Raw genomic sequence first — 55,045 nt, 5'->3', positions numbered from 1 at the left:
GCAAGACATCGGCAGCCCGCTCAAGGAACTGTGGGTGGATGGCGGCGCCACGCGCAACCGCTGGCTGATGCAGTTCCTCGCCAACCTGTTGCAACGCCCGGTGGTGCGCAGCCTGTCGCCGGAAGTCTCGGCGCTGGGCGCAGCGCACCTTGCGGGTCGGGCGTTGGGGGTGTGGGCGAGTGATACGGCGCTGGGGCAGTTGGAGCGCCAGCGCGAGCGCTTTGAGCCGCAGGAGGATCCGGCGATGGCCGGGCGCTACGCAGAGTGGAAAAAGGCTCTGGCCCGCACACTCTTCTAACGTCATATGCAAACCAACTGTGGGAGGGGCGGTGCAAGCCTTCAAGGCCGCCAGGTCTGTACATCCTTGGCATCCACCGCCTTCGGCAACAACCCCGCCTTGAAGAATGCATCGGCAGGGTGATCAGCGTGGAGGATTTCTGGTGACCGATGCGCACGGTTTCCTGGCCCCGCGCGCCGAATAGGTTCGGTGGTGTGGCTCAGTCCACGCAGATCGCTCGGCCGAGCTTGCCTTTCTCCACCGTCGCCGAGCAGCCGAAGTGGCCGTTATCCACCTGGCACGCGCCGGTCACAGGGCCGTTGCCGGACTGGGTGGTGACACTGGTCTGGCACTCGCCTTCACACTGGCTCGAATCGGTATATGCCTTGCCCGCATCCTTGTACGGCGTGATGCATTTCCAGCTCTGCAGCTTGCCGACTTGCTTCATGGTACCGCCGCCTGCCAGGCAGGTGGACGCCGCAGCGTCCTGGGCGGGTGGGGTCGTGGTACAGGCCGATACCAGCAGTAAAGCGGCCAGGCCAATCATCAATTTCATGCAAAAGTCCTCGTGGAGTAAGCGCAGCGGTGCAGTGTACGGGCATATGGACTACTTTGATTGACGAGCGATCCCTAACCGGTAATGACTCATGCGCACGTTATGGAAGCGGTATGTGGCCCTGCTGGAAAACGACCTGAGCACGCAGATCTTCGACAACGTCAAAAACCTGCTGGTGTGCGCGCTGTTGTTTGCGGCGGGCACCAATACCCTCGTGGGGCAGCAGGACCTGTTTATCGGGGTGTTTGCTTCCAGCGTGGCGGGGTGGGGACTGATCATTCTGTCGACAGTGCTGATGCTGTTGAACGTCAGCGATGGCATTCGCCGGTTGGCCAAGCTGCGTTATCACCTGGCCTTGCAGCTGTTGCTGATCCTGGTTTATCTGGTGGTGGCCGAGCGGGTGGTGGAGATTGTGTGGGGTTTCAGGGCGCATTGAATCGAGGTGTTCGCCGCGTTCGCGCTAGAATTGCCCGCCCGCGGACCAGGATGCGCACCATGCACACGCTTTATTGTTACGTCGATGGATCTGACAACCAAGCAATCGAACCGGTATTGGTCGACGCCTTTCGCGCATTGGTCAGCGATTGGGCGCAATATTGCGCCGTGTTTGTGAATCATCAGCACGAGCGTAAACCCGACCTGGCGCCTGATGATCTGAATGACTGGTTTATCGGGCTCAACCTTCCTTTACCTTGCGTCAGCCAATCTCAAATTGACCAATTGGTCCTGTTTGCCAAAGCCCTGGCTGGCGCAACAGGGCGTGATTTTGTGGTGGGTATTTCGTTGCCGTCCGGGCTTTGCGAGGATCTGGTGTTTCTCGATGCCAATGCTGACGAGACTGAGGGGTTACGCTTGTACACACGGTTGGAGGCTGTGCTCCATGGGGCTTGATATTCATCTTGAGGCTGATAAGCGAATGTCCCTGGTCCATCTGGCTGACGCCGTGAACGCGGTGGGCGTTGCTGAACTGGAACAGAATGAACAGTCGGTGGTGGCGCACTTTCATTCAGGTCTTTTTCTGAGCGGCTGCTATGAAGTGGATGATCCTGATATTCGGGCGCAAGGCCCGAGCGATCTGGCATTTCCGGTGGCCGTTCGTGGTTATCTGCGCATCAAGGGGCCTGCGCCGCAGGACGCTGATCCATTGGCTGACGTCAGGCAACTGGTTGAGCAACTGACTGCGAGGTGTGAGGCCTGTTTCTTGATGTCGTTTCAGTACGAGTCCCTTATGTATTACCGGGACGAGGAGGGTCTTCACGTTCTGTAGTACGCCACCTGGCCTGCGTGTTTCAGGTATCCTCCGCACCCCGCTTTCCACCGATTCAAAGACAGATGACAGGACAAGACATGCAGGCGCTGCTGGAGTCGATCCTCGACGAAGTGCGCCCCCTGATCGGCCTCGGCAAAGTCGCCGACTACATTCCCGCGCTGGCCGATGTACCGGCCAACCAGCTGGGCATCGCGGTGTACGGCAATGACGGCTCGGCCTACCGCGCCGGTGACGCCGATACGCTGTTCTCGGTGCAGAGCATTTCCAAGGTGTTCAGCCTGGTGCAGGCCATCGACCACGGCGGTGAAACCATCTGGGAACGCCTGGGGCACGAGCCTTCGGGGCAACCGTTCAACTCGTTGGTGCAACTGGAATTCGAACGCGGCCGCCCGCGTAACCCCTTCATCAATGCCGGCGCGCTGGTGATCTGCGACATCAACCAATCACGCTTTGCCGTGCCGATCCTGTCGATGCGCGACTTCGTGCGGCGCCTGTCGGGCAACCCGCAGATCCTGGTCAACAGCGTCGTCGCCGACTCCGAAGCCCAGCACGGCGCACGCAATGCGGCCATGGCCTACCTGATGAAATCCTTCGGTAACTTCCACAACGACGTGGACGCGGTGCTGCACAGCTACTTCAACTACTGCGCCCTGCAGATGAGCTGCCTGGACCTGGCCAAGGCGTTCAGCTTCCTGGCCAACGAGGGCACCAGTGCCCACAGCGGCGAACAGATCCTTACCGCGCGGCAGACCAAGCAAGTCAACTCGATCATGGCCACCAGCGGGCTGTATGACGAGGCGGGCAATTTTGCCTATCGCGTGGGCTTGCCGGGCAAGAGCGGTGTGGGCGGCGGCATTGTCGCGGTGGTGCCGGGGCAGTTTACGGTGTGCGTGTGGTCGCCGGAGTTGAACGCGGCGGGCAACTCGCTGGCGGGGATCAAGGCGTTGGAGTTGTTGAGTGAGCGGATTGGGTGGTCGGTGTTTTGAGCTCGTTCCCACGCGCGTGGGAACGATCATCTGAGTGTCATGCCGCTGGATGGGCGTCATCCAATGCTTTGTCCACCAACAGTTGCACACCTTCCAGCATTCGGCAGATGCCCAACGCTACATTGCGTTGCGTACCGTCGACTTCAAAGGCCAGGTGAGTGGCGATGTCGGTGATGGAGGATAGATCCTGGGACGCGTTGACCAGCAGGGTTTCCGTGCCCAGGTTGGGGCGCACGGTGAAGAGTTTTTCTGGGGGATTGGGGCTGTCTTTAATCATGGTGAAGCTCCGTCGACAAGTGGAGCCGCCAGCGTTCGCGGTCAAACGAAGAGGGTGGCAGCTGTACGCGGGTTGACCGACCGGTTGTCAACGAACCCGGCATACCCGAAGGTATCCCGCGCACAACTGCCGCGACACGATACCTCAGGCACAAAAAAAACGCCTGGGATAGGTGCAGGGCGTAGCAGTTCGTTAACAAGGCCGGACGGTCAAATCCGGTCGCTGAATTGGCAGCGACGGCGGAGAGGTTAGTCAGGGAAGTTCCGAGCGACAACCTGAAAGCCTTGTCGGAAAAATCCGAGAAGAGCAAACGCAGAAAACGAATGCTACGCTGCCATCGCAACCCAGGTTTTTCCCATTTCTCAGATGGATATACACGGGAGCGTGGGAACGATCTTTGATTCGGCATTCCCCGGAATAGCGCGCAGAGGCCCGCGGCGGTTCTTACAAAAAAGAAGTACGTTGTCGTAGGCCATTATTTAATGATGACCTCGAACCTTCACATTCTTCAGCAATTGCCAGACAATGCGCCCGCTGTTCCGGAGTAGTTCAGCGGTAGAACACTCGGCTCAGGACCGGGTGGGCGCTGGTTCGAATCCAGCCTCCGGACCCATCACATCACAAGGCAATCTGGACACAGGCCCAGAACACACGGGGTGACTGGTATGGGCGCGGGTTATGCGGTTTTCCAACTGTCCAAAGCGCTGATTGCGCACGATAAAAATTGCGGTCCCCTCGCTCGCTTTAAAGCCAGCAGACGTATTTCACAGTGGCAGCAGGTAATTACGCACATGCTGCAAGGCAGTGCTGAGTACGGCTCGCGCGCCCCGATTGCCGGGCTTCCCGCCTGGGTTACGCTGGAAGTCATTACGGGGGGCTTTGCTACCGGCAACCTTCTGGCTGGTGGCGAATTGACCGGCAATGAGCGTGAACTGGCCGCCTCTATTCCGGGTGTTCGCCCGGGGTTCGAGCGGTTGGACATCAATGCCTGGCACCTGACGGATGATGGCCTTGACGCTTTGCACCAGCGTCTGACCGCTTGTGACTATCGCGTTGAGGTACCGGAAGAGGCCGCGTTACTGACAGTGGCCTGGCTGTCAGGCCAGCAGCGCAACGATGAAGCCAGGGCACTTATAGACCTGATTGTTCCGTTCTTCGATCGATTGCGTTTCTTTCCGTCAATCTCCGCGCAGCTCCCGATTTCAGCCACGCAGGTTCACATAGTTGATGCCGGTGAGGTCAAGGAATTGCTTTCAACCTTGCCGCCTCGCGCTCAGATCGTTGCTCAGAAACAGAGTATTGAAGCGCGTCTGCCCCTATATGATTCAGCCGTTGCGCATTTCCTCCTGACTTATCAGGCTGGCTGGCCGTGCCGCAGTTACCCGGTTCAGTGGCACGAACAGGCAGCCGAATTAGATGCGCGTTATAACAGCCTTGGACTCAACAAACGCACCCCCGATCGTGTGGATGAATTGTTTCTTCTGCTCGAGCAATGCGCCCGCGATGCTGAATCGCTCACAGGGCGTCACGTAGGTCGCATAAAGCGAATTGTCGATGACTTCGTGCGCAAGCATGGCGCGCCGAATTCGGCCTCTCACCTTGCGTTCCGTGCAAATCAGCTTCGCCAGGTTGCGGGGCCAGAGCATCACCTGATTGCGCGTGCCGTGGCAAAGCGTCTCTCCAAGTATCCGGCGAAAAGTGGTATTTCGGATTTTGTCGATTTGGTCGTTCCGCTCACTGCTGAGGAGGCATTGGAGTGCGCGCAGGGCGGATGTGTCGCGATACCCGAGGCGATCCTGCGGCGAGTTCAACGCTGTCGCAGTGGGACAATCAGCGAATTGATCGAGCATGGGCTCATCACTTCGGGTGACACAGTCGCACGGCTGCTGCCCGCGATGACCGCTCAGCTCAGTAGCTCGGGGCTACGCGACGAAGCACTGAGGATGGTCTACGCCTCGACCTACCAGGCTTTCCGTCGACGGCGTTCGTTGTTGCTATTAAACCTTCAGCGTCAGGTCGGCTTCAGTGAGTTGCCATGGGTTACTGTAATTGAAGGTGACCGGCAGTCAGGCGTTGGTGCAGCGAGTGCCGCCAGGCAATCTCTTGTTGAATCATCGGCATTGACGATTCATGCCTTTCCTTATGCCATCCTTCCTAACAAGCTTCTCCAGGAGTTTGGAACACTGGCGGACGCTGCGGGGCTGGATCTTCCCTTCGTGGAGGAGGTCGCTGCAGATATCTTCATGGGGAAGTTTTCACCTAAGTTCGCTGACAATGCTCGGCGAGCGGGAGGGGTGATGGCAGATACCCTATACGCACGTTACTACGCGATTGATACCGATGAACTGGCCCGTCTGGTCATCACAGAGCGACGACATGCGCGAGTTTCAAGCGATGCCTTTGCCGCCTTATGCGCGAAGCGCGCGGAGGCTAGGTTGGGCACGTGGCACCCTGCAACCAATGGCACCATCCTTGAGCAGCAGCAGATTTTAACCACTCAAAACCTCGCACTGCTTTTCGATGAGCTTGGATTGAAAGTTTTTCTAAAGCCTCGACTAGGGAGCATGGTCCAGGCGTGTTTTGAGTGGATCTGCAAACGGCACCAGATGCAGACTGAGCACTATCATGCTCGGTTGATAATGCTGAAGAACACGGCCTATGCCTGGCGTCAGATGGTGTTTTACCTTGCGATGCTTGACGAATTTGAATGCAAAGATGCGTTGAGGTCTGTCGAGGCTTATTTCGCCACGCAGCCTGTGGCTTTTCGAGAAAAATTTCTACCGTTGATGAGTGGCTTGCGCAAAGCCGTTGCAGGCGAAGTATTGCCTCAACAGTGTCCAACAGCCGATGGCGCGAGGGTATTTCTGGGATGGACCACTACACGTCACTGGCTACTGCCTCCACAGCACGTTGAATCAAGCCGGACCGTTGGGCAGTAGGCCATACGCTGAATATCGCTGCCGTGTTTGAGCTGCGTACGGGCGTGTGTTTACTCCGCGCGTAACCTGCACTGGCTATCCCCTGTAGGAGCGAGCTTGCTCGCGAAAAACTAGAGCGCGCCACGATAAACCTGAAGCGCTGCGTTATCGTTGACGATTTTCGCGAGCAAGCTCGCTCCTACAGGAGGGAGTTGCCGCCCATAAAAATGCGCCCCGCGGGGCGCATTTTTTTGTTCGGTCAGCTATCGCCTATCAGGCAATTGCATCCCAGGCTCGATCACCGTGCTCGTCCTTGATCCGAGTCGGCAAGCCCATCACGTCCAGCGCCTTGAGGAACGGCTCAGCCGGCAGTTCCTCGACGTTGGCCATGTGTTTCACATCCCACTCGCCACGGGCTACCAGCAGCGCGGCGGCTACCGGTGGAACACCTGCGGTGTAGGAGATGCCCTGGCTGTCGGTTTCTACGTAGGCTTCTTCGTGATCCGCTACGTTGTAGATGAACATCTCGCGCGGCTGGCCGTCCTTGGTGCCTTTGACCAGGTCGCCGATACAGGTCTTCCCGGTGTAGCCCGGGGCGAGCGAAGACGGGTCGGGCAGCACGGCCTTGACCACTTTCAACGGCACCACTTCCAGGCCTTCGGCGGTGGTGACCGGCTTCTCGGAGAGCAGGCCGAGGTTTTTCAGCACGGTGAACACGTTGATGTAGTGTTCGCCGAAGCTCATCCAGAAACGCACGTTGGGCACGTCGAGGTTTTTCGACAGCGAGTGCACTTCATCGTGGCCGGTGAGGTAGAGGTTCTGCGAACCCACGACCGGCAGGTCGTCGGTGCGTTTGACTTCGAACATGGTGTTGCTGGTCCACTGGCTGTTCTGCCAGCTCCACACCTGCCCGGTGAATTCGCGGAAGTTGATTTCCGGATCGAAATTGGTGGCGAAGTATTTGCCATGGGAGCCGGCATTGACGTCGAGGATGTCGATCGAATCAATGCGGTCGAAATGCTGTTGCTGCGCCAGCGCGGCATACGCGTTGACGACACCCGGGTCGAAGCCCACGCCAAGGATGGCGGTGATGTTCTTCTGTTTGCACTCTTCCAGGTGGTTCCATTCGTAGTTGCCGTACCACGGCGGGGTCTCGCAGACCTTGCCCGGCTCTTCGTGGATGGCGGTGTCGAGGTACGCAACGCCCGTGTCGATGCAGGCACGCAGTACCGACATGTTGAGGAACGCGGAACCCACGTTGATGACGATCTGCGATTCAGTCTCGCGGATCAGGGCCTTGGTCGCTTCCACGTCCAGGGCGTTCAGCGCGAAGGCTTGGATGTCGGCGGGAACCTTGAGGCTACCCTTGGCCTTGACGCTGTCGATGATGGCCTGGCATTTGGAGATGTTGCGCGACGCGATAGCAATACGACCGAGTTCGTCGTTGTGCTGCGCGCACTTGTGGGCCACCACCTTGGCGACACCTCCTGCACCAATGATAAGAACGTTCTTTTTCAATTGCTTTATTTCTCCTATATCCGCCAGCTTACGAAAGGCTGGACAGGTAGTCGTCGTAACCAAATTCACGAACCACTTCGACTGTACCGTCGAGTTGTTTCACTACGATGGACGGCATTTTCAGGCCGTTGAACCAATTTTTCTTGACCATGGTGTAGCCCGCGGTGTCGATGAACGACAGCCGATCGCCGATGGCCAGCGGACGATCAAATTGATACTCGCCGAAGATGTCCCCGGCCAGGCAGGATTTGCCGCACACCATGTAGGTGTGTTCACCCTCGCTCGGCGCCAGCTTGGCGTTGAGGCGGTAGATCAGCAGATCCAGCAGGTGAGCTTCGATGGAGCTGTCCACGACGGCGAGGTGTTTGCCGTTGTAGAGGGTGTCGAGCACGGTGACTTCCAGGGAAGCGCTGTTGGTGATCGCCGCTTCGCCGGGTTCCAGGTAGACCTGCACGTCGTACTTCTGCGAGAACGCCTTGAGGCGCTGGCAGAAGGCGTCGATGGCATAGCCTTCACCGGTGAAGTGGATGCCGCCGCCCAGGCTGACCCAGTTGACCTTGTGCAGCAGCGCGCCGAAGCGTTCTTCGATGGTGTTCAGCATCTGGTCGAACAGGTTGAAGTCGCCGTTCTCGCAGTTGTTGTGGAACATGAAGCCGGAGATCTGTTCGATCACGCCTTCGATCTTCACCGGGTCCCATTCGCCCAGGCGGCTGAACGGACGCGCCGGATCGGCCAGCAGGTAGTCGGAGCTGCTCACCTGCGGGTTGACGCGCAGGCCACGGGTCTTGCCTTCGCTGCGTTCGGCAAAACGCTGCAGCTGGCTGATGGAGTTGAAGATGATCTTGTCGCAGTTATCGAGCATCTCTTCGATTTCATCGTCGGCCCAGGCCACGCTGTAGGCGTGCGCCTCGCCTTCGAACTTCTGGCGACCGAGCTTCAACTCATACAGCGACGACGAGGTAGTGCCGTCCATGTATTCCTGCATCAGGTCGAACACCGACCAGGTGGCAAAGCACTTGAGCGCCAGCAGGGCCTTGGCGCCGGACTGCTCGCGCACGTAAGCAATCTTCTGCATGTTGACCAGAAGCTTCTGTTTATCGATGAGGTAGTACGGCGTTTTGATCATTTTTGAGAGCCTGCGGTGGTGCCTGCCAAAAAAGGACACGCATTGTGCCCGCACTTGGATCGAATCGAAAGGTTAGCTGGCGGATTTTGCACGCCGGTTTTTCAAGCATAGCCCCGGAGTATGACTATCTAAGGATATGCACTGTCCCGGTGTGGGAGGGGGCTTGCTCCCGATAGCGGGGTGTCGGGCACCCTATTGGCGGGCTGATCCACCGCTATCGAGAGCAAGCCCCCTCCCACATCTTGGCCTATGTGACTTTGCTTCACTGCCATCAAACCGTCATCTCCCCACCACCTTCCTGCCACATTCCGCCGTTACTGTCCTCGCCAATGAGATCGATCTCAAGCGAGTGACCATGACTGATTTGAAAGACGTCGCGCGACTGGCCGGCGTATCCCGCGCGACCGCCGCCCGCACTTTTGCCTCCCCCGACCAGGTGCGCCCGGCGACCCGTGAGCAGGTGTTCGCCGCCGCCCGGGAGTTGGGGTTTAGGCCCAACCTGCTCGGCCGCCAACTGCGCCTGCAAACCACCCAATTGATCGGCGTGGTGGTGCCCAACCTGCTCAACCCGGTGTTCGCCGAGCAGTTCCAGGCCATGGAGCGTGCCGCGCGGTTGCGTGGCTACAGCCTGGTGCTGGCGACCACCGACTACAGCAGCGAGCGCGAGTGCATTGTGGTGGAAGAACTGCTGCGCCAGCGCGTCGATGGCCTGGTGCTGACGGTCACCGATGCCGAAAGCAACAGCGTGCTCAGCAGCCTGAATACCGAAAAAACCCCGTTCGTGCTGGCCTATCACCAACCAAGCAACCCCAACTACAGCGCCGTGTCGGTGGACAACCGCGCGGGCATGGCCTTGGCCACGCGTTACCTGCTGGAGGCCGGTCATCGACGCATCAGCATGGTCGCCGGCCCCGCCTTGCAGTCCGACCGCGCACGCCTGCGCTACGCAGGTTATTGCGATGCGATGAAGGCACACGGCCTCAACAGCCGCGCGGTGATCGAAATGCCCGCGCATACCCAGGCCGACTTCGCCGCCATCCAGCCGTACCTCAACGGCCCCGACGCCCCCAGCGCGCTGGTGTGCTCCAACGATTTCCTGGCTATCAGCCTGATCGCCGAGCTGCGCCGCAATGCCTGGAATGTACCCGGGCAACTGTCGGTGATGGGCTTTGACGGCATCGCCCTCGGCACCCAGATGCACCCGACCTTGTGCAGCGTGGTGCAACCCATCGCGCTGCTGGCCAGCACGGTGATTGACCAACTGCTGGCACAGATCGCCGGGAATGACCCGGTTTCCCATTGCCTGCCTTGCCATATCCGGCCGGGCGAAAGTACCCAACCGTTTGAGGAGTCCCTTGATGCGCGCATTCAGTAAAACCCTGGCAGCCGTGCTGCTGTGCGGTGTGGCCAGCCTGGCCCAGGCCGCCGACACGGCTATTTGCTACAACTGCCCGCCGGACTGGGCCGACTGGGGCACCCAGCTCAAGGCCATCGCCGCCGACACGGGTGTGCAGGTGCCGCTGGACAACAAGAACTCCGGCCAGTCCCTGGCGCAACTGGTGGCCGAAAAGGCCGCGCCGGTCGCGGACGTGGTGTATTACGGCGTGACCTTCGGCTTGCAGGCGCAAAAGGCCGGCGTGGTCGATGGCTACAAACCCAAGGGCTGGGAGCAGATCCCCGCCGGGTTGAAAGACCCCGCCGGCCAGTGGTTTGCGATCCACTCCGGCACCTTGGGCATCATGGTCAACGTCGATGCATTGGGTGGCCTGCCGGTGCCGCAAAGCTGGGCCGACCTGCTCAAGCCTGAATACAAAGGCATGGTCGGCTACCTGGACCCGTCCAGCGCCTTCGTCGGTTACGTCTCTGCCGTGGCGATCAACCGCGCAATGGGCGGCGACCTGGACAACTTTGCACCGGCCATCGACTACTTCCAGAAACTGGCGAAAAACGCGCCTATCGTGCCCAAGCAGACCGCTTATGCGCGGGTGCTGTCCGGCGAGTTGCCGATCCTGGTGGACTACGATTTCAACGCCTACCGCGCCCGCTACAAAGACAACGCCAACGTCGCCTTCGTGATTCCCAAGGAAGGCAGCATCAGCGTGCCTTATGTGATGAGCCTGGTGGCCAGCGCGCCGCACCGCGCCAATGGCGAGAAGGTGCTGGACTTCGTGCTGTCGGACCAAGGCCAGGCACTCTGGGCCAAGGCTTACTTGCGCCCGGTACGCCCGGTGACCATGCCGGCCGACGTTGCCGCGCAGTTCCTGCCCGACAGCGATTACGCCCGCGCCGGTGTGGTGGACTATCAGAAAATGGCCGCTGTGCAGGAAGCCTTCGCCGCCCGTTACCTGAACGAGGTCAAGTAAGTGGCTGCATCGGCAAAACAGGCGGCCTGGGCGCTGGCCCCGGCCTTTGCGGTGCTGTTCGCATTCTGGCTGTTGCCGCTGGCGCACTTGATGGTGCTCGGCGCCGAAAGCCGCGACAGCCACGGCAGCGGCTATTGGCAGGTGCTCAGTAGCGCGCAGTATCTGGGCAGCCTGGCGCAGACCTGCGTGCTGGCCATCGTCGTGACGTTCACCGCGTTGTTGATCGGCGGCATCAGCGGCGTGTTCCTTGCGCGCCAGCAGTTTTTCGGGCGTTCGGCGTTGGTGGCCTTGCTCACGTTTCCCCTGGCGTTCCCCGGGGTGGTGGTGGGCTTCCTGGTGATCCTGTTGGCCGGGCGCCAGGGGCTGCTGGCGTCACTGGGCCTGCAGTTGGCCGGTGAGCGCTGGATCTTTGCCTACTCGCTGGCCGGGCTGTTTGTCGGCTACCTGTACTTCTCGATTCCCCGGGTGATCCTCACGGTGATGGCCGCGTGCGAAAGCCTCGACCGCAGCCTGGAAGAGGCCGCGCATTCGCTGGGAGCAGGGCACTGGCGGGTGGTCTGCGACGTGATCGTGCCGGGCCTGGCGCCGGCGTTGGCGTCCTGCGGCGCGATCTGCTTCGCCACGTCCATGGGCGCCTTCGGCACCGCGTTCACCTTGGGCACGCGCCTGAATGTAACGCCGGTGGCGATCTACAATGTATTCACCAACTACGCCAACTTTGCCGTCGCCGCCGCGTTGTCGGTGGTGCTCGGCGCGCTGACCTGGGCGGTGCTGTTGCTCACGCGACGCCTGGTGAAAAATGCGGGGACTGTCTTGTGAAGCGCTCATCGCTGTTTGTGGTTCAACTGCTGTTCACCTTGCTGGTGTGCGCGTTCATGTTGGTGCCGGTGCTGATGTCGTTGCTGGCCGGGTTGACGCGCAATTTCTTCGTCGGCCTGTCCAGCGGCCTGACCTTCGACTGGCTGATCCAGGTATGGCAGGCCTATTCGCCCACCGTATGGCTGTCGTTGCAGCTGGCGCTGGCGTGCGCGGTGTGTGTCTGCGTGATCGGCGTGCCGGCGGCGTATGCGCTGGTGCGCATGAACAACCGCTTCAGCCGTGCCTTCGAAGAACTGATGGTGTTGCCGGTGGCGATGCCGGGACTGGCCAGTGCGCTGGCGTTGCTGCTCACCTACGGCCAGTTCGGCACGTTTCGCAGCAGCTGGTTGTTCATCCTGGTGGGCCATGTGTTGTTCACCTTGCCGTTCCTGGTACGTCCGGTGATGGCGGTGATGCAACGCCAGCAACTGCCGGTGCTGGAAGAGGCGGCGGCCAGTCTGGGCGCCGGGCCGATCAAGCGCTTTTTCAGCGTGGTGGTGCCCAACTGCCGGGCGGGGATTCTGGCCGGCGTGCTGATGGTGGTGACCTTGTCGTTGGGCGAATTCAACCTGACCTGGATGCTCCACACACCCATGACCAAGACATTGCCCGTGGGCCTGGCCGACAGCTACGCCTCGGCGCGCCTGGAAATCGCCAGCGCCTACACCCTTATCTTTTTGCTGATGATCGTGCCGCTGCTGATTGCGTTGCAGGCCATCAGCGCTCGTTTGTCCCGTGGAGAGCGTCGATGACCGCTATCACTATCCGCCTGCAAGGCTGTCGCAAGTCGTTCGCCGATGGCACCGTGGCTGTGCATGACCTGAACCTGACCGTCGAAGGCGGTGAAACCCTGGCGATCCTCGGCCCGTCCGGCTGCGGCAAGACCACCACCTTGCGCCTGATTGCCGGCCTGGAACGCCCGGATGTGGGCCAGGTTTTTTTCGGCACCGACGACGTCACCCGCCTGCCCATCGAGCGCCGCGACGTGGGCATGGTGTTCCAGAACTACGCGCTGTTTCCCAACCTCGATGTGGCCGGCAATATCGTCTACGGCTTGAAGATTCGCGGCATGGCGCCGCTGGCGCGGAACAAGCGTTGCGAGGAACTGCTGGAGCTGGTGGGCCTGCAAAATCACGGCAAGCGCAGCATCCACGAATTGTCCGGTGGCCAGCGTCAACGCGTGGCCTTGGCCCGTGCCTTGGCGCCGCGCCCCAAAGTGCTGTTGCTGGATGAACCGCTGGCGGCCCTCGATGCGCAATTGCGCGAACGCTTGCGCAGCGAATTGAATGAACTGCTGCGCGGCCTCGGTATCACCTCGGTATTTGTCACCCACGATCAGGGCGAAGCCATGGCCCTGGGCGATCGTATCCTGGTGATGGAGCACGGCCGCGTCGCGCAACTGGCCAGCCCACGGGAGATCTACCAGAAACCGGCCAATGCGTTCGTCGCCGGTTTTGTCGGCAACCTCAATGCCTTTGCCGTCAGCTCGCGAACCGCCCATGGCCTGAAAGTCTGCGGCGGCGAGTTGCCGTGGCAGGCCGCCGACGTGCCCAACACCGTGTACTGCCGCCCCGAACACCTACGGGTGATGGAGAGCGAAGGGCACTTGCACGGCCATCTATTGGCGCAGTTTTTCCAGGGCGCCCAAAGCCGCCTGCTGGTGGACGTAGGCGGCCCGCAACCGCTGCTGGTGGACAGCAGCGACAACCACCTGTACGCCGTCGGCGCGCCGATTGCCCTGGCGATTGCGCCGCACATGTTGTTCACCCTGAATGCGTGAGAGTTTGCTTGTGAATCGTCCGTTTCTTGTTGCGCAAATCAGCGACCTGCACCTTAAAGCCGGCCAGCGCCTGACGTATGGGGTGGTCGATACCTTGGGCGCGCTGCGCCGTGCCGTCGACCATTTGAACGCCAGCCAACCCCGGCCCGATATCGTGGTGGTCAGCGGTGACCTGGTGGACTTCGGTCGCGCCGATGAATACGCCGTGCTGCACCCCGAACTCGCGCGCCTGCACATGCCGTGCTACCTGGTGCCGGGCAACCACGACACACGCGGTCCGTTGCTCGAGGCATTCCGTGATCACGCCTATTTGCCGTTGTCGGCAGAGGGGCCGTTGGACTGGGTGGTGGACGAGCATCCGCTGCGTTTGATCGGCCTGGACTCGACTATCCCGGGTGGGCACGGCGGCCAGCTACTGGACAGCCAATTGCACTGGTTGGACGCGCAACTGGCACGACGGCCGGACGCGCCCACGTTGCTGATCCTGCACCATCCGCCGTTTATCAGCGGCATCGGCCATATGGACCGCGAAGCCTTTATCAACGCCGCCGCACTGGAGCGCGTCGTGGCGCGCCACCCGCAAGTGGAACGCCTGCTGTGCGGGCACCTGCACCGGCCGATGCAGCGACGCTTTGGCGGCAGCTTGAGTTGTGTGTGCCCCGGCACCTCCCATCAGATTGTGCTGGACCTGCAAGACGCCGCGCCCGCGCATTTCAACCTGGAACCGGCGGGGTATTTGTTGCATCGCTGGGATGCGCAACACGGCTTGATCAGCCACAACGGTGTGTTCGGGGATTACCCGGGGCCGTATCCGTTTTATGACGCTCATGGATTGATTGACTGAGGTTTACGGAGGTTTCACTTCACTCAACTAGCTAACAACTAAGCAACTGAACAACCGTTAACGCCCCGGCCAACGTCACGTTTGGCCGACGGCATCCTGCTGCCCATTTTTTGCGCCCGGAACTTGGATTCCGCGCCGGAGTTCGTCCTGATGAAAGCCACGTTGAATGTATTAACTGTATTGACCGGCGGCCTGGGCATTGCCCTGAGCCCCTTGGCGTCTGCTGACTTTTTGAGCGACAGCAAAGCCAACTTGAGCATGCGTAACTTCTACTTCAATAACGACAACCGCGACGGCACGGCGGCACCGTCGAAGACCGAAGAGTGGGGCCAGGCCTTTATCCTCAACTACCAGTCGGGCTTTACCGATGGCACCGTCGGCTTTGGCCTGGACGCCATCGGCATGCTCGGCGTGACCCTCGATAGCAGCGCCGCGCGCCATGTCGGCAGCTCGATGATCCCCACCGAAGACGGCAAGGCCACGGACAACTGGGCCCGTGGCGGTGCCACCGCCAAGGCGCGCTTTGCCAAGACCGAAGCGCGCTACGGCTACCTGCGCCCGAACCTGCCGATCCTGGTGAGCAACGACGGCCGCCTGTTGCCGCAGTCGTTCGAAGGCGGGCAAGTCACCAGCAAGGACATCGACAACCTGACCCTGGTCGGCGGCCAGCTTGAGCACACCACCGGTCGCGGCTCCAGCGACCGCAGTGGCCTGGCAGCGGCGGGCGGTACCCAGGAAAGCAATAAATTCACCTACGCCGGTGCGGACTACCAGCTGACCAAGGACCTGATGGTCCAGTACTACTACGCCAACCTCGAAGACTATTACCAACAACACTTCGCCGGGCTGATACATGTATTGCCGCTGGGCGAATACGGCTCATTGAAAACCGACCTGCGCTACTTCAAGACCAGCTCCGACGGCAAAAACAGCAGTGCTGCCGGCCGTGCCGAAGGCTACAAGCTGGGCGGCTATACCAAGAACGGCAACGGTGAAATCGACAACAACACCTGGAGCGCTGCGTTCATCTACTCCCTCGGCCCGCACGCGATCACCGCCGGCTACCAGCAAGTCTCGGACGACAGCAACTTCGCCCAACTCAACCAGGGCGGCCTGGTGAACAAAGGCGAGGGCGGTGCCAGCCTGTACCTCTACACCGACCGTACCGTGCAGACCTTCATCCAGGCCGGCGAACGCACCGCCTTTGCCCAGTACGCCTACGACTTCGCGTCGCTGGGTGTACCGGGCCTTAAGGCCTCGGTGATGTACCTCAAGGGCGAGCACATCCTCACCACCAGCGGCAACGATGCCAGCGAGTGGGAGCGGGACATCTCGTTGGATTACGTGGTGCAGAGCGGCACATTCAAGAACGTCGGGTTCGGCTGGCGTAACGGCGTGTCACGCAGTGAAGTGGCGCGGGACCAGGACCAGAATCGGGTGTTTGTGAGCTATTCGATTCCGTTGATGTAGTACCGCTGAGCCCCTCACCTCTGTAGGCGCGAGCTTGCTCGCGAAAAACGTCAAGGCTCCGCGTGCCTCCAGAATTCGCACGTTATCGTTGACGACCTTCGCGAGCAAGCTCGCTCCTACAGGGGGCCGAGTGGGCGCTCAGTGATAGTGCATGCGTCGCGGTGTCATCGCTGATCTGATGAAAACCGCAGCGCAGATAAAATGCTGCGGCTTCGGGTGTATCGGTAGATAAACGCACATCTTGGAATTTCACTGCGGCGCAATCCAGCAATGCTTGCACCAGAGCCTTACCCACGTTTCGCCCTCGCATTTCGGGAGTAACGTATACCCGGCGCAGTCGGCCCACTGTTGAGCCGGCGTAGGGATCACGGGAAACGCCGCCGACTGCAATCAGTTGCTTCTGGCAAAACACGCCCAAAAGGTACTCGCCCGGTTGTTCGAACCGATTGGCGCCTGCTACCCACTCTGTGATCAGGCGCGTCAGGAACCTGAACCCTTCGGCAATGGCCTGCGCTTCCAACGTGTGGATCTCGTCTGGGAGTTCTTCCAGTCTACGTATCGAAAGGTCTTCGCTGGAGGGCTTCATAGGGACTCTTTGTGTAGGCCTTGAGCGTTGTTGCGATCTCATAGCTGATTGCGTTGCAGAGGCAACTGTCTTGGGTAATGACATCCCTGTAGGGACCTATCCGAAATAGCGTGGCTGGCACTGTAGCTGTGGCGAGGCTGGTTTTGATCAAGGGTACTCATTTGAAGATTTGTTTAAGCGCATGGTAAGCGCAGTAGATGGGTGCGAACAGCAATGGGTTGATCTATTCATTGCTCGCAACATGAGTGGAACTTGTGATCGTCAGGAATAAAATGAGTTTGTCTCACTATGGGTGTGTGTCGACAATGGCTGCCATATCTATCGACACTGGAGTTGTAAGTCATGGCAGTCGCTCATTCCCTCGGATTTCCGCGCATTGGACGCGATCGTGAACTGAAAAAAGCGCAGGAAGCGTTCTGGAAGGGCGAGCTTGACGAAGCCGGTCTGCGTGCGGTCGGCCGTGAACTGCGCAAGGCCCACTGGGATCTGCAAAAGCAGGCGGGCATTGAGCTGCTGCCTGCCGGTGATTTCGCCTGGTACGACCAGGTGCTGACCCACTCGCTGATGTTCGGCGTGATTCCCGAACGTTTTCGTCCGACCGATGGCCATGCCACCCTCGACACCCTGTTCGGCATGGCCCGTGGCGTCAGCGACAGCTGCTGCGGCGGTGCCCATGCCCAGGAAATGACCAAGTGGTTCGATACCAACTACCACTACCTGGTGCCTGAATTCAGTGCCGACCAGCAATTCCACCTGGGTTGGGAGCAATTATTCGAAGAGGTGCAGGAAGCCCTCGACCTGGGTCACACCGTCAAGCCGGTGGTGATCGGCCCGCTGACCTACCTGTGGATGGGCAAGGCCAAGGGCGCTGACTTCGACAAGCTCGACCTGCTTGAGCGCCTGCTGCCGCTGTACGGCCAGATCTTCCAGCGCCTGGCCGACCTCGGCGTGGAATGGGTGCAGATCGACGAGCCGATCCTGGTCCTCGACCTGCCGCAGGACTGGAAAAACGCCTTTGAGCGTGCCTACAACCTGATCCAGCGCGACCCACTGAAAAAGCTGGTGGCGACCTACTTCGGTGGCCTGGAAGAGAACCTGGGCCTGGCCGCAAACCTGCCGGTGGATGGCCTGCACATCGACCTGGTGCGTGCGCCGGAGCAGTACCCGACCATCCTTGACCGCCTGCCGGCGTACAAGGTGCTGTCCCTGGGCGTGGTCAACGGCCGTAACGTGTGGCGTTGCGACCTCGAAAACGCCCTGGCCACTTTGCAGCACGCCCATGAGAAATTGGGCGATCGCCTGTGGGTGGCGCCGTCCTGCTCCTTGCTGCACAGCCCGGTGGATCTGGGCCGTGAAGACCAGTTGGATGCCGAGCTGAAAAGCTGGCTGGCGTTCGCCGTGCAAAAATGCGCTGAAGTGGCGGTGCTGGCGCAAGCGGTTAACCAGCCCGAAGCGCCCAACGTCCTCGCTGCCCTGGCTGAAAGCCGCGCCGTGCAGGCGGCCCGCGCTGCCTCTGCGCGTATCCACAAGCCTGCGGTACAAGCGCGTGTGGCGGCGATTACCCGCAAGGACAGCCAGCGCCAGTCGCCGTTTACCCAGCGCATCGAGAAACAACGTGCGGGCCTGAAGCTGCCGCTGTTCCCGACCACCACCATCGGTTCGTTCCCGCAGACCGCCTCAATCCGCTTGGCGCGCCAGTCCTACAAGCAAGGCAAGTTGAGCCAGGCCGAATACGTCGAAGCCATGCACAGCGAGATTCGTCACGCCGTCGAGGTGCAGGAAAACCTCGGCCTGGACGTGCTGGTGCACGGTGAAGCCGAGCGCAACGACATGGTCGAGTACTTCGCCGAGCAGTTGGACGGCTACGTGTTCACCCGCTTTGGCTGGGTGCAGAGCTACGGTTCGCGTTGCGTGAAGCCGGCGGTGATCTTCGGCGACCTGAGCCGCCCGAAGGCGATGACGGTGGAGTGGATCCGCTACGCCCAGGGCCTGACCCGCAAGGTGATGAAGGGCATGCTGACCGGCCCTGTGACCATGCTGATGTGGTCGTTCCCGCGTGAAGACGTGAGCCGCGAAGTGCAGGCCCGCCAACTGGCCCTGGCGATTCGCGACGAAGTGGTCGACCTGGAAGCCGCCGGCATTCAGATCGTACAAATTGACGAAGCCGCGTTCCGCGAAGGCCTGCCGTTGCGCCAGGCGCAGTGGCAAGGGTACCTGGACTGGGCCACCGAAGTGTTCCGCCTGTGCGCCTCGGGCGTGCGCGATGAAACCCAGATCCACACGCACATGTGCTACAGCGAGTTCAACGATGTGATCGAGTCCATCGCCGCCATGGATGCCGACGTGATCACCATCGAGACCTCGCGCTCGGACATGGAGTTGCTGGACGCGTTCGAAGCCTTCGCCTACCCCAACGACATCGGCCCGGGCGTCTACGACATCCACTCGCCACGGGTGCCGGATGCCTCGGAAATGGCCAACCTGCTGCGCAAGGCCGCCCGGCGGATCCCTGCCGAGCGCTTGTGGGTAAACCCGGATTGCGGGTTGAAGACGCGGGGGTGGCCGGAGACGGAAGCGGCGTTGATCCATATGGTCACCGCAGCTCGCCAGCTACGGGCTGAGTTGGCTTAACATCGTAAAAAATGTGGGAGGGGGCAAGTCGTATCGTCGCACCGGCCCTCCCATATTTAGTCCATGTCAGGTCAGAGGTATTTGAGCCAGGTAATATCGCGCCGCCGCGCTTTGAGCCCGGCGAACCAGCGCACCGGCGGGTAGAGCGCCAGGGGCAACACCAACGCCACCAGCCACACCGCACCGATACTCTCGAAGCCAAAGTAGTTGCCATGGTTCAGGCCAAACAGCGCAACACACGCGACATACAGCACTTTCAGCACATAAAGATGCAGCAGATAAAAGAACATCGGCGCCGCACCAAACACCGCCAATACGCCGATCCAGCGTCGATGCCCCACGCGTTCAAACGCCAGCAACAGCAACAGTCCAATCCCCAGGGTCAGCGCCAGGAACAGCAGCGAAGGCGGGTACTTGGTGACGTTGAAAAAGCTCATCAGCGTCTGCACGCCGCTGTCATACGCCTGCCAGGGCTTCTCGCCGTAGCCATTGAGCGCACGCAACAGCACAAACCCCACCAACGCACTCACACCGCCGACCAGCAAATAGCGCTGGCGCACGGCAGGCCGCGTGGCATTGGCAAACCACGGTCCCAGGCCGTAACCCAGGGCAATCACGCCGATCCACGGCAGTACCGGGTAGGTCGTGCGCAGGCGCAGGGTGTCGGACACGTCAATCCAACTGCGTTCATGCAGGATCGTCCACGGAATATGCAGCGCCGAGCCTGGATCGAAGTGCAACCCATCCAGCAGGTTGTGCCCGCCGATGATCACCAGCGCCAGCCCGATCAACAGCAGGCGCGGCAACCACACCAGGGCGGCGAGGGCGAGCATGCTGATGCCAATCGCCCAGATCACCTGGAGGTAGATCACGCTGGGCGGCAGTTGGAAGGTCCAGGCGAAGTTGACCAGGGTGAATTCCAGCACTACCAGGAACAATCCGCGCTTGAACAGGAACGCCGACACATCGCGCCGGCCCTGGTATTTCTGGCCGTATAAAAACGCGGACAAGCCCGTGAGCAACACAAACACCGGCGCGCACAGGTGGGCGAGGGTGCGGCTTATGAACAGTGCGGGCTCGGTGCTGTCGATGCTCATCGGGTCGCTGACTTGCCGATGCAGCAGGAAGGTTTCGCGCACGTGGTCGAGTAGCATGAACAGGATCACCAGGCCGCGAAGGGCGTCGATGGAGAGCAGGCGTTGGCGCAGGGGAACGGCATCGGTCATGGGCAGGATCACAGGGCAGGGCGGAAAGTTTGCGTTATCCTATAACATTAATTTGCGCGTTGCCGTGCTTCGTTGTCCAGACTAGAATGCGATCAATTCTTAATTACTCCTTGGCCTCGGCGCCGGTGACTTGCATGTCGTCCCCCCTCAATCTGCCTATCAAGGACCTGTACTGCGAACACCACGGATGGTTGTATCGCTGGCTTGACCGCAAGCTGGGCAATGCCAGCGACGCGGCCGACCTGGCCCACGACACCTTCATGCGCCTGCTGACTCGTCAGGGCAGCGTGGGTTTTGGCAGCGAGCCGCGCGCTTTGCTCACCCATATCGCCAAGGGACTGATGATCGACAGCTGGCGGCGCCAGGAAGTCGAACGGGCCTACCTCGAGACCATCGCCCACCTGCCCGAGCAGCAAGTACCGTCGCCGGAAACCCGCTGGTTGATCCTCGAAGCGCTGTACCGCATCGAAGCCATGTTGCGCGATCTGCCCGAGAAAACCCGCCAGGCCTTCCTGATGTCGCAGATCGACGGTCTCACCTACCAGCAGGTCGCTGACGAATTGAAGGTGTCGCTGGCCTCGGTCAAGCGCTACATGCGCGATGCGTTCCTCGCATGCCTGAGCGTGGCATGAACCCGTCGATCGACCCGCTGATCCTCGGTGAAGCCGCCGACTGGATGGTGCAACTGCAATCTGGCAGCGCCACCGACGAGGATCGCCGTGCCATCGCCCAATGGCAGTGCCGCAGTGCCCAGCACGCCCAGGCCTGGCAACGGGCGGAGGCGATCCTCGGCGATTTCAACAGTGTGCCCGGCGCGATTGCCGGGGACACCCTCAAGCGCATTGGCCGTAAGAGATCCTTCGGCCGGCGCCAGGCCCTCGGGCTGTTGCTGCTGGCGGGGCCGGCAAGCTGGCTGGCCTTGCAGCACAAGCCCTGGCAGGCATGGACCGCCGACCAGCACACCGCCATCGGCGAACAACGCAACCTTACGCTACCGGATGGCACGCGGCTGCTGATCAACACCGCCAGCTCGCTGAATATCGCCTACACCGACAACGTGCGGCGTATCGAGTTGTTGCAAGGCGAAGTCATGATCACCACGGCCCAGGACCCTGCGCCGACTCATCGTCCGTTTATCGTGCAGACCCGCCACGGCACCGCCCGCGCACTGGGCACGCATTTCAGTGTGCGGGTCGGTGAGCAGAGCAGCCGCGTGGCGGTGGTCGACGGGGCGGTGGAAATGCTGCCGCAGCATGCCAGCCGTGGGCTGATTCTCAAGGCCGGCGAGCAGAGCGCGTTCGGCAGCGACAGCGTGGCGGCGCTGGCGCCGCTGGATGTTGGCGCGCTGAGCTGGGAGAACGGCATGTTGCTGGCGCAGCAGATGCGCCTGGCGGATTTGCTTGAGGAGTTGGGCCGCTACCGGCATGGCGTGTTGCGCTGCGACGCCAGTGTGGCCGGGCTGAGCGTGTCCGGCGCGTTCCCGTTGCGTGACACCGATGCCAGCCTGCGTCTTTTGCAGGAAACCCTGCCGGTAACCATCAGCAGCTTGACCGGCTACTGGGTAACGATTGAGCCACGCTGAAATTTTTACCCGTTCGCTGATACCTTTTTCGTTGTCGCCCGGTGTAGGGGAGAACCCTCAACTTTGCACCGTGCCGACAGGAATGCCCATGACCTTCACACCACACCCCATCCGCCCTTTGAAGGCATTGACCCTGGCTGTCGCGCTGGCGGCCATTGCGCCGCTGCACAGCGCCATGGCTGACGAGGCGGCGACCAGCGCGGCGCGCAGCTACCAGATCGCGCCTGGGCCATTGGGTAATGTATTGGCGCAGTTTGCGGCGCTGTCGGGCGTGCCGTTGTCGTTTGACGCCACGTTGCTCAATGATCAGCGGAGCACAGGTTTGCAGGGCAGCTACACCGCACAATCGGGCTTTATGCAGTTGCTGCAAGGGAGCGGCTATACGCTGCAAAGCGCCGGCAGCAATGGCTACACCGTCGTGCCACAGGCCACTGGCGACGCGCTGGAGCTGGGCGCCACCACCATCAGCGGTGAAGGCGGGGCGCAGGCGGATACTTACGGCGGCGGGCAGGTGGCGCGTTCGGCACGGCTCGGCGTGTTGGGCAATCGCTCGATCGGTGATGTGCCGTTCAGCGTGGTCAGCTACACCGCCAAGACCATCGCCGACCAGCAGGCACGCACCGTCGGGGATGTGCTGCTCAACGACGCCTCGGTGCGCCAGTCATCCGGCTTCGGCAACTTCTCCCAGGTGTTCACCATCCGTGGCCTGCCCTTAAACACCGATGACATTGCCTTCAACGGCCTGTACGGCGTGCTGCCCCGGCAAATCATCACCACCGAGGCGCTGGAGCGCGTCGAGTTGTTCAAAGGCCCCAATGCCTTCGTCAATGGTGTATCGCCCGCTGGCAGCGGCATTGGCGGCAGCGTCAACCTGGTGCCCAAGCGTGCCGAAGACATCGCCACCCGCAGCGTCACCCTCGACACCACCACCGACGGGCAGTCCGGTGGTCACCTTGATCTGGGCCAACGCTTTGGCGAGGACAACCGCTTCGGCGCGCGGGTCAACCTGGCCAGGCATGGCGGCGACACAGCCATCGATGATGAATTCAAAAGCTCGCAACTGGTGGCCGTGGCCCTGGATTACCGTGGCGATCGCCTGCGCCTGTCCACTGACTTCGGCTATCAGAAAGAGCGCATCAACAACGGCCGTTCCGTGGTCTACCCCAACGGCACCCAGGTACCCAAGGCGCCGTCGGCCAAGAATAACTATGCGCAGGACTGGAGTTGGTCGGAGCTGGAGGACACCTACGGCATGTTCAATGCCGAGTACGACCTGAATGAAACCTGGACGGTCTATGTCGGTGGCGGTGCCAAGCACACACGCGAGAATGGTCAGTATTCGTCGTTGTATGTGGGCAACGATGGCAGCGGTCGCGTAGGCTTTTTGTACTCGCCCCATGATGAAGACAACAAGAGCGCCATGGCCGGCCTGAACGGGCATTTCAACACGGGGCCGGTGACCCATCAGGTCAACTTCGGTTTGTCCGGTATTTGGGGTGAGCAGCGTTCAGCATTTGAGGCGATCCAGCAGGGCACCCGTCGGCCGGGCAATCTGTACAACCCGACCCAGGTACCACGCCCGACCGTGACTTACTTTGGCAGCGATATCCACGACCCGCGCATCGTCGGTAAGAATCGCATCAAGAGTGCCGCCGTTTCGGACACGCTGGGTTTCATTGATGATCGCGTGTTGTTGACCGTTGGCGTACGTCGCCAGACCATCGAAGTGGATGGCTGGAACACCACGAGCGGTGCGCGCACCGCAAACTATGGCGAGTCCATTACCACGCCGGTGTATGGGCTTGTGGTCAAGCCTTGGGAGCACGTGTCGTTCTATGCCAATCGGATTGAGGGGCTGGCCCAGGGACCCACGGTGCCGACGGCTGTCGACATCACCAACAGCGGCGACGTATTTCCACCCAGTCGCAGTAAACAGACAGAAGCCGGGGTCAAGCTCGATTGGGAAAACTACGGTGCGACCCTCGGCGTATACCGCATCGAACAGCCCAACAGCGCGACCAACAATAACCCCGGTAGTGTGACGCCGCAGTTTCCCAACGGTACGCGGACGTTCAATGTCGACGGCGAGCAAATCAACAAAGGCGTCGAACTCAACGTGTTCGGCGAACCCCTCGACGGCCTGCGTCTGTTGGCCGGCGCCACGTGGATGCACACCGAATTGCAGAACACCTCCAACGGTCTTAGCGACGGCAACCGTGCCGCCGGCGTGCCGCGTTTCCAGTATAACCTGGGGGCCGACTGGGACATCCCGGGCCTCCAGGGCGCCGCCGTCAACGCGCGGATGCTGCGTACCGGGGGGGAATACGTCAACGCCACCAACACCCTGAACATCCCGGCCTGGACCCGCGTCGATCTCGGCGCCCGCTACGGCTTCAAGGCTGATGACAAGTACATCACTTTGCGCGCCAATGTCGAAAACGTGGCGAACAAAGCGTACTGGGCGTCGGCGTCGACGGCCAATAACTACCTGACCCAGGGCGAGCCGCGTACGGTGAAGCTGTCGGCGACGGTGGACTTCTAAGCGGTAAACACGGTCCACTGTAGGCGCGAGCGTGCTCGCGCCTACAGGAGAATAAAATGAACACGCCACAGACCGTTATCGACTTCTGGAAAAGTGCCGGCCCCAAACGCTGGTTCGCCAAGGACGATGCCTTCGACGCCACCTTCCGCGAGACCTTCCACGCCACCCACCTGCAAGCCGCCCGGCGCGAGCTGGAAAGCTGGCTGGATTCAGCCGAAGGCGCCTTGGCCTTGCTGGTCCTGCTCGACCAATACCCACGCAATGCCTTTCGCGGCACGGCGCACATGTTCGCCACCGACCCGCTGGCACGCCTGTATGCCCAGCGCATGGTGGACGCCGGGCTCGACCAGCAGGTTGAGCCGGCATTGCGCGCGTTCTGTTATTTGCCGTTCGAACACTCGGAAGACCCAAGGGACCAGCAACGCTCCCTGATCCTCAACCAGCAGCTGGACGCCAACACTTACCGCTGGGCCAAGGAACACGCGCAGATCATCGAGCGCTTCGGGCGTTTCCCCCATCGTAATGCGGTGCTGGCCAGGGTCACCACGGATGAAGAACGCGCCTTTCTGGACAAGGGCGGGTTTGCCGGTTAACCCGCTATTCCGTCCAGGAATGCCCCCATAAAAACAGCGCATTGTCTTTCCCGCCGCACATCTCGTAGCGTAGGGCTTCACCCAAGGAGCCCCGCCATGAACCAGCCCCCGTTACGCCTCTACGTTGATTCGCTCTACACCAGCCCGTACGCGATGTCGGTGTTCGTGACCCTGCGGGAAAAAGGCCTGGCCTTCGACCTGGTCACCCTGGACCTGGATGCCGCGCAAAACCAGACGGCCGATTTTGCCCGGTTGTCCGTGACCCAGCGGGTGCCGACCTTGGTGGAAGGCGATTTTGCCTTGTCGGAATCCTCCGCGATTACCGAATACCTGGACCAGGCCTACCCCGAGACAGCCGTGTACCCGGCCGATCCAAAACAGCGGGCGAGGGCGCGACAGGTACAGGCGTGGCTGCGCAGTGATTTGCTGCCGATTCGTCAGGAACGCTCGACGATGGTGGTGTTCTACGGGCAGAAGATGCCCCCACTGACCGCCGTGGCTGAAGCGGCGGCTGCCAAGTTGATCAGTGCGGCACAGGCGCTGTTGGCGGGCAACCCTTCGTACCTGTTCGGTGAGTGGTGCATTGCTGATGTGGACCTGGCGGTGATGCTCAATCGCCTGATCCTCAACGGTGACAGCGTACCCACCGAGCTGGTGGCCTATGCAGAACGCCAGTGGTGCCGGCCGTCTGTGCAGGAATGGGTCAACCTGCGACGTCCTGCGCTGTAGCGTTTGCAGTCATTTGCATGACGCGCCGGTCCAGGTCTTCCCAATCGGCCATGCCCAGCACTCGCGTGGTGTTCAAGCCGCGCAGGTAGCCGCGCAATTGTTGGGCACTGGCATAGGCCTGGTCTGGGTCGGCGCCCGGATTCTGCAGCACGTATTCATAGTCGGCCAGGTAATCGGCGACTCGCTCGCGAAACTCCGGCAAGACAGCTTCGCGAATACGGTCGAAGGTTTTCTGGTGGGGCTTCATGGCGGCTCCTTATAAATTTTATCGCGACACTATCGCTTCAGATAATAGTCACCATCACGCATTGCAAGTTCTGTTTTTGCAGGGAAAGCGCAAAATTGCTTCATCGAAACGCTGTTCAAGGAAATGCGTGATGAGGACGATTATTCAGCTTGGTTTAATGATTCTGATGCTCGGCACCGTGCTGGTGAATAATGCGGCCATCGCCGGTGAACTGCATACAGGCCATTTGCTACCTATCGTCGGTAGCGTAGACTCCCTGCAGCGTGCGCAATCGGTGGGCGTGTTGTTAAGCGATAACACCCGCGACAACCTCAGCTACCTTGAACGCTACCACGACATGGCCTTGAATGGCGCCAGGGATGCCCTTGACGGACGTATCCGCGAGGCGTTCGTCAACAGCTCCGACCCGGAACTGGCCATTGATTGGTTGATGAACTCGCTGCAGGGAACCTTTTTGTCGGTGACGGTCTACGACAACTTGGATGCCCTGGTGCAGGCTCGCCCCGACGTGGTGGTGATGCTCGATACCCATAACCAACTGCTGACCCCGCGCAACGATCAGGTCGAGGCGCGCTTTATCGCGCGGTTCTATGACGCGGACCTGCAATACATCGCCAAGGCCGAAGGCTCGGTGCACAGGCAGGTGCCCTCGGTGTGGGTGCACGACAAGGCCGCACCGGAGATTGCCGCGCGGATCGAGCAGCAGCGGGATGTGCAGCTCGATGCGTTGAAGCAGTTCGATGCCTCGCTCAAGGCGCTGGTTCGCGCGGGTTGATGTGAACCTTTATTTTTAGACTCAGGATTTTTTCATGCGCTCTTTTTTCGTACCGGTCGCTGCCTCGTTGCTGGCCGGTTGTGTTTCTGCTCCTAACAAGCCGACCCTGATCCTGCAAACCAGCAAGAGCCCCGAAGCCTATGTGCAATGCGTGCTCCCCAAGCTGGAAAAACACGGGATCACCTCGACCGTGACGCAGAACTCGCGCCACGCCAGGGTGGTGTTGACCAGCAAAATTGCTGCCGATGACGTGCTGGAAGTTTATAAGGCAGGGGACGGCGGCAAAGTGTTTTTGTATGAGCGCAAACCGCTGGCGTCGACCATCACGCCGTCGCGGCTTGAACAGGTTGCGCAGGACTGCAGATAACCAATGTGGGAGGGAGCAAGCCCCCTCCCACATTTGGATCTGCATAAGGCCTAAGGTCTGGCTTCGTTGCTGAAGTTGTTGACGGTTTTGACCAGCCCTTGAGCCGCCAGCGCCACCAACTCCCCACCTTTCTCCACCGTCGCCAGCGCCGGGTCCGAGCCCATGCGCCCGTCTGGGAAGCGTGCGCGGAAGTCCAGGGCTTCACGGATCGGCCCGGTGTTGGCGATTTGCGGGGAGTAGTCGGCCGACTTGATCGCGTCCGGGTACGCCCACTGCGTCACTGCGATCTCCGAAGGCGTCGCATGGCTGCCATGGCCCACCGGGAATTGGCGGTGCGCCAGGTCAGTGACGCCTTCCAGGTCCCACCAGTTCACCAGCTTCAACGCAAACCCGGCAGGGCGACGGCCGAAGCTCGCCTCGGCGTACAGCTCGGAAAACGCCGCTTCAATCGTGGCGATATTGCCACCGTGACCGTTCAGAAACAGGATCTTGTCGAAACCATGCCCGGCCAGCGAGCGCACCCAGTCGCCAATCGCAGCGATAAAGGTGGAAGGGCGCAGGGAAATGGTGCCGGGGAAGCCCAGGTGGTGCTGGGCCATGCCGATATTGAAGGTCGGGCCGATGAGGATGTCGGCGTGCTTTTGCGCCTCATGGGCGATGATTTCCGGGCACATCCAGTCGGTGCCCAGCAGGCCGGTGGGGCCGTGTTGTTCGTTGGAGCCGATGGGGATCACCACCGTGCGGCTGCGTTCCAGGAACTGCCCGATCTCGATCCAGGTCGATTGATGTAGAAGCATGCGAAGCTCTCTTTTATCTGTGGGGACAGGCTAACCGCCACGGATTGTACGACTACTCGCCACCTGTTGGGGTTTGCAATTGAGGTACGTCGAGGACTTCAACCAGCGTTGGTCGGGGTACCACGAAAACATGAACTGCCCGTCCTTGAGCTTGTCCACCACCTGGCGCGCCACCTGTGGACGCACGGCCGGGCAACCCTGGCTGCGGCCGATGCGGCCTTCGCGCTTGCTCCACAAGGGGCTGACGTAGTCGGCGGCGTGAATCACGATGGCGCGGTCGCGGGCCTGGTCGTTGAATCCCGGTTCCAGGCCGTCCATGCGCAGCGAATAGCCATGGGTGCCCAGGTAGCTTTCCTGGGTGCGGAACAGGCCCAGGCTGGATTGGTGGCTGCCTTCGAGGTTGGAGAACTGGGTGGCGAAGTTTTCCCCGGATTTGGCGCCATGGGCCACCAGGTCGCGCAGCACCAGGGTTTTCTTGCGCAGGTCGAAGATCCACAGCCGACGGGCGGTCGAAGGCTGGGAGTAGTCAATCACGGCCAGGCGCTCGGAGCGTTCTTCGCCATTATTGACCGCGCATTGCACGGCGTTCAGGGCGCTTTTCAATACAGCGGGATTGAGTTCTGGAGCCGACCGCGCCAGGCTGCTATACAAGGAAGGAGGGTTGCCATTGGCGGCGAGCGCAGAATTGCTCAGTAAAGCCAGGCCCACGGTGGCCAAACCGAGGCGGCACATAAAAGTCAGCATCTACAGTACATCTCCCCCGCTGTGGATTGGAGCAAAGCCATTGTTCAAAAAACACGCATGTTACTTGAGCATTTGCTTGCTCGTTGCACCATTGGTCGCGACAGCCGATGCGCTGCCGGTGCAGCCGTTGCCCGTTACGACCCCCGCGCCGCTGGACCTGGCTCCGGTGCAACAGGCCCTGGCGCAGTTGCCCAGTGTCTGTCCCGGCCTGGCATCGCAGATCGATGCGCCGGCCCTTGCGCGCCTGCAAGCGTTCTATCAGCAACAAGGCGATGCACCGTTGTGGGCGGATGAGACGCGCCGCCAAGCGCTCCAGACTCAGTTGCTGATGCTCGCCGACGACGGCCTGGACCCCACCCACTATAGTCTGCCTGCGGCGGATGCCACGGCCAACGTGTTGTGCAGCGACATCGGCAGCAGCCAGCACTACCTGCAAGCCCTGCACGATCTGCACTACGGACGCCTGCAGCAATCGCGCTTCGAACCGCTGTGGCATTCGCAGCCGCCCACCCGTGACCCCAACACCGAAGTGCTGGCCCTCGCTGCCGTCGGCCTGCAGGACATGGTGCAAGCCTTCGACCAGGCACGCCCCAGCGCCGATCTTTACCGCAGCCTGCGCAACGCCTATTCCATGGTGCGTCTGCAACCCTTGCCCCATTGGGACCCGGTCGGCAGCGGCCCGTTATTGCGTCCCGGCATGGAAGACCCGCGCGTCCCGGAACTGGCCCGTCGGCTCCACAGCGGTGGCTACCTGCCCGTCGAACCCAAGGGCGCGGGCACACAATACGGTCCGGAACTGGTCACGGCGGTGAAAGCCTTCCAGCTCAGCCACTCCTTGCAATCGGACGGTGTGATCGGCGCCGGCACGGTGGCCGAACTCAATATCAGCCCGGCCATGCGCCGTGAACAACTGCGCATCAACCTCGAGCGTTTCCGCTGGCTGGCCCAGGACCTGGAGCCCGAAGGCGTGCTGGTCAACGTCGCCGCCGCGCAACTGAGCGTGTACCAGAGCGGCATCCCGGTGTGGCAAACCCGCCTGCAAGTGGGTCGCGCCGAACGCCAGACGCCGCTGCTCAAGTCTCGCATCACCCGGCTGACCCTCAACCCCACCTGGACCATCCCGCCCACCATCATGCGTGAGGACAAACTCCCGGCCATCCGGCTCAACCCTGAATACCTGCGCCAGCAAAACCTGCAAGTGCTCGACGCCGAAGGCAACCCGCTGGCGCCGGAAAATATCGACTGGGCGCGCCCCGGCAATATCCTGCTGCGCCAGGAAGCCGGCCCGCGCAACCCGCTGGGCAAGATCGTGATGCGCTTCCCCAACCCGTACTCGGTGTACCTGCACGACACCCCGAGCCAACCGCTGTTCACCAAAGGCCCACGGGCGTTCAGCTCCGGTTGCGTCAGGGTTGAACAACCGTTGCTGCTGCGCGACCTGCTGGTCAGCCCGGCCGAACGCGCGCGCACCGATGAACTGCTGGCCACCGGCGTGACCCATGAATTCAGGCTGGCCACCCCGGTGCCGGTGCTGTTGGGTTACTGGACGGTGCAGGTCGACGCCCAGGGTGACCTTGTGTACGCGCCGGATATTTATGGGCGCGACCTGGTGTTGATGAAGGCGATGGGGAGTGTCCTCTAGGGCATTGCCGTGTGGGCGACGATTAACGCGACGGCCTCGGTGGCTGTCACGGAGGCCGTGTCCAGGGTCAACACGGGTGGGTCCCAGCGCTCGTACTCGTGCGCCGACACCGACTGCCAAGTCGGCGGCGTCAACCCGGGAATGTCGCCCGTACGGCTTTCCACCCGGCGCTGGTGTTCCTGCGAGTCTGTGCACACCACCTGAATATTGATCAGCGCCACCTCTGCCTTCGCGGCCATTGCTGTCCAGGCTGCCCGACTTTCCTGCACCGGGTTCACGCAATCGGCGACGACCCTATGGCCCAACTGCAAGTTACTCAGCGCCAGCGCATTCGCCACGCCGTAACCGCTGGCACCGACATCACCCGCCAATACGCCCGCGTCGCGAATCGCCTGCTCGATCACATCGATGCGCAGATAAACCGCACCGGTCTGGCGCGCCAACTCGCGGGCAATCGTGGTTTTGCCGGTGCCGGGCAGGCCGCTGAAGACGATAAGCATGTGTGGAGTTCCGTTCTGTTTTTAGATTGAGGCTGGGTTACTGCTATCTGGCGGGCTTGCGCCCGCAGTCTTCGAGGTGGAAAAGCTCACGAGGCTGTTGCTTCATTCATAGGTTTCCCGATCACGATGGAACAGAGGGATACGACCGTTAAGAGAGGCCAGATAACGCCACCGGAGGGAGCGAATCGACGAGGCGGGCTTTCGACGCAGCCAGGCCAGAATCGTTTCAGCCGCGATAGCCAATGCAAGTTGCTGGCCTGGGCATTTATGCCTTCCCGCACCGAAGCTGAACGTTCTTCGCTGAGTACGTTTGAGCAAGAAGCTATCGGGGTTTGGGTTAACAAACGGATCTCTATTGGCAGAAGCCAGCAATACTAAAACGGTATCGCCCGTCTCAAGGACGGTATCCCCAATCATGCATCGCTTTGCGACGAATCGGCGGGTGTTTTGCACGGGCGAGTCGTAGCGTGCCACCTCTGCCACCAAGTCTGCAACGAGCAGTGGTGTCGCGCGTATGTCTTCAACCAGTTCAGGCTGCCGATGAAGCGCTACGAGGGTGTTGCCGATCAGGCCGGCGGTGGCTTCGCACGTCTGTGACAACAGGCCGATCAGGTTAGCGATCAACGCCTTTTGATCGCTCCAGCCGATGGCTTCGCATCCGCTCAGGAGATGGCTGAGGAAGTGGGTTGCTTCATCAGCACTACCCAGTAACTCGCTGAATAATTGGCTTAGCTGAGTGGCCGCGTCATTAGCTATACCGAGTTGAATGTCGTTGCTTAATGGCGACAGGCACGCGACGAAATCCCGTGTCAGCTTCGCAACGTCTTGCTGCTGGCTGGATGGGATACCTATCAAAGTTGCAACGACGCAAACCGGCAGCGTGAACATCAGCTCATCCAGGTTTTCCCCGGGGTTGTCGAGGGCCTCGGCCACGTGCGACACGACATCTGCGATGTTTTCCGTACCTGTGGAATTCAAGGCGGGTTCGATAGCCTGCCTGGGGCACAGGTGCTGCGGACCCTCGTTCATGCGCATCAAGCGGCCGAAAATCACCCCGGCACTGCTTTGTGCAATGGCAGGCGGCACGGCTTCGTTCAGTGGCCTCACTCTGCAGTCGGGATGCCCCAGAATGGCCTCGACAGCGTTGGCGCTACTTGCAATCCATACACGAAGATCTTCGTCGAATAGCAAGCCGTTTTGCTGCCTGAGGCGTGAGTAATAATCGTAGGGGTCAGCATGGGTAGCGGCATCAAACGGTGTCATTGCGTGAGTCCTGTTCACAAAGAACGGCTACTATCGATCACCTTTCATGGCGACGCTTCGTCCAGGAACGAAATATGGAAGTTCAACGCAATGACACCGCCATTTCCAGAGTGGCCAGCGCTATTGCCGAACCTGCAAGGACAAAAATGTTGTGTTCGCTGATGGACGGCCACGCCCGCACCAGTACCGAAATGGCTGTCATCGCCGATGTGAGTGCATCCACGGCGAGCGCGCATCTGGCAAGACTGAAGGACGACGGTTTGGTCAGGCTGCACACGCAGGGCAGGCATCGCTACTACAGCCTCGCGGACACACACGTCGCCCAGGCCATCGAGGCGCTTATGGTGATCAGCCAACAGGTAGCTGCACGGTATGTTTCAACGACCCCAATCCGATTGCAGTTCGCGCGCACCTGTTATGACCACATGGCAGGTGCATTGGCTGTACGCCTGCACGATCATTTCATGGCGTCAGGCTGGTTGATCGTGCCAGCCGCCGAGGATGGCCTGTACGCACTCTCGGTGAGTGGCGAGAAAGCGATGGCCGATCTCGGTATCGAGATAGAAAAAGTCAGGGCACAGCGACGTCGCTTCGCCTGCCCATGCCTGGACTGGAGTATGCGCCGTCCGCATCTTGCAGGCGCACTCGGAGCGGCTTTCCTGCAGGTGTTCATCAGCCGCAAGTGGGTGACTCAAGACCTAGACAGCCGGGCGCTGGCATTGACATCGAGCGGGCGCAAGGCACTGTCGGGTCGATTCGGGATGGTGTTTGAAGAGCAAGAAATGGAGGTGCCTTTTAGTGCGAAACCTGAAACGGCCCGGATACTCAAGACACCACAGGACGCTTTTCCATGACCTTGCCGTTCACAAAGATGCACGCCCATGGCGACGACTTCATCATCATCGACCGCCGTGGCCTGGACGACCCTGTCACCCCCGAGGTCGCCCGCCGCCTGGGCAATCGCCACACCGGCATTGGCTTCAATCAACTGGCCGTGGTGCTCGACTGCGAAGACGCCGCCGCGCGCATCAAGTTCTGGAACCCCAACGGCACGCCGCTGCAAACCTGTGGCAGCGCCACGCGTGGGGTGGCCGACCGCTTGATGCATGAAACCCGCAGCGATTCGGTTGTGCTGCGCACTGACCGTGGCCTGCTGACCTGTGTGCGCGAGGCGGGGCGGCGGGTGTCGGTGGACATGGGCGCGCCGTCGCTGGACTGGTCGGCCGTGCCGCTGGCCCAGGCCATGGATACGTGTACGTTACCGCTGGCGGGCAACCCGGCGGCATGCAGCATGGGCAACCCCCATTGCACGTTTTTTGTGGCCGACATCAACGCCATCGACCCGGCCGTCGTGGGCCCGGCGCTGGAAATTCACCCGCTGTTCCCGGCCAGGACCAATGTGCATTTCGTGCAGGTGCTCGACCGTGGGCATATCCGCCTGCGCATCTGGGAGCGTGGCGGCGGTGTGCCGCTGGGTTCCGGTTCGTGTTGTTGCGGCGCGGTGGTCAATGGCATTCGGCGTGGCTTGCTGGATGCCACGGTGCAGGTGGAGTGCGACGGCGGTACGGTCACGGTGTGTTGGGACGGGCAGGGCGGCGTGGTGTTGACGGGCAGCGTGGAGCCGATCATGCAGGGCAGTGCCTACCTGTTCTGAAACGTCACCGTGAAGGTGGTACCGGCCGTGGCACAGGAACTCACCGCCACATCGCCGCCATGCACCTTGGCCAACTCCCGCACGATATACAGGCCCAGGCCCACGCTGCGCACGTCGCTGCCTTGGTCGGTGCCACGGGTCATGGGCTCGAACAGCCCGGCCAGCAAACCTGCCGGAATCGCCGTGCCGTGGTTGTGCACCGCCACTTCGCAAGCGCCGTCGGCCAGGCGCGAGGTGATGGTGATCGGCCGTTGCGGGTCACCATAGGCCACGCTGTTGGCCACCAGGTTGCCGATGATCTGCTGCACGCGATCGGCATCCAGGCAGGCGTCGCCACTGCCTTGTGCTTGATGCACCAGCGTTGCCTTGGGGAACGCCACACGCAGTTCGTCCACCGCGCGATGGATCACTTCATGCAGGTCCAGCGGCGCCGCCTTGATGGTGATGCCCTGGCCGACCCGTGCCTGGGTAAAGTCCAGCAGGTCGGCGATCATGCGCTGCGCGCGCTCGGAGGACTGGCCGATATGCCCCAGCAGTTGGCGCTCCTTGGGCGTACGTTCGCCACGGCTGAGAAAGTCCGAGGCCATGCGAATCGCCGTGAGCGGGTTTTTCAGATCATGGCTGACAATCGCCACCATCTGCTCGGCAAACAGGGCGCGACGCTGGGCGATGGCGTAGGCCTCGTTCAGTTCGGCCTGGGCTTGTTGCAGCGCGACTTCGGTGGCGGTTTTTTCCTGCAACAGCGCTTCGGCCAGGTTGCGTGCGTTGAGCAACTCGCGCTCGTACTTGTCGCGGTCGGTGGTGCCGAACAGCGCCAGGTCGTACACCACGACGCCGGCCTGTTCACGTTTGTTGCCGTTGAGCAGCACGGTCAGCTTGTGCCCATCGCGGTGCAGCAAGTCCAGTTTTACCTCGGTGACGCTGCCGTGCATGCGCAGCATCGGCGCCAGGTGGGTCTGGTGGAAGATCTTCCCGCCCATGCTCAGCAGGTCTTGGAAGCGCCGGCCTTGCAGCTCGGCGAGGCTGAACCCCAGCCAGTCGCTGAAGCGCGCGTTGGCCTGCTGGATCGTGCCATCTTCCGTGGTGACCGCCAGGGCGCAGGCGGCGCTGTCGAACAGATCAGCCGGCACGTGCGGCCATCCAGGGCACCAGGAAGGCATCCATGGCCGCCGCGCAGGCCTGCGGCGCGCTCATGTGCGGGCAATGGCCGACGTTGTCCACCAGGCAATAGGTGCTGTTGGGCAGCACGCTGTGCAGGTATTCACCCACGGCCACCGGGGCGATCAGGTCGTCACTCGATTGCAGGATCAGCACCGGGGTGGGCAGGCCGATCACGTCCTGGCGGTTGTCCGACATAAAGGTCACTCGCGCGAACTGCTTGGCGATGTCCGGCTCGGTGCGGCAGAAACTCTCGGTCAACTCGTCGCTCAGCGCCGGTTGGCCGGGGGCGCCCATGATCACCGGGGCCATGGCGCTGGACCAGCCGAGGTAGTTGCTGTCGAGGGTGTCGAGCAGGTCGTCGATGTCGGCGCGCTTGAAACCGCCCACGTAGCCGTCGGCATCGATATAGCGAGGCGAGGGGCCGATCATCACGTGGGCGGCGACACGGCCGGGGGCCAGGCGGTCGGCGAGGGTGCCGATCATCGCACTGACCGAGTGCCCCACCAGGATCACCGGGCCCTCGGCAAAGGCGTCGATGATCTCGTTCAAGTCGCGGGCATAGCCGTCCAGCGTGCTGTACTTGGCCTTGTCAAAGGCGTTGAGGTCGGAGAGGCCGGCGCCCGTCAGGTCATACAGCACCACGCGAAAACGCTCTTTGAACTGCGGCGCGAGGTAGTTCCACATGGCCTGGTTGCAGCCAAAACCATGGGAAAACACCAGGGTTGAGTGCCCGTCACCCATCACGTTGACGTTGTTGCGCTGGAGTAGGCCCATGGGGATCTCGAAATTATGGCGTATTGCTAGGTGTGCTGCAGTTTAGATAGTCGATGGCTTTGGGTCACGCCTTATAGCGTTGATAGGGTAAAGTCGGCGCCTTCAGGAAGAAACTTCAGGTAACAAACATGATGCGGTGGTTGCGGCAATCCGTCTTGAGTCTGCTGGTATTGATGTCCACCGGCCTGTTTATCACCGCCCAGGCCGACACGTCGCCCATCGGCGTGGCCCTCGACCAGCGGGTGATCGACCTCACCAACACCCTTGACGCCGACACCACCACCCGCCTGAAAGACCAACTCGCCGCCCTCGAACAGCGCAAAGGCGCTCAGGTTGGCGTGTTGCTTGTGCCCACCACCGGTGGCGCGAGCATCGAGGACTACGCCAACCAACTGTTCCGCGCCTGGAAACTGGGGCGCAAGGACATCAACGACGGCATCCTGCTGGTCGTGGCCAAGGACGACCGCAAGGTACGCATCGAGGTGGGGTATGGCCTTGAGGGCACGGTGACCGACCTGCTGGCCCATCGGATTATCGAAGAGCACATCACCCCGGCGTTTCGCCAGGGCGACTATGCCGGCGGTGTCGAGCAGGGCGTGAACGACCTGGTTGTCCTGGTGGATGGCGGTGACTTGCCGCAAGTGGCCGGGCACGGCGGCAGTCTTGAGGCGCTTGCGGTGTTGCTGGCGTTTGTGTGCGGTGCCGTCGGCGGCGTGCTGGTCGCGGCGCGCAAGCTGGGCTGGCGGGGGGCGCTGATCGCCACGGCAGCCGTTACCGTGGCGCTGGTGGCATTCGCCGGCGGCCGGGAATGGCCGATGTACCTGCTGGTACTGCCCTTGACCCTTCTGATCGGCGGCGCCACCTTCGGCGCCTTGTGGCTGGCGCGCACGGCGTTCTACTGCGTGATAGGGCTGTTGGCCTATATCGTCGGGGTGGTGATCGCCAACCGGTTCGTGGAGGTCAGTTATATCCATTGGCTGGTGTGGCCGTTTGGCGCGGCGTTGGTGCTGGGCTTGTACCTCGGGTTGTTCTTCGTCATCAGGGCATCCTGGAAAAAGAGCCCGCGTTTTTTCCTCCTGCGTGCGCTGGCAGTCATGGCCATCTACGTCGCTGCGGGGACACTGTTGGGGCACGGGTATCAGGGCTGGATCGTGGCGATTCCAGTGGCCTCCTTTGTGGCGTTTATCGTGTTTGTGCAGAGCATTGCCAGTTCCGGCTCGGGCGGTGGCTCCGGTTCGGGTTCCAGTGGCTCCAGCTCCAGCAGCAGTTCCTCGGGGGGCGGTGGTTCCAGTGGCGGTGGCGGGGCGTCGGGGAGTTGGTAATCGGAGCTTGTTCTGCGTGACGCCAGGCTGCAAACGGCTGTCCGGCAAAGCCCGGAGCGTTACAGCCGCTTGGACAGAAACACGCGACTGCTGCCTGCCGGTTCACAAGGGACCTCCCCGAAGCGCACCCATCCATGCTTTTCATAAAACCCCGGGGCCTGAAAACTGAGGGTGTAGAGCACCGCGTTCGCGCAGCCGCGCCGCCGAGCTTCGTGCTCAAAGGCGTGCAGCAACCGGCTGCCGAGGCCCGTGCCGCGCAGGGTTTCGGGCAGATGGAACAGGTCGAGAAAGGCCATACCCAAGGTGGTTTTGCCGGTAATGCCGCCGACGATCTGCCGGGTGTCGGGGTCTTTGATCAATACCGTCAGTGGCAGGCGGTCGTTGTAGCCGGCAATACCTTCGTTGAACGCCGCGAGGCCGTTGCCGAGAATGCGCTCGGCGTCGGGGTTGGGTTGGTCGCTGATTTCTATAAGCGCTGCGGTCATCGCGAAACCCTCCGTTGGTTAAAGCGTCATCACCATCTCATGCCACGCCATGCCGCCATGATCCGAGGGTGAAGGGCGCACATAGGTGTAGCCCATGCGGGTGTACAACGGCACATGCTGTTCCTTGCACATCAGGTGAATCGTGCGCTTGTCCATCGCGCGCATGCGCTGCACGAACTCGGTCATCAACACCTTGGAATACCCCTTGCCCTGATGCGCCGGGTCGACCACCACCGACATGATCACCACATTCGGCGCCTCGGCCGAATGCCCCACCAGTTCCTTGAACGCCTCGTCCGACATCACCACTTCATGGGCGCAGCCGCCGTTGATAAAACCCACCACCTCGCCCTCGGCCTCCAGGATCAAAAAGCCTTGCGGGTATAGCGCAATGCGCGTGGCGATCTTTTCCAGGGTCGCGGCTTCGTCGCCCTCGTAGGCGGTGCTTTCAATCGCGTAGCAACGGGCAGCGTCGGCGGGGAGGGCGTTGCGTAAGGTGAGGGCGGGCATGGGCGTTTCCTGGAGCGTTGAGCGAAAGGCCACATGATAACGGCCTCGCTGGGACTCTGCGCTGAACACAGAACAAAATTGTGGGAGGGGGCTTGCCCCCGATGGCGGCGTGTCAGTCAACCCATTTATAACTGACCCACCGCTATCGGGGGCAAGCCCCCTCCCACAGTTTTGTCCGCGCCAGGCTTGGTGGTGGGTGCTGTTTCCGATGCATGTTGGTCAGGGCCATCGAGGTCAAGAGGCAGTGTGGAGCCCGCCAAAGCGGGCTTCCTCACCGCTCAAGTCACATCAACTCACCGCAGGCGAATCAAACCCTCGCCGCTCGATCACCGTAAACACATCCGCCACATCCTGGACCATGATCCGGGCGGTATTGGCGACGGTGTTGATGTCGTGCTCGGCATAGTCGGACACGTTGGAACAGGCCATCAGGTGCAGATAGGCGAGGGCGGCGTTGAGACGCTCACTGGCGCAGGCATGCAGCTCGCTGAGTGGGGCGTCGCTGTCGATCAGCAGCACGGGGTAGTCGGTTGCGGTTTGGGACATGGGGGTGAAGCGGCGGGGCGGGTGTTGAGTTGTCATGGTAATAATCCTCAAGAAAGAATAATTGCCACCGTTTTGCTGCGAAACAAAGGGGGTGGCAGCTGTGCGCGGGTTCGCAGACCGGGGATTATTACCAGAACCCGGCAGACCCGAAGGTCTCCCACGCACAACCGCCATAAAACGAGAGGCAGCCGTGAATCGGCTGCGTCGGGTTTGACGGTACTGGTAATAATTGTGAGGGCTGCGAAACCCTGTCGCTGACCAAAGCCGGCGACGGGGCGAACTATAAAGTGCCGTCAGCCGAGGTGCAACCGACTGGCAGAACGACTGCATCGGCCTAAGGGATTGATAAGATTAAACTGCCAAAGCGGGAGCAAACGCCCTCACCTCCGTTATTCATTCACCCCGGCGGGCAATGAAAACCCATGAAGGAAGGACCCCATGCTGGAAATAAAACGCGCCACCCCCACCGACGCCAACGCCGCTTTTGACATCCGCCGCGCAGCCATCCGTAGCCAATGCATCGGCGCCTACGCCGCCGAACACATGGCGCTCTGGACCCGTGGCAAGGCCGAGGACGGCTACAGCGCGCTGATGGAAAAACCGTTCTACCTGGGCTGGCTGAACGGTGAGCCGATCGCTACCGGCATGCTTGACCCGGCCAACCACGAAGTCGGCGCGCTGTTCGTGTTGCCCGCATTCACCGGACGCGGGCATGGCAAGGCGATGCTGGATCACCTTGAGCAGGTCGCACGGGAACTGGCGATTGAAGAGGTGGTGCTGGACGCGACGTTGAATGCCGCGAGTTTTTATCGCGCGTGTGGCTACGTGGGGGATGAGCAGGCGATTTACCACTCGCCGTCGGGGTTGCAGTTGGCGTGCATTCCGATGAAAAAGCAGATTGGTTGAAACGGTGTACTGGCCAAAAAGCGCTATTTGCTTGTTACGCAATAATCTGCTCCGCCCGTCACCCTCAAAGTCTGGTCAATAACCGGCGATGTTATAGTCCCGGCGCTTTTTTACCTTTTGATCGCGCCGGGAGGCCCCAGGAGACTCCGCATGAACCTCTACACTGCAGGCTACGAAGGACTGTCTATCGACGCATTCATCGCGCGACTCAAGCAGGCTGGGATCGACAAGGTGCTGGATGTGCGTGAATACCCGCTGTCGCGAAAAAAAGGCTTCTCCAAAAATGCCTTTGCCCAATGCCTGGCTGCGGAGGGGATCGCCTATGAGCACATCCGGCCGCTCGGCTGCCCGAAGCCCATACGCAGGCAATTCAAGGAAGACGGTAATTGGGCCACCTATGCGCGTGAGTTCAGGGCTTATATCCGCACCCAAGGCACGGTGTTGAGCGAGCTGCTTTGCAGTGCGGCTGAACAGCGGGTCTGCATGGTCTGCTATGAGGCGGACGCAAGTTTTTGCCATCGCAGTTTGATTGCCGAAGCCGCGCAGGAAGTGGAGCCGTCGCTGGAAGCTCAGCATCTGTCGGTCAAAACAACGCTATTTGTTGATCGTCTTCGTTCTGTCGCTTAGGCGGATAGATCAAGCTTACGATCAGCCACTGTTTGGGAAAACGATGGATCGTGCCCATCAACAGCATGAGGTCTTTGTCGGGTAGATCGGTTTCCAGCTTGTGCCGAAAGGGGGCCTCCCAACCTTTTGCGCCGTGTTTGCGATACACGTTTCTGAAGAGTTGACTGGCTTCCCAGTCGACAATTTTGTGGATATGGGTTTTCAGTTCACCGTCGACCAAACACTCATAAACGTAATGAAAGTCGAAGGGCACTTTCTCCAGGCGCTTGATGCTGGCGTGTTCCTGCTCTTCAAACAGGCTGGGTTGGCGTTGCATCGATTGCAGCTTGTCAATTTCCTCTGGGGTCCATTCTGTAGAGGCTGATTTCTGGATGCGTAATGCTGCGATGCGTGCCGGCCTGATCAGGCCTAGCGTGACGTTATGCTCAATCCTGGCCTTTTCCAGTGCGTCAAAATTTTCATAAACCATCAGTCTGTCCAGCAATACTCGTCTTTCGTACCAATCGCCTGCGGGCAGGGTCCTGCCCACACAAATACTGTCCACGCCGATCTTATGGCTTTCTGGTCTGCGGTCCGCCGGGCTGCGTTCTATAGAGGCTTCGATCCATTGCCACTTGGCAAACTGCTGATCACTGGTCACCAAGCGAAACGGTACGGGATACAACCGTATGAGATTGCCGTCCTCATCCATCCCCGCAACGCAGGATGTTTCGGCATATTTTGCGCTCGGGGAAGGGTAGGTTTTGCACAGGATCAAGATTCGAACTTTGCGTTTCATGGGGGCCATATCCAGAAGTCTTTTCTGAACTGTATCCAGACATCGGAAAGCTGCCAGACAGACTTGTAACGGCGCATGCACACATGACAAAGCACTTCGATTCCTGATGCTACACCGCCACCCGTGCCGATAAGTCAGCTCCCGCCGGGGATCTCCATCAGTGACGCAAATGCGCGCGCAAGCTCCCGATCACCTGCTCAACCGACAGCCCTTTGATCACCGGCGGCATCAGGCTTTCACCCAACTCCCGCCACACAAACAGCGTCAGTTCCGCGCCATCGGTGAGCGTTTTTGCCAGGTCCTGCGAACCCAAATCCTGCAACCGCCGATAACGCTCATCCCGCCAGAATGCTTCCTCCACCCAGTCATACACCGGGATGAAATGAAAGTGCAGCGGGAACCCCGGCATATGCCCATAGCGGCTGATATACAACCACTTGGGCTTGAGTTGCGCTTCCATGGCGCGCTGGGTTTTTGCCAGCAGTCCACCCAATTCGGCTAACGCTGCCTCCGGCATATCGGCGAGGGAATCAATCGGCGCCTTGGCGCCCAGCATCAGGTAACCCGGCAGCTTCGACGTCAGGTGATGGTTGAGCAGCCAGTGCTCGGTCTCAAACAGGATGTAGGCGGGGTCGATCTGCATCAGCACGCGTCCTTGGGAGCAGGGTGGGCAGGATAACAAGCACGCTCGCCTGTATCCCACAAAACCACGGGATCTGTGTCTATCGCGCAGGTTGTCGGGTGGATAGCCTCAGGCCACGTTAACTGACGACCGAGCACACCATGGAACTCACCGCTGTCCCGTTTGGCATCACCGACTGGTCCACCGTCGAACCCGAGCTTCACCCCGGCGTTACCGGCAGTGCCTCATGGCGCACCCGCCACTTCGGCACCACCCGCGTGCGCAGGGTCGATTACAGCCCCGGCTACCTGGCCGATCACTGGTGCACGCGCGGGCATGTGCTGCTGTGCCTGGAAGGCGAGTTGCACACAGAGTTGGAAGACGGCCGCCAGTTCACGCTGACGGCCGGGATGAGCTACCAGGTGGGCAATGATATGGAGGCGCATCGTTCCTCGACGAGCGTCGGGGCGAAGCTGTTTATCGTGGATTGAGGAGTGATCTTTGTGGCGGGCAGGCTTGTCCTGCGTTGGGCTGTGAAGCAGCCCTGAAACCTGCCGACGAGGTCTGTCTGAAGGAACTTCATGATCTTATTGGGGCTGCTTCGCAGCCCAACGCGGGACAAGCCCGCTCGCCACAAAAACAGAAGCAGAAACAGCCACAGAAACAGGCACAACCCCCCAAATCCGCTGCATCAATGCATCTTGCTATGGTCCATGCCATCCAGCCCACGCGCCTTGGCCTGGACCTCAACGGTCTGCTTCTCGCCCTTGGCGTCCTGCACCGTCAGGGTCAGCGGCACCTGGTCGCCTTCCTTGATCTGACCGGTCAGGCCCATCAGCATCACGTGGTAACCGTCCGGGTCAAGCTTGACCGCCTTGCCCGCCGGCAGGGCCACCGAGTCCACCGGGCCCATGCGCATCACGTCGTCCTTCATGCTCATCTCATGGATCTGCACGTCCTTGGCCACCGGCGAGGCCACGCTGAGCAGCTTGCTGTCGCTGTCGGCGGTCACGGTCATGAACGCGCCGCTGGACGGTTGGCCCGGCACCGAGGCGCGCACCCAGGCGTCGGTCACTTGCACCTGGGCACTGGCGTGGGCGGCGAGGCCCAGCAGGGTCAGGCCAAAGGTGAAGCGCTTGAGGTATTGAACGGCAGTCATTAGCAGACCTCCATGACGGTGAGCAGGTCTTCTGCGCACTCTTTAGCGGTAAGGGATGCCTGCAAACCCAGGCGCAGGTTGCCACGGGTGTCGAAGACAAAACTGGTGGCCGTGTGGGACAGGGTGTAGGTGTCGCCGGCGGGGATCTTTTCATAAAAGATCCCGAATTCCTTGGCGGCCACGGCGATTTCTTCCGGGGTGCCGTACAGCGCTTCAAAGCTGGGGTCGAAGGCCTTGACGTACTTGTCGAGAATCTCCGGCGTGTCGCGTTCCGGGTCCAGGGTGATAAAGATCACCTGCATGATCTCGCCGTCACGGCCCATCAGCTTCTTGGCCTGGGCGGCGCGGGCCAGCGTGGTCGGGCACACGGCCGGGCACTGGGTGAAACCGAAGAACACCACCGGCATCAGGCCACGGTAGGAACTGAGGGTGACGGTGTCGCCCTCGGTGTTCTTGAGCTTGAAGGTGCGGCCCATGATCTTGTCGCTCAAGTCCTTGCCGTACTTGAAGTTCAATCTGGGGCTGTTGTCACAACCGGCCAGCAGGCCCAGACCCAACAGGCCCATGCCGGTCAGGACCTTGCGGCGGGTGAATAACGTACTCATCAACGGTGCATCCTGTGAAACGCCCGCATTGCGCGAAATCAACTCGGCAGGCTTTGAATAGGAGTAAACGAGGAGGGCGCCAAGTCTACCAACCCTGGCCAGCCCGCGTAATCTGCGACGTTCTGCCACAGGGGCACACCGAATTTCATCCTTTTGCGGCGCTGGTGGTAGAGTCGCCGCCATGAAATTGAGCCACCCCGACCGTTCCCTGATCGTCTGGACCCTGTACTTCTGCGTGCTGATGAACCTGTTCGTGTGCGGTTTGGGCCATGGCCAGATGATGGGCCAACAGCTCAATGGGATCGGTGGCGCGTTCTGCGCGGTGGACGGCAAACAGGCGCCACTTTCCGACAAAGGGCTGGGCGCGCCGTCTTCCAGTAACATCTCGAACTACTTTGCCTGCCCGGTGTGCAACGCGGTGACCGTCGCGCTGGTGTTCCTGATCGGCCTGGCCTGGTTGCTGGGCCTGGGGCAAACCCCACGCCCGGCCCATGAGCGGCGCAACAAGGCGCCGCCGCGTTATTCCTGGCCCTCGGCCAACCCCCGCGCCTCTCCCGCATTCTGACGTGTGCCTTGGGCCTCCTGTGACCAGGGGGCGTTCTATCGTCACGACTGTGAGTGCGCTTTATGAACCATCACTTGCCTGCAGGCGCCAGCCGCCTGGTCAGCCAGGCGTCCCGTCGCCCGCGCGTGGAACCGGCGCGGCCGGACTACCCCAGCAATGCCCGCTGTTTTGTGCACCTGGATGCACGCCTGTTGCCGTATTGGCACACCGTGTTCGATATCTGCCCGACACTGCTCAAGCTCGACCCGCCCGAAGGCCTGAACCTGTTTCGCAGCTTCATGACCTGGGCCTATCGCAACCAGCCGGCCCAGGACTGGACCTGGCACCTGAACGTGTGCCGTTGGCTGCTGGCGTCGCCGTATCGCGGGCGGATTGATGAAGAACCCATCGAAACCTTCATGGCCGCCGCGGCGGCGCGTTGGATCAGTACGGATGACAGCCAGGCCCAGGGGGTGGTCCTGGCCTGGCAAGGCTTGACGGTGTTCGATTGGAAGAGCACGCGCATTCTCGCCGCCGAACAACAGGCACTCCCTGCCACGGAATGGGATTTTGCCTGGTGTCCGCTCGCCTCCTCAGGGGTATTCCAGGGCTGGTTGCCGGTGCCTTGAGCGCTGCACAGTGGATCGGGATTGTTACGTAAACCGCAAAAGTGATTGACGGTTTTAGCGGCTGTTTCCCCAAGGCCCCAGGCTATACCGTGCGCGCACCCGTTGAATGCAGCACCACCCGACCGACAAACAACAGGGTTGGGCTGTAACGGGGTCGCCTCAATCACTTCACGGAGCCTTCATGAAACACACCACGTGCCTGGCGCTCGCCGTCTCCCTCGGCGCCGCGCAGCAGGCGGCTGCATCGGGTTTTATCGATGACAGCAAAGCCACCCTCGACCTGCGCAATTTCTATTACAACCAGGACACCCGTAACACCAGGGCGCCGTCGGACAAGGAGTGGGGCCAGGCCTTCATGTTCAACTACCAGTCCGGTTTCACCGATGGCCTGGTGGGCTTCGGCCTGGACCTGCAAGCGCTGTATGGCCTGCGCCTGGACGCCTCGGGGCGCGCCGGCAAGGCAGGTGAAGACAACACCCCCGGCAGCGTCTTCCCGTTGTCCGATGGCAAGGCTGCCAATGACTTCATCAAGACCGGCGCCACCGGCAAGGTGCGCATCTCACAAACCCAGCTCAAGGTCGGCACCTTGGTGCCGAAGATGCCGGTGCTGATGTCCGAAGACGGCCGCTTGTTGCCGCAGACGTTCCGTGGCTATCAGGTCGACTCCAAGGACCTCAAGGACTTCAACCTGATCGCCGGCAAAATGGAGCAGGTGCTCGACCGTAACTCCAGCAACGGCCAGGGCATGTCGATCGCCGGTGCCAACGACCCGGCCAAGGGCACGTTCAGCAATCAGTTCTACTACGGCGGGGTGGATTACGCCGTCAGCAAGCAACTGCAAGTGCAGTACTACTACGCGACCCTGGAGAATTTCTACCAACAACATTTTGTCGGCCTGGTGCACAACTGGCAGTTGCCGGTGGGGCAGCTCAAGACCGATCTGCGTTACTTCTACAGCACCGCCGACGGCAAGAACGGCAGCGCCGCCGGGCGCGGTGAAGGCTATGTGAGTTCCGGCTATTACGCGCCCGGCGTCAACTCGGGCAAGGTCGACAACCGCCTGTGGAGCGCGATGTTGACCTATGGCGTGTACGGACATTCCGTGGGCCTGGGGTATCAGAAAACCACCGGCGAAAGTGACTTCCCCCACATCAACCAGGGCCAGGGTCGTTCGCTGTACCTGATCACCAACGCCCAGTCGCTGAAGTTCGTCAACGCCGGCGAACAGGCCACGGTGGGTAACTACACCTATGACTTTACCGGCCTGGGCATTCCGGGCCTGAAGTCGAGCGTGACCTATATCCACGGCAGCAACATCCGTGCGGCGCGTCGCGACAACAGCGAGTGGGAGCGCGATTTGCGTGTCGACTACGTGATCCCCACGGGCACGTTCAAGGGCCTTGGCCTGACTTGGCGCAGCGCTGTGCTGCGCGGCAATGACACCGCCGACAAGGATGAGACGCGGCTGATCGTCAGCTACAGCCTGCCGTTGCTGTAAGCCAGGCAGGAGCAACGCTTGATCGGCATCAAGGCCGCCCCGTGCGCCAGCCCGCACACTGGACTCCCGCCGGCCGGTCCCTCTGCGAGGCTCCCATGCTCTACCTCCTGTTGTTATTGGCCCATCTGTTCGCCGCGTTGATTTTTATCGGCACGGTGTTCTTCGAAGTACTGATCCTGGGGCACCTGCACCAGCACTTGCCGATTCGGGTGATGGTGCTGGTGGAGCAGGGCGTCGCCCGGCGGGCCCGGGTGCTGATGCCGTGGGTGTTACTGGTGCTGTTCGGCGCCGGGCTCGGCATGGTCTGGCTGCGTTACCTGCCGGCGTTGTCGGCACCGTTGGCGTCCTCGTTCGGCACGTTGCTGGGCCTCAAGTTGATCCTGGCCGGCAGTGTGCTGCTGCACTTTCTGGTCACCATGGCGCGGATGCGCTGGGGCAAGGTCAGCGCGCGCTACAGCCGTTTCATTCACCTGAGCCTGTTCGCGCACATGGTCGCCATTGTGCTGCTGGCCAAGGGCATGTTTTACCTGAGCTGGTAACGACCTTGATGCACATCAAGGTGCCCGGCACGGTCGCACCGGACAATGGACCACCGCCGCCCGCTCCGGAGTCCGTCATGCGCACCCATCTTCATCCCACCCGCTTTCGTCAGGATCAGGGCGTGTTGGACCTGGCCTGCCAGACGGACACGCGCCGCTTCCATGCCGGCGTCGGTTCCCTCGACCTGCTGCGTGCTCTGCGCGACAGCCGCCAGCGTCAGCGGCCCTTGGCGTTGAACCTGCATTGGCCGACGCCTGACTGCGGCTCCGACTACTTGCACAGTCTCGCCCAGGAAATCCAGTTGATCGGCTGCCAGCTCGGCCCGCGCCAACCGGTCGAACACTTTCACCTGCGCGGCACCACACCGACGATCGAGCAGGTGCGCACGTTGCTGGAACACCTGCACAGCCGCTTCAACTTTTTCGACCACGACCGTGGCGACTACCGTATCGACCTCGACCCCTGGCACATGGACTGGGCGACCCTGGGCCTGCTGCGCGAACAGGGGTTCAACCACGCCAGCATCGGCGTGCCGGACGCCCGCCGCGATGACCCGCTGTGCCAGGCGCGGTACCAGGACCCGGCGCCCATCGAGTCGCTGGTGGATGCGGCGCGTACCTTCGGCTTTCGCTCGGTGAACATCGACCTCGGGTACGGCCATGCCTGGCAGACGCCGGCCAGTTTCGAGCTGAAACTGGCCAGCCTGATTGCCCTGGAGCCCGACCGCCTGCAACTGTTCGATTACGCCCAGCCACCGGTGCGTTACCAGGGCCGACAACCTCAGGCGTTTTGCAGCGCGGCGGATAAGAGCGCGATGCGCCGCAGCGGCTTTGAGCACCTGGCCGCCGCGGGGTATCACTACATCGGCCTGGGGCAGTTCGCCCGCGCCGATGATGACCTCAAACAGGCCCAGGAGCGCGGTCGCCTCAGCCGTAACTGCGAAGGCTTTACCCTGCACGGTTATTGCGACCACATCGGCTTTGGCCTGGGCGCCATCAGCCAGATCGACACATTGTGTGCGCAGAACACGGCGGTCCTGCCGCACTACCGTGAGCAGTTGGCCAGTGGTCAACCGGCCACGTGCCGAGGCTGGTTTCGCGAGGCGGCCGACCCGGTGCGCCTGCATGTCGCCGAACGCCTGGCCTGTGACCTGGAACTGAATATCCAGGCGGTGGAGCGGCGTTACGGCCTGGTATTCAGGCGTTATTTCGCCAACCTCTGGCCGCTGCTGGAGGCCTTGCACCGCGATGGTCTGCTCGAGTTGTCGCCTACGTTTATCTGGCTGCTGCCCGCGGGCCTGCCCCAGGTGGATGCCATCTGCGCATTGTTCGAACGGGCGGCGCTCGCCACGCCCGTCAGCGCCAACGACGAGGTGATCGACCATGACGGCGTTTGAATTCGACCGTGCCCTGGTGCACAAATACGACCGCCCGGGGCCGCGCTACACCTCATACCCGACCGCGCCGCAGTTCAACAGCGCGTTTGCCCTGGACGACTATCACCAGGCCGTGCGCGCCAGTCACCAACTCGCCGCGCCCAAGGCGTTGTCGGTGTACATCCACATTCCGTTCTGCCAGAGCCTTTGCTACTACTGCGGCTGCCACAAGATCATCACCCGCAAGACCCATCGCGCCGTCGAGTATGTGGCATACCTCAAGCGCGAGATCCAGATGCAGGGCGCGCTGTTCGAGCGCTCGCGACGCCTGACCCAATTGCACCTGGGCGGCGGCACACCGACGTATCTTGACGATGCGCAACTGGCCGAACTGATGGCCTGCCTGGCGGACAACTTCAGCCTGGATGACAGCGACGCCCATGAGTTCTCCATCGAGGTCGACCCGCGCACCATCAGCGTCGAACGCATCAACACCCTGCGCCGGCTGGGCTTTAATCGGCTGAGCTTCGGCGTGCAGGACTTCGACCCCGACGTCCAGGCCGCCGTGAATCGCGTGCAAAGCGAAGCGCAGATCCTGCAACTGGTGGCGGCGGCCCGCGAGGCCCGCTTCAAATCGGTGAGTGTCGACCTGATCTACGGCCTGCCCCTGCAAACCGTGGCCAGCTTCGACGTGACCCTGAGCAAGCTGATTGCCCTGCGCCCCGACCGCGTGGCCGCCTACAGCTACGCGCACCTGCCAAGCCAGATCCGCGCCCAGCGCATGATCCGCCCCGAAGACATGCCACCCCCGGCACGCAAGCTAGAACTGCTGGAACTGACCATCCGCCGTCTTACCGAGGCCGGGTATGTCTACATCGGCATGGACCATTTCGCCCTGCCCGACGATGAGCTGGCACTGGCCCGCGTCAATGGCAGCCTGCAACGCAACTTTCAGGGTTACTCCACCCATGCCGATTGCGACCTGATTGGCCTGGGCGTGTCGGCCATCGGCAAGGTCGGCGACAGCTACAGCCAGAGCGTCAAGGAGCTGTCCCAGTACTACGCGCGCATCGATGCGGGCATGCTGCCGGTGCAACGCGGTTACCGGCTCAACCCCGACGACGTACTGCGTCGCGAGGTGATCAATGGCCTGATGTGCGACGGCCGCGTCGATGTCGCCCAGGTCGAAGCGGCCCACGGCATTCGTTTCAATGACTATTTTGCCCAAGCGTTGACGCAGTTGGACGAGCAAGTGGCAGACGGGTTATTGCTGGTCCAGGACAACGCGCTGCAACTGCTGCCCAAAGGTCAACTGATGGTACGCAGCGTGGCCATGGCCTTCGACGCTTACCTGGGCGGCGCACACAAAGGCCATTTCTCCCGCACCGTCTGACCCACCACGCAGCCCGATAGCAGTGTGTCAGCCAACACCTCTACCAACCCTGCCACCGCCATCGAAGCCTCGCTAGAGCTCGACATCTCCCACAGGGATCAGCGGTGCTCTCGAGATCTATAGCCGGGTCACTTTCTACCTGCCAACCACGATCAAAATGTGGGAGGGGGCTTGCTCCCGATAGCGGTGGGTCAGCCAGCACCTCCATCAACTGTGCCGCCGCTATCGAAGCCTCGCTAAAGCTCGACATCTCCCACAGGGGACCCGCGGTGCTCTCGAGATCTATAGCCGGGTCACTTTCTACCTGCCAACTGCGATCAAAATGTGGGAGGGGGCTTGCTCCCGATAGCAGTGGGTCAGCCAGCACCTCTATCAACTGTGCCGCCGCCATCGAAGCCTCGCTGAAGCTCGACATCTCCCACAGGGGACCCGCGGTGCTCTCGAGATCTATAGCCGGGTCACTTTCTACCTGCCAGCCGCGATCAAAATGTGGGAGGGGCGGTGCGACGATTCGACTTGCTCCCGATAGCAGTGGGTCAGCCAGCACCTCTATCAACTGTGCCGCCGTCATCGAAGCCTCGCTAAAGCTCGGCATCTCCCACAGGGATCAGCGGTGCTCCCGAGATCTATAGCCGGGCCACTTTCTACCTACCAGCCGCGATCAAAATGTGGGAGGGGCGGTGCGACGATTCGACTTGCTCCCGATAGCGGTGGGTCAGCCAGCACCTCTATCAACTGTGCCGCCGTCATCGAAGCCTCGCTAAAGCTCGACATCTCCCACAGGGATCAGCGGTGCTCCCGAGATCTATAGCCGGGCCACTTTCTACCTGCCAACCGCGATCAAAATGTGGGAGGGGGCTTGCTCCCGATGAGGGAGTGTCAGTCACTTATTTTTTAACTGACCCGGCGCTATCGGGGGCAAGCCCCCTCCCACATTTGGACTGCAGTGTGCCTGTCAAATATCAAACAATTGGAGCCCATCCCATGGCCTTTACCCTTGAATTGGAAGAGTGGGTCGGCAGTGCCTGGCACCGCTTTATTGCCCGACGCGCCAGCGTCGATTTTCCGCACGCGCGGGTCGATCTGGTCGACCGCCAGCGCAGCCTGGCCGTATTGTTCCGCGCCTTGGGTGGTGCCAGCGGGATCGCCCTCGAAGCCGCCAGCGAACGCGACCTGCTGCTGCGCCGCAACCTGTTGATGCGCATCGCCGGCACCTGCAAGCACGCGGCCTCCTGCGATGGCAATCGTCTGCACCTGCCGTCGAGCCTGGCGGTGTACCCCACCGTCGCGTTGAACCTGGAGTTGTACCGCTGGCTGGCGCTGTTGGCCGCCCATGCAGGCCCCATGACCCATTGGGCCCGGGACAACCAACGCTGCACCTGGACCTGCCGCCCGCAGACGTCGATGACATCCCCCTCGGCGAGGGCATCAAGCTGCCCGAGTGGGACTACCGCCAACAATGCCTGCAACCTGGTTTCGTCAATCTGCAACTGATGCAGCCACGTGCCGATGCACCGCAACCGTTACCGGCCCGATTACTCGGCCCGGCCCAGCGCCTGCGCCGTCAATTCCAGCAACTGCGCACCGACCGCCAATGGCTGCGCCAGCAACCTCAAGGCGCGGAACTGGACCTGCAAGCCTGGGTGGATTTCCACGTGCAACGCCAACACGGCGCCTGCACCGAACGCGGCTTGTACCAGGAGCAGCGTCACACACGACGAGACCTGGCATGCCTGCTGCTGGCGGACCTGTCGATGTCCACCGACGCGCATTTGAACGACGAGCAAAAGGTCATCGACGTGATCCGCGACAGCCTGTTGCTGTTTGGTGAAAGCCTGGCCGGGTTGGGAGATGCGTTTGCGCTGTATGGCTTCTCGTCCCTGCGCCGCCATCAGGTGCGCCTGCAACAGCTCAAGACGTTCGAGCAAGCCTATGACGACCGCACGCGTGGCTGTATCCAGGCGCTCAAACCGGGTTACTACACGCGCATGGGCGCCGCTATTCGCCAAGCCACCCACCTGCTGGGGGCGTGCAAACAGCGGCGCAAGTTGTTGTTGCTACTGACTGATGGCAAACCCAATGACCTGGATCTGTATGAGGGCCGCTACGGGGTTGAAGACACCCGTCAGGCAGTGGTCGAGGCGCGGCGCCAGGGCCTGATTCCGTTCTGCATCACCATCGACAAACAGGCCGGGGACTACTTGCCCTACATGTTCGGTGCTCATGGCTACACCCTGATCCGTCAACCGGAGCAGTTGCCGCTGCGGTTGCCCCAGCTGTACCGGCAACTGACCGAGGGTCAGTAGAAGTCGCGCGGCAACCAGAAGAACATCGCGATGCAAAACAGCGTCAGGCTCAGGCAGAACCACTGGAAGCGCCGCAAGCGAAGGGCCTGTACGCCGGCGTCCGAGGCGGGCAGGGCCATGCCGCAATCCGTGCACTGCTCATGCTTGTCGGCATTGCGCTGTTGGCAGTACAGGCAGGTTTTCACTCGAATTGCTCCAGGCGCAGCCGGTCCAGAATGGCGATCTGGCGTCCGTCCTGGGTGATGATTTTTTCATCGATCAGGCGCCGGATAATCCGCGAGAAGGTCTCCGGCTGGATCGACAGGTGCCCGGCAATCAACTGCTTGGCCATGGGCAGTTCGAACGTGGCGTCGGTGCTGTGCAGGCGCATCAGTTGGGTCAGCAGGTAGCGCACCACGCGGTGGGTGGCGTTTTTCAGTGACAGGGTTTCGATCTCGTTGACCCGCTGGTGCAAGCGCACGCACAACGTGCCGAGCAGGGCGAAGGTCAGGCGGCTGTTGTTGTGCAGCAGGCGCATGTAGGTGGCGTTGGACAAACGGTACAACTGGGTGGGGCACACCGCTTCGGCGCAGGCCACGTAGTTGGGAGTGTCCATCAGCATCGTGGCTTCGGCGAAGGTCTGGCGCTCGCCGATCACTTCGAAGACCTTCTCCTGGCCGTCGGGGGTCAAGCGGTAGATCTTCACCGCACCGGCAATCACGAAGTAAAACGCATCGGCCGGTTCGCCCTGGCGGAACAGCGGCTCGCCCTTGTCGATACTCAGCAACTGGCTGTTGCCCATCAGCTCGTTGAGTTCTTCGTCGTTCAGCGGTTCGAACAGGTGATGGCTGCGCAGGATCTGGTGGTGCACGCGATGCAGCACCATGCCCGGTTCCTTGAACAGCAGGGGTGCGTTCACACCAGCACCAGCGAAAGCCCACTGGCGGCGGCCAGCATGGAGCCGAGAATCACAAACCAGGCGAGGGGGACATAGGCGTTTTTCATCATGGCTCCGGGGTGCGGTGTGGATATAGGCGCGAGGGTAATCCGTTGCCCCCGATAGCGACTTGATCTACGACAAGGGCAACGCACGCCCATCGGCGCAAGATTGCCGCAGTCCTGAAGGGAGACCGTGTTATGCAAGTGCTCGATCGGCGCAAGGCAATGTCGATTACCCCGTTGTTTCGCCTGGCCTTCCGGCCATTCTTCCTCGGCGCCTGTGTATTGGCGGCGCTGGCAATCCCCTTGTGGCTGCTGGCCCTGGGCGGGCACCTCGGCACCTGGCAACCCGCCGGCGGCTGGCTGGCCTGGCATCGGCATGAACTGCTGTTCGGCTTTGGCCTGGCGATCATCGCCGGCTTCCTGCTCACGGCAGTGCAGACCTGGACCGGCCGCCCAGGCATCAGCGGCAATGCCCTGGCGCTGCTTGCCGGTGTGTGGCTGGCCGCGCGCCTGGGGTGGCTGTTCAACCTGCACTGGCCGCTGCTGGCGGTGCTGGAACTGACCTTCCCCCTGGCCGTGGCCGGCGTGATGGGCTGGACCCTGTGGCAGGTACGCCAGAAGCGCAACTACCCGATCGTGCTGGTGCTGGCGCTGCTGACCGTGGCCGATGCGCTGTCGCTGTATGGCTTGCTGCGCAATGACCCAGGCCTGCAACGCCAGGCGGTGCTCACCGGCCTGTGGCTGGTGGCGGCGATGATGGGCTTGATCGGCGGGCGGGTGATTCCGTTTTTCACCCAGCGCGGTCTGGGCCGGGTCGAGGCGGTCAAACCCTGGCCATGGCTGGACCGGGCGTTGCTCGGGGCTTCGCTGCTGGTCGCCGTGCTGTATGCCGCCGGGCCTGCGCTGGCCGCCAACCCAGGGATCGGCCTGCTGTTCGCCGCCCTTGGACTGGGGCACTTATTGCGCCTGGTGCGCTGGCATGATCGCGGGCTGTGGCGGGTGCCGCTGCTCTGGTCGTTGCACCTGGCGTACGCCTGGCTCGCTGTGGCCTGCCTGGGTATGGCGCTGTGGCACTTCGGCGCACCCCTCAATCCCAGCCTGGCCGTGCATGCATTGACCATCGGCGCCATGGCCGGACTGATCCTGGCGATGATCGCCCGCGTCAGTCTGGGCCACACCGGCCGCCCGTTGCAGCCGCCCGCAGGGATGACCCTGGCCTTTGGACTGCTGAACCTGGCGTGTGTGTGCCGGGTGGTGCTGGTACTGCTGTTGCCGATGGCCGCGTTGTGGCTGGCGGGTGTGTGCTGGACCGTCGGGCTCGGCCTGTACCTGTGGCGGTATGGCCCGATGCTGTGGCAGGCACGGGTCGATGGGCATCCAGGCTAGGAGGACGTCATGCTTTATTCCACCTTGTTGATCGTGCATCTGCTGGCGGCGATTGCGTTTATCGGCACGCTGTTTTTCGAAGTGGTGATCTGGCACAGCGCCCGTGAGGAACTGGCCTGGTCGGCGCAGTTCACGTCCGACCACGCCATTGCACGGCGTTCGCGCCAGGTACTGCACGGCGTGGTGGTGTTGCTGTACGGCGCGGGCATCGGCCTGGCCTGGCACTATCGCGGGCTGTTGGCGGTGCCTTGGGCCAGCCATTTCGCGGCGCTGCTGAGCCTGAAAATCCTGCTGGCCCTGAGCATCATCGGCCATTACCTGTGGCTGGCGTACCTGCTGAGTCACCAGCGCTTGAGCCCCCGGCGTGCGACGTGGATTCGTCGCAGCATCCTGGTGCATATGGTGGTGATTGTGATCGTGGCCAAGCTGATGTTGCGTTGATCAGGCGGCGGGCTTCAGTGTCTGGATGAACAACACGTCGTTCTCCAGGCGGATGTGGTCGCGCAGGTGTTGCTGCGGTAATGGAGCGAGATCCAGAGCAGATTGATATCTACCTGATGTGCAGAGATCAAATGTGGGAGGGGCGGTGCGACGATTCGACTTGCTCCCGATGGCGGCATGACAGCCGACCAGGATTTGGGATCAGACCGAGTACATATCCGTTGCTGCGGTAACGGCCACTTAGGGTTCCGCTCTTACAGCGGGTCACTTTTGGAGGGACCCAAAAGTAACCAAAAGGTCCTCGCCGGTATGACTCACCCACATGGGTTACAAATCAGTTCACACACATAGGTAACAGTTTTTAACTGGCAGGGTCGATTTCGCGAGGATCTGACC

58 protein-coding genes, 1 tRNA gene and 1 pseudogene (1 of these 60 cut by a window edge) are annotated in these 55,045 nt (G+C 61.4%); 38 read left to right on the top strand and 22 right to left on the bottom strand.

The genetic code is table 11. The features are described 5' to 3' along the window. Window positions 1-298 carry the 3' portion of an FGGY family carbohydrate kinase gene (locus M2397_RS27870; RefSeq protein ID WP_259244849.1) on the top strand. Its footprint begins 1,178 nt before the window's first position, so only the last 298 of its 1,476 coding nucleotides appear in the window; its start codon lies off the left edge, out of view; it ends in the stop codon at window positions 296-298. 199 nt (window positions 299-497) lie between these two features. Here M2397_RS27870 and M2397_RS27865 read toward each other — a convergent pair whose 3' ends face one another. Next, window positions 498-833, bottom strand: coding sequence for a hypothetical protein (locus M2397_RS27865; RefSeq protein WP_259244848.1), 336 nt, complete (start codon window positions 831-833; stop codon window positions 498-500). Between the two features lie 91 nt (window positions 834-924). Between M2397_RS27865 and M2397_RS27860 the strand changes: the two genes are divergently transcribed. From M2397_RS27860 to glsB, 4 genes are all read left to right on the top strand, one after another. Further along, window positions 925-1,269: a hypothetical protein gene (locus M2397_RS27860; protein ID WP_090402992.1), complete on the top strand. Its 345-nt coding sequence runs from the start codon at window positions 925-927 to the stop codon at window positions 1,267-1,269. 59 nt (window positions 1,270-1,328) lie between these two features. After that, window positions 1,329-1,724: a hypothetical protein gene (locus M2397_RS27855; RefSeq protein ID WP_256663600.1), complete on the top strand. Its 396-nt coding sequence runs from the start codon at window positions 1,329-1,331 to the stop codon at window positions 1,722-1,724. Beyond that, window positions 1,714-2,100: a hypothetical protein gene (locus M2397_RS27850; protein ID WP_131699890.1), complete on the top strand. Its 387-nt coding sequence runs from the start codon at window positions 1,714-1,716 to the stop codon at window positions 2,098-2,100. The genes M2397_RS27855 and M2397_RS27850 overlap by 11 nt, the downstream gene beginning before the upstream one ends. 80 nt (window positions 2,101-2,180) lie before the next feature. Further along, on the top strand, window positions 2,181-3,089 hold the full coding sequence (glsB, locus tag M2397_RS27845) for a glutaminase B (protein ID WP_027607252.1): 909 nt from the start codon (window positions 2,181-2,183) through the stop codon (window positions 3,087-3,089). Between the two features lie 37 nt (window positions 3,090-3,126). On the opposite strand, the gene M2397_RS27840 is transcribed toward glsB, so the two are convergent. Beyond that, the gene (locus tag M2397_RS27840) at window positions 3,127-3,366 is read right to left on the bottom strand and encodes a DUF6124 family protein (RefSeq protein ID WP_131699891.1); all 240 of its coding nucleotides are present in this window, start codon (window positions 3,364-3,366) and stop codon (window positions 3,127-3,129) included. 538 nt (window positions 3,367-3,904) lie between these two features. Here M2397_RS27840 and M2397_RS27835 point away from each other — a divergent pair. Both M2397_RS27835 and M2397_RS27830 read left to right on the top strand, forming a co-directional pair. Further along, a tRNA-Leu gene (locus M2397_RS27835) sits at window positions 3,905-3,979 on the top strand. Between the two features lie 52 nt (window positions 3,980-4,031). Next, window positions 4,032-6,305: a hypothetical protein gene (locus tag M2397_RS27830; protein WP_167656939.1), complete on the top strand. Its 2,274-nt coding sequence runs from the start codon at window positions 4,032-4,034 to the stop codon at window positions 6,303-6,305. A gap of 252 nt (window positions 6,306-6,557) precedes the next feature. Here M2397_RS27830 and M2397_RS27825 read toward each other — a convergent pair whose 3' ends face one another. Beyond that, the gene (locus M2397_RS27825; RefSeq protein WP_032889518.1) at window positions 6,558-7,802 is read right to left on the bottom strand and encodes a saccharopine dehydrogenase family protein; all 1,245 of its coding nucleotides are present in this window, start codon (window positions 7,800-7,802) and stop codon (window positions 6,558-6,560) included. Between the two features lie 28 nt (window positions 7,803-7,830). Further along, a complete protein-coding gene (locus M2397_RS27820; RefSeq protein WP_141155330.1) occupies window positions 7,831-8,928 on the bottom strand; it encodes a carboxynorspermidine decarboxylase in 1,098 nt (365 codons plus the stop codon). Between the two features lie 355 nt (window positions 8,929-9,283). Here M2397_RS27820 and M2397_RS27815 point away from each other — a divergent pair, with 355 nt between their 5' ends. From M2397_RS27815 to M2397_RS27785, 7 genes are all read left to right on the top strand, one after another. Beyond that, entirely contained in the window at window positions 9,284-10,303 is a 1,020-nt protein-coding gene (locus M2397_RS27815; RefSeq protein WP_131699894.1) for a LacI family DNA-binding transcriptional regulator, read from the top strand. Next, window positions 10,287-11,291 carry an ABC transporter substrate-binding protein gene (locus tag M2397_RS27810; RefSeq protein ID WP_259244846.1) on the top strand — a complete coding sequence of 335 codons (1,005 nt, stop codon included), beginning with the start codon at window positions 10,287-10,289 and terminating at the stop codon, window positions 11,289-11,291. The genes M2397_RS27815 and M2397_RS27810 overlap by 17 nt, the downstream gene beginning before the upstream one ends. Continuing rightward, window positions 11,292-12,110 carry an iron ABC transporter permease gene (locus M2397_RS27805; protein ID WP_131699896.1) on the top strand — a complete coding sequence of 273 codons (819 nt, stop codon included), beginning with the start codon at window positions 11,292-11,294 and terminating at the stop codon, window positions 12,108-12,110. Beyond that, window positions 12,107-12,901, top strand: coding sequence for an ABC transporter permease (locus M2397_RS27800; RefSeq protein ID WP_167656852.1), 795 nt, complete (start codon window positions 12,107-12,109; stop codon window positions 12,899-12,901). The genes M2397_RS27805 and M2397_RS27800 overlap by 4 nt, the downstream gene beginning before the upstream one ends. Then, window positions 12,898-13,929: an ABC transporter ATP-binding protein gene (locus M2397_RS27795; RefSeq protein WP_145338452.1), complete on the top strand. Its 1,032-nt coding sequence runs from the start codon at window positions 12,898-12,900 to the stop codon at window positions 13,927-13,929. The genes M2397_RS27800 and M2397_RS27795 overlap by 4 nt, the downstream gene beginning before the upstream one ends. Before the next feature lie 10 nt (window positions 13,930-13,939). Further along, window positions 13,940-14,773 carry a phosphodiesterase gene (locus tag M2397_RS27790; protein ID WP_259244845.1) on the top strand — a complete coding sequence of 278 codons (834 nt, stop codon included), beginning with the start codon at window positions 13,940-13,942 and terminating at the stop codon, window positions 14,771-14,773. Window positions 14,774-14,923: 150 nt separating this feature from the next. Then, window positions 14,924-16,243: an OprD family porin gene (locus tag M2397_RS27785; protein WP_131699898.1), complete on the top strand. Its 1,320-nt coding sequence runs from the start codon at window positions 14,924-14,926 to the stop codon at window positions 16,241-16,243. Window positions 16,244-16,325: 82 nt separating this feature from the next. Here the strand turns inward: M2397_RS27785 and M2397_RS27780 are convergent, their stop codons facing one another. Then, a complete protein-coding gene (locus M2397_RS27780; RefSeq protein WP_259244844.1) occupies window positions 16,326-16,829 on the bottom strand; it encodes a GNAT family N-acetyltransferase in 504 nt (167 codons plus the stop codon). Window positions 16,830-17,171: 342 nt separating this feature from the next. On the opposite strand from M2397_RS27780, the gene metE reads away from it, so the two are divergent. Continuing rightward, window positions 17,172-19,460, top strand: coding sequence for a 5-methyltetrahydropteroyltriglutamate--homocysteine S-methyltransferase (gene metE / locus M2397_RS27775; RefSeq protein WP_259244843.1), 2,289 nt, complete (start codon window positions 17,172-17,174; stop codon window positions 19,458-19,460). Window positions 19,461-19,531: 71 nt separating this feature from the next. Here the strand turns inward: metE and M2397_RS27770 are convergent, their stop codons facing one another. Then, window positions 19,532-20,686, bottom strand: a complete 1,155-nt coding sequence (locus tag M2397_RS27770) for a DUF1624 domain-containing protein (protein WP_259244842.1) — start codon at window positions 20,684-20,686, stop codon at window positions 19,532-19,534. Between the two features lie 134 nt (window positions 20,687-20,820). On the opposite strand from M2397_RS27770, the gene M2397_RS27765 reads away from it, so the two are divergent. The 5 genes from M2397_RS27765 (at window position 20,821) to yfcF (ending at window position 26,132) form a co-directional block, all read left to right on the top strand. Then, window positions 20,821-21,318 carry a sigma-70 family RNA polymerase sigma factor gene (locus M2397_RS27765; protein WP_131699902.1) on the top strand — a complete coding sequence of 166 codons (498 nt, stop codon included), beginning with the start codon at window positions 20,821-20,823 and terminating at the stop codon, window positions 21,316-21,318. Further along, the gene (locus M2397_RS27760) at window positions 21,315-22,268 is read left to right on the top strand and encodes a FecR domain-containing protein (RefSeq protein WP_131699903.1); all 954 of its coding nucleotides are present in this window, start codon (window positions 21,315-21,317) and stop codon (window positions 22,266-22,268) included. The genes M2397_RS27765 and M2397_RS27760 overlap by 4 nt, the downstream gene beginning before the upstream one ends. A gap of 88 nt (window positions 22,269-22,356) precedes the next feature. Beyond that, a complete protein-coding gene (locus tag M2397_RS27755) occupies window positions 22,357-24,810 on the top strand; it encodes a TonB-dependent receptor (RefSeq protein ID WP_259244841.1) in 2,454 nt (817 codons plus the stop codon). A 56-nt stretch (window positions 24,811-24,866) separates the two neighbouring features. Beyond that, window positions 24,867-25,403, top strand: coding sequence for a DUF924 family protein (locus M2397_RS27750; RefSeq protein WP_131699905.1), 537 nt, complete (start codon window positions 24,867-24,869; stop codon window positions 25,401-25,403). A gap of 96 nt (window positions 25,404-25,499) precedes the next feature. Continuing rightward, on the top strand, window positions 25,500-26,132 hold the full coding sequence (gene yfcF / locus M2397_RS27745) for a glutathione transferase (RefSeq protein WP_259244840.1): 633 nt from the start codon (window positions 25,500-25,502) through the stop codon (window positions 26,130-26,132). On the opposite strand, the gene M2397_RS27740 is transcribed toward yfcF, so the two are convergent. Continuing rightward, window positions 26,107-26,379 carry a hypothetical protein gene (locus M2397_RS27740; protein WP_131699907.1) on the bottom strand — a complete coding sequence of 91 codons (273 nt, stop codon included), beginning with the start codon at window positions 26,377-26,379 and terminating at the stop codon, window positions 26,107-26,109. The two genes, yfcF and M2397_RS27740, sit on opposite strands and share 26 nt — an antisense overlap. Window positions 26,380-26,509: 130 nt before the next feature. Between M2397_RS27740 and M2397_RS27735 the strand changes: the two genes are divergently transcribed. Next, window positions 26,510-27,154, top strand: a complete 645-nt coding sequence (locus tag M2397_RS27735) for an ATPase (protein ID WP_145338458.1) — start codon at window positions 26,510-26,512, stop codon at window positions 27,152-27,154. A gap of 34 nt (window positions 27,155-27,188) precedes the next feature. After that, complete coding sequence (locus M2397_RS27730; protein ID WP_145338459.1) at window positions 27,189-27,521, top strand: hypothetical protein; 333 nt, start codon at window positions 27,189-27,191, stop codon at window positions 27,519-27,521. Between the two features lie 50 nt (window positions 27,522-27,571). Here the strand turns inward: M2397_RS27730 and M2397_RS27725 are convergent, their stop codons facing one another. Continuing rightward, window positions 27,572-28,318: a creatininase family protein gene (locus tag M2397_RS27725; RefSeq protein WP_131699910.1), complete on the bottom strand. Its 747-nt coding sequence runs from the start codon at window positions 28,316-28,318 to the stop codon at window positions 27,572-27,574. A gap of 30 nt (window positions 28,319-28,348) precedes the next feature. Continuing rightward, window positions 28,349-29,062, bottom strand: a complete 714-nt coding sequence (locus M2397_RS27720) for a murein L,D-transpeptidase catalytic domain family protein (RefSeq protein ID WP_131699911.1) — start codon at window positions 29,060-29,062, stop codon at window positions 28,349-28,351. Window positions 29,063-29,102: 40 nt separating this feature from the next. On the opposite strand from M2397_RS27720, the gene M2397_RS27715 reads away from it, so the two are divergent. After that, window positions 29,103-30,704 carry a murein L,D-transpeptidase gene (locus M2397_RS27715; protein ID WP_259244839.1) on the top strand — a complete coding sequence of 534 codons (1,602 nt, stop codon included), beginning with the start codon at window positions 29,103-29,105 and terminating at the stop codon, window positions 30,702-30,704. Here M2397_RS27715 and M2397_RS27710 read toward each other — a convergent pair. Further along, window positions 30,701-31,204, bottom strand: coding sequence for an AAA family ATPase (locus M2397_RS27710; protein WP_259244838.1), 504 nt, complete (start codon window positions 31,202-31,204; stop codon window positions 30,701-30,703). The genes M2397_RS27715 and M2397_RS27710 overlap by 4 nt on opposite strands. Window positions 31,205-31,306: 102 nt before the next feature. Then, window positions 31,307-32,467, bottom strand: a complete 1,161-nt coding sequence (locus M2397_RS27705; RefSeq protein ID WP_259244837.1) for a cytochrome P450 — start codon at window positions 32,465-32,467, stop codon at window positions 31,307-31,309. A gap of 74 nt (window positions 32,468-32,541) precedes the next feature. Here M2397_RS27705 and M2397_RS27700 point away from each other — a divergent pair, with 74 nt between their 5' ends. Both M2397_RS27700 and dapF read left to right on the top strand, forming a co-directional pair. Continuing rightward, window positions 32,542-33,321: a helix-turn-helix transcriptional regulator gene (locus tag M2397_RS27700; RefSeq protein WP_259244836.1), complete on the top strand. Its 780-nt coding sequence runs from the start codon at window positions 32,542-32,544 to the stop codon at window positions 33,319-33,321. After that, entirely contained in the window at window positions 33,318-34,121 is an 804-nt protein-coding gene (gene dapF, locus M2397_RS27695) for a diaminopimelate epimerase (protein WP_259244835.1), read from the top strand. Before M2397_RS27700 ends, dapF begins: the two co-directional genes overlap by 4 nt. Here dapF and M2397_RS27690 read toward each other — a convergent pair. Together M2397_RS27690 and M2397_RS27685 are read right to left on the bottom strand one after the other, a co-directional pair. Further along, window positions 34,109-35,251, bottom strand: coding sequence for a PAS domain-containing sensor histidine kinase (locus M2397_RS27690; RefSeq protein ID WP_259244834.1), 1,143 nt, complete (start codon window positions 35,249-35,251; stop codon window positions 34,109-34,111). The genes dapF and M2397_RS27690 overlap by 13 nt on opposite strands. After that, window positions 35,241-36,056, bottom strand: a complete 816-nt coding sequence (locus M2397_RS27685; protein WP_145338464.1) for an alpha/beta fold hydrolase — start codon at window positions 36,054-36,056, stop codon at window positions 35,241-35,243. Before M2397_RS27685 ends, M2397_RS27690 begins: the two co-directional genes overlap by 11 nt. Before the next feature lie 128 nt (window positions 36,057-36,184). On the opposite strand from M2397_RS27685, the gene M2397_RS27680 reads away from it, so the two are divergent. Next, window positions 36,185-37,378: a YgcG family protein gene (locus M2397_RS27680; protein WP_259244833.1), complete on the top strand. Its 1,194-nt coding sequence runs from the start codon at window positions 36,185-36,187 to the stop codon at window positions 37,376-37,378. Between the two features lie 59 nt (window positions 37,379-37,437). Here M2397_RS27680 and M2397_RS27675 read toward each other — a convergent pair whose 3' ends face one another. The 3 genes from M2397_RS27675 to M2397_RS27665 form a co-directional block, all read right to left on the bottom strand. Then, entirely contained in the window at window positions 37,438-37,863 is a 426-nt protein-coding gene (locus M2397_RS27675) for a GNAT family N-acetyltransferase (RefSeq protein ID WP_131699918.1), read from the bottom strand. 18 nt (window positions 37,864-37,881) lie between these two features. Further along, window positions 37,882-38,373: a GNAT family N-acetyltransferase gene (locus M2397_RS27670; protein WP_259244832.1), complete on the bottom strand. Its 492-nt coding sequence runs from the start codon at window positions 38,371-38,373 to the stop codon at window positions 37,882-37,884. Window positions 38,374-38,661: 288 nt separating this feature from the next. Then, window positions 38,662-38,955, bottom strand: a complete 294-nt coding sequence (locus tag M2397_RS27665; protein WP_131699920.1) for a fructose-bisphosphate aldolase — start codon at window positions 38,953-38,955, stop codon at window positions 38,662-38,664. A gap of 402 nt (window positions 38,956-39,357) precedes the next feature. Between M2397_RS27665 and M2397_RS27660 the strand changes: the two genes are divergently transcribed. Continuing rightward, entirely contained in the window at window positions 39,358-39,825 is a 468-nt protein-coding gene (locus M2397_RS27660) for a GNAT family N-acetyltransferase (protein WP_184742672.1), read from the top strand. Between the two features lie 150 nt (window positions 39,826-39,975). Next, the gene (locus M2397_RS27655) at window positions 39,976-40,452 is read left to right on the top strand and encodes a DUF488 family protein (RefSeq protein ID WP_145338468.1); all 477 of its coding nucleotides are present in this window, start codon (window positions 39,976-39,978) and stop codon (window positions 40,450-40,452) included. Here M2397_RS27655 and M2397_RS27650 read toward each other — a convergent pair. Both M2397_RS27650 and M2397_RS27645 read right to left on the bottom strand, forming a co-directional pair. After that, a complete protein-coding gene (locus tag M2397_RS27650; protein ID WP_259244831.1) occupies window positions 40,409-41,230 on the bottom strand; it encodes a hypothetical protein in 822 nt (273 codons plus the stop codon). The two genes, M2397_RS27655 and M2397_RS27650, sit on opposite strands and share 44 nt — an antisense overlap. Window positions 41,231-41,387: 157 nt before the next feature. Further along, complete coding sequence (locus M2397_RS27645) at window positions 41,388-41,873, bottom strand: HIT family protein (RefSeq protein ID WP_184742668.1); 486 nt, start codon at window positions 41,871-41,873, stop codon at window positions 41,388-41,390. 140 nt (window positions 41,874-42,013) lie between these two features. On the opposite strand from M2397_RS27645, the gene M2397_RS27640 reads away from it, so the two are divergent. Continuing rightward, on the top strand, window positions 42,014-42,343 hold the full coding sequence (locus M2397_RS27640; protein WP_259244830.1) for a DHCW motif cupin fold protein: 330 nt from the start codon (window positions 42,014-42,016) through the stop codon (window positions 42,341-42,343). 200 nt (window positions 42,344-42,543) lie between these two features. Here M2397_RS27640 and M2397_RS27635 read toward each other — a convergent pair whose 3' ends face one another. Both M2397_RS27635 and M2397_RS27630 read right to left on the bottom strand, forming a co-directional pair. Then, window positions 42,544-43,011: a copper chaperone PCu(A)C gene (locus M2397_RS27635; RefSeq protein ID WP_259244829.1), complete on the bottom strand. Its 468-nt coding sequence runs from the start codon at window positions 43,009-43,011 to the stop codon at window positions 42,544-42,546. Beyond that, entirely contained in the window at window positions 43,011-43,616 is a 606-nt protein-coding gene (locus M2397_RS27630) for an SCO family protein (protein WP_131699929.1), read from the bottom strand. Before M2397_RS27630 ends, M2397_RS27635 begins: the two co-directional genes overlap by 1 nt. A 181-nt stretch (window positions 43,617-43,797) precedes the next feature. On the opposite strand from M2397_RS27630, the gene M2397_RS27625 reads away from it, so the two are divergent. From M2397_RS27625 to M2397_RS27595, 7 genes and pseudogenes are all read left to right on the top strand, one after another. After that, window positions 43,798-44,181 (top strand): DUF2946 domain-containing protein, encoded by a 384-nt coding sequence (locus M2397_RS27625; protein WP_145338473.1) that lies wholly within the window; start codon window positions 43,798-43,800, stop codon window positions 44,179-44,181. 62 nt (window positions 44,182-44,243) lie between these two features. Further along, on the top strand, window positions 44,244-44,789 hold the full coding sequence (locus M2397_RS27620; protein ID WP_145338474.1) for a putative natural product biosynthesis protein: 546 nt from the start codon (window positions 44,244-44,246) through the stop codon (window positions 44,787-44,789). Between the two features lie 181 nt (window positions 44,790-44,970). Next, window positions 44,971-46,287 (top strand): OprD family porin, encoded by a 1,317-nt coding sequence (locus M2397_RS27615; protein WP_259244828.1) that lies wholly within the window; start codon window positions 44,971-44,973, stop codon window positions 46,285-46,287. A gap of 95 nt (window positions 46,288-46,382) precedes the next feature. Next, a complete protein-coding gene (locus tag M2397_RS27610) occupies window positions 46,383-46,826 on the top strand; it encodes a hypothetical protein (protein ID WP_131699932.1) in 444 nt (147 codons plus the stop codon). 77 nt (window positions 46,827-46,903) lie between these two features. Further along, window positions 46,904-48,223 carry a coproporphyrinogen III oxidase gene (locus tag M2397_RS27605; RefSeq protein ID WP_131699933.1) on the top strand — a complete coding sequence of 440 codons (1,320 nt, stop codon included), beginning with the start codon at window positions 46,904-46,906 and terminating at the stop codon, window positions 48,221-48,223. Beyond that, window positions 48,210-49,595 (top strand): oxygen-independent coproporphyrinogen III oxidase, encoded by a 1,386-nt coding sequence (gene hemN / locus M2397_RS27600; protein ID WP_259244827.1) that lies wholly within the window; start codon window positions 48,210-48,212, stop codon window positions 49,593-49,595. The genes M2397_RS27605 and hemN overlap by 14 nt, the downstream gene beginning before the upstream one ends. A gap of 984 nt (window positions 49,596-50,579) precedes the next feature. Beyond that, window positions 50,580-51,901 (top strand): annotated as a pseudogene (locus M2397_RS27595) (nitric oxide reductase activation protein NorD). Here M2397_RS27595 and M2397_RS27590 read toward each other — a convergent pair. After that, the gene (locus M2397_RS27590; RefSeq protein ID WP_090403099.1) at window positions 51,895-52,086 is read right to left on the bottom strand and encodes a protein DnrP; all 192 of its coding nucleotides are present in this window, start codon (window positions 52,084-52,086) and stop codon (window positions 51,895-51,897) included. The pseudogene M2397_RS27595 and the gene M2397_RS27590 overlap by 7 nt on opposite strands. Further along, window positions 52,083-52,766 carry a Crp/Fnr family transcriptional regulator gene (locus M2397_RS27585; protein ID WP_259244860.1) on the bottom strand — a complete coding sequence of 228 codons (684 nt, stop codon included), beginning with the start codon at window positions 52,764-52,766 and terminating at the stop codon, window positions 52,083-52,085. The genes M2397_RS27590 and M2397_RS27585 overlap by 4 nt, the downstream gene beginning before the upstream one ends. Before the next feature lie 251 nt (window positions 52,767-53,017). Here M2397_RS27585 and M2397_RS27580 point away from each other — a divergent pair, with 251 nt between their 5' ends. Together M2397_RS27580 and M2397_RS27575 are read left to right on the top strand one after the other, a co-directional pair. Then, window positions 53,018-54,208: an NnrS family protein gene (locus M2397_RS27580; protein WP_131699951.1), complete on the top strand. Its 1,191-nt coding sequence runs from the start codon at window positions 53,018-53,020 to the stop codon at window positions 54,206-54,208. A 9-nt stretch (window positions 54,209-54,217) separates the two neighbouring features. Next, window positions 54,218-54,649 (top strand): hypothetical protein, encoded by a 432-nt coding sequence (locus M2397_RS27575; RefSeq protein ID WP_259244825.1) that lies wholly within the window; start codon window positions 54,218-54,220, stop codon window positions 54,647-54,649. Window positions 54,650-55,045: the final 396 nt, after the last annotated feature.

Origin of the sequence: Pseudomonas sp. BIGb0381 (assembly GCF_024809815.1) — a bacterium.
In the GTDB taxonomy this organism is placed as follows: Bacteria; Pseudomonadota; Gammaproteobacteria; order Pseudomonadales; family Pseudomonadaceae; genus Aquipseudomonas.
This window is presented reverse-complemented; position numbering and strand designations above follow the sequence as displayed.

What these genes read in the sequence shown, in the direction of transcription:
- M2397_RS27865 (WP_259244848.1), bottom strand. Translation starts at nt 833, where the DNA reads ATGAAATTGATGATTGGCCTGGCCGCTTTACTGCTGGTATCGGCCTGT.
- M2397_RS27860 (WP_090402992.1), top strand. Translation starts at nt 925, where the DNA reads ATGCGCACGTTATGGAAGCGGTATGTGGCCCTGCTGGAAAACGACCTG.
- M2397_RS27855 (WP_256663600.1), top strand. Translation starts at nt 1,329, where the DNA reads ATGCACACGCTTTATTGTTACGTCGATGGATCTGACAACCAAGCAATC.
- M2397_RS27850 (WP_131699890.1), top strand. Translation starts at nt 1,714, where the DNA reads ATGGGGCTTGATATTCATCTTGAGGCTGATAAGCGAATGTCCCTGGTC.
- glsB (WP_027607252.1), top strand. Translation starts at nt 2,181, where the DNA reads ATGCAGGCGCTGCTGGAGTCGATCCTCGACGAAGTGCGCCCCCTGATC.
- M2397_RS27840 (WP_131699891.1), bottom strand. Translation starts at nt 3,366, where the DNA reads ATGATTAAAGACAGCCCCAATCCCCCAGAAAAACTCTTCACCGTGCGC.
- M2397_RS27830 (WP_167656939.1), top strand. Translation starts at nt 4,032, where the DNA reads ATGGGCGCGGGTTATGCGGTTTTCCAACTGTCCAAAGCGCTGATTGCG.
- M2397_RS27820 (WP_141155330.1), bottom strand. Translation starts at nt 8,928, where the DNA reads ATGATCAAAACGCCGTACTACCTCATCGATAAACAGAAGCTTCTGGTC.
- M2397_RS27815 (WP_131699894.1), top strand. Translation starts at nt 9,284, where the DNA reads ATGACTGATTTGAAAGACGTCGCGCGACTGGCCGGCGTATCCCGCGCG.
- M2397_RS27810 (WP_259244846.1), top strand. Translation starts at nt 10,287, where the DNA reads ATGCGCGCATTCAGTAAAACCCTGGCAGCCGTGCTGCTGTGCGGTGTG.
- M2397_RS27795 (WP_145338452.1), top strand. Translation starts at nt 12,898, where the DNA reads ATGACCGCTATCACTATCCGCCTGCAAGGCTGTCGCAAGTCGTTCGCC.
- M2397_RS27785 (WP_131699898.1), top strand. Translation starts at nt 14,924, where the DNA reads ATGAAAGCCACGTTGAATGTATTAACTGTATTGACCGGCGGCCTGGGC.
- M2397_RS27780 (WP_259244844.1), bottom strand. Translation starts at nt 16,829, where the DNA reads ATGAAGCCCTCCAGCGAAGACCTTTCGATACGTAGACTGGAAGAACTC.
- metE (WP_259244843.1), top strand. Translation starts at nt 17,172, where the DNA reads ATGGCAGTCGCTCATTCCCTCGGATTTCCGCGCATTGGACGCGATCGT.
- M2397_RS27770 (WP_259244842.1), bottom strand. Translation starts at nt 20,686, where the DNA reads ATGACCGATGCCGTTCCCCTGCGCCAACGCCTGCTCTCCATCGACGCC.
- M2397_RS27765 (WP_131699902.1), top strand. Translation starts at nt 20,821, where the DNA reads ATGTCGTCCCCCCTCAATCTGCCTATCAAGGACCTGTACTGCGAACAC.
- M2397_RS27760 (WP_131699903.1), top strand. Translation starts at nt 21,315, where the DNA reads ATGAACCCGTCGATCGACCCGCTGATCCTCGGTGAAGCCGCCGACTGG.
- M2397_RS27755 (WP_259244841.1), top strand. Translation starts at nt 22,357, where the DNA reads ATGACCTTCACACCACACCCCATCCGCCCTTTGAAGGCATTGACCCTG.
- M2397_RS27750 (WP_131699905.1), top strand. Translation starts at nt 24,867, where the DNA reads ATGAACACGCCACAGACCGTTATCGACTTCTGGAAAAGTGCCGGCCCC.
- yfcF (WP_259244840.1), top strand. Translation starts at nt 25,500, where the DNA reads ATGAACCAGCCCCCGTTACGCCTCTACGTTGATTCGCTCTACACCAGC.
- M2397_RS27740 (WP_131699907.1), bottom strand. Translation starts at nt 26,379, where the DNA reads ATGAAGCCCCACCAGAAAACCTTCGACCGTATTCGCGAAGCTGTCTTG.
- M2397_RS27735 (WP_145338458.1), top strand. Translation starts at nt 26,510, where the DNA reads ATGAGGACGATTATTCAGCTTGGTTTAATGATTCTGATGCTCGGCACC.
- M2397_RS27730 (WP_145338459.1), top strand. Translation starts at nt 27,189, where the DNA reads ATGCGCTCTTTTTTCGTACCGGTCGCTGCCTCGTTGCTGGCCGGTTGT.
- M2397_RS27725 (WP_131699910.1), bottom strand. Translation starts at nt 28,318, where the DNA reads ATGCTTCTACATCAATCGACCTGGATCGAGATCGGGCAGTTCCTGGAA.
- M2397_RS27720 (WP_131699911.1), bottom strand. Translation starts at nt 29,062, where the DNA reads ATGCTGACTTTTATGTGCCGCCTCGGTTTGGCCACCGTGGGCCTGGCT.
- M2397_RS27710 (WP_259244838.1), bottom strand. Translation starts at nt 31,204, where the DNA reads ATGCTTATCGTCTTCAGCGGCCTGCCCGGCACCGGCAAAACCACGATT.
- M2397_RS27705 (WP_259244837.1), bottom strand. Translation starts at nt 32,467, where the DNA reads ATGACACCGTTTGATGCCGCTACCCATGCTGACCCCTACGATTATTAC.
- M2397_RS27700 (WP_259244836.1), top strand. Translation starts at nt 32,542, where the DNA reads ATGGAAGTTCAACGCAATGACACCGCCATTTCCAGAGTGGCCAGCGCT.
- dapF (WP_259244835.1), top strand. Translation starts at nt 33,318, where the DNA reads ATGACCTTGCCGTTCACAAAGATGCACGCCCATGGCGACGACTTCATC.
- M2397_RS27685 (WP_145338464.1), bottom strand. Translation starts at nt 36,056, where the DNA reads ATGGGCCTACTCCAGCGCAACAACGTCAACGTGATGGGTGACGGGCAC.
- M2397_RS27680 (WP_259244833.1), top strand. Translation starts at nt 36,185, where the DNA reads ATGATGCGGTGGTTGCGGCAATCCGTCTTGAGTCTGCTGGTATTGATG.
- M2397_RS27675 (WP_131699918.1), bottom strand. Translation starts at nt 37,863, where the DNA reads ATGACCGCAGCGCTTATAGAAATCAGCGACCAACCCAACCCCGACGCC.
- M2397_RS27670 (WP_259244832.1), bottom strand. Translation starts at nt 38,373, where the DNA reads ATGCCCGCCCTCACCTTACGCAACGCCCTCCCCGCCGACGCTGCCCGT.
- M2397_RS27665 (WP_131699920.1), bottom strand. Translation starts at nt 38,955, where the DNA reads ATGACAACTCAACACCCGCCCCGCCGCTTCACCCCCATGTCCCAAACC.
- M2397_RS27660 (WP_184742672.1), top strand. Translation starts at nt 39,358, where the DNA reads ATGCTGGAAATAAAACGCGCCACCCCCACCGACGCCAACGCCGCTTTT.
- M2397_RS27655 (WP_145338468.1), top strand. Translation starts at nt 39,976, where the DNA reads ATGAACCTCTACACTGCAGGCTACGAAGGACTGTCTATCGACGCATTC.
- M2397_RS27650 (WP_259244831.1), bottom strand. Translation starts at nt 41,230, where the DNA reads ATGAAACGCAAAGTTCGAATCTTGATCCTGTGCAAAACCTACCCTTCC.
- M2397_RS27645 (WP_184742668.1), bottom strand. Translation starts at nt 41,873, where the DNA reads ATGCAGATCGACCCCGCCTACATCCTGTTTGAGACCGAGCACTGGCTG.
- M2397_RS27640 (WP_259244830.1), top strand. Translation starts at nt 42,014, where the DNA reads ATGGAACTCACCGCTGTCCCGTTTGGCATCACCGACTGGTCCACCGTC.
- M2397_RS27635 (WP_259244829.1), bottom strand. Translation starts at nt 43,011, where the DNA reads ATGACTGCCGTTCAATACCTCAAGCGCTTCACCTTTGGCCTGACCCTG.
- M2397_RS27630 (WP_131699929.1), bottom strand. Translation starts at nt 43,616, where the DNA reads ATGAGTACGTTATTCACCCGCCGCAAGGTCCTGACCGGCATGGGCCTG.
- M2397_RS27625 (WP_145338473.1), top strand. Translation starts at nt 43,798, where the DNA reads ATGAAATTGAGCCACCCCGACCGTTCCCTGATCGTCTGGACCCTGTAC.
- M2397_RS27620 (WP_145338474.1), top strand. Translation starts at nt 44,244, where the DNA reads ATGAACCATCACTTGCCTGCAGGCGCCAGCCGCCTGGTCAGCCAGGCG.
- M2397_RS27615 (WP_259244828.1), top strand. Translation starts at nt 44,971, where the DNA reads ATGAAACACACCACGTGCCTGGCGCTCGCCGTCTCCCTCGGCGCCGCG.
- M2397_RS27610 (WP_131699932.1), top strand. Translation starts at nt 46,383, where the DNA reads ATGCTCTACCTCCTGTTGTTATTGGCCCATCTGTTCGCCGCGTTGATT.
- M2397_RS27605 (WP_131699933.1), top strand. Translation starts at nt 46,904, where the DNA reads ATGCGCACCCATCTTCATCCCACCCGCTTTCGTCAGGATCAGGGCGTG.
- hemN (WP_259244827.1), top strand. Translation starts at nt 48,210, where the DNA reads ATGACGGCGTTTGAATTCGACCGTGCCCTGGTGCACAAATACGACCGC.
- M2397_RS27585 (WP_259244860.1), bottom strand. Translation starts at nt 52,766, where the DNA reads ATGGTGCTGCATCGCGTGCACCACCAGATCCTGCGCAGCCATCACCTG.
- M2397_RS27580 (WP_131699951.1), top strand. Translation starts at nt 53,018, where the DNA reads ATGCAAGTGCTCGATCGGCGCAAGGCAATGTCGATTACCCCGTTGTTT.
- M2397_RS27575 (WP_259244825.1), top strand. Translation starts at nt 54,218, where the DNA reads ATGCTTTATTCCACCTTGTTGATCGTGCATCTGCTGGCGGCGATTGCG.